This is a genomic window from Flavobacterium cheongpyeongense (genome assembly GCF_003202435.1).
GTDB classification, from domain to species: Bacteria; Bacteroidota; Bacteroidia; order Flavobacteriales; family Flavobacteriaceae; genus Flavobacterium; species Flavobacterium cheongpyeongense.
Map to the genome: position 1 here is coordinate 57,672 of NZ_QJHK01000009.1, position 57,671 is coordinate 115,342.

Here is a 57,671-nt window from a genome sequence, read left to right on the forward strand (position 1 = left end):
GGATTGCATCATTTGTTCGAGCCTGTCCACATCATTGGAATGCAGCGAGGTTTCATTCGATTTTGCAATTTTTACATAATCTTTATTTTGCTCCGGAACTGCTACTGGTGTATTTATTGCTTTTTGCAATGCTTCCAATTTTTGATGTACTTTTTCTTCGTTTGGATCGCGATAAACAGATTTATTTAAACCATGTCGCTCTTTTCTCTGAGTAACAGCACTGCTGTCTTCGGTTGAATCAATCTGAAAAGACTGGCTCAAATAGTTGGGATCTTTTTTAATAAGTTCATCAAGCTTTGCTGAATCAAGTGCAGCCAGATCGTAATAATTCATTTTATCCATTGGAAGTCCTTCTTTCAGGTTCGCATTGGGAAGTTTTAGATTAAAACCTTTTTGCTGTGGTGCTGCTGAGTTGGCAGCATCCATTTTTCCACCTCCCAATGCCCAAAATATGGCAGTTAGAAATGGCAAAGCCAATATTGGCAGTACCAAGAGCATCTTACGATGTTTTAAGGCCTTTAATGATTTTGTGTTTTGTTCCATGATATTAATTTTTAAGATGTGAGTAATAATAATTTTCTATTATTGTTAAACTGTCCAGAAGTCCGGGACGATTTAATACAATGCTGTCATGCGTTTTTTTCCCTGTCGGACTGCGCCCCAAACTATCCATATACCTACGAAAACTTGTGATTTTTTCAAATTCAGTTTCGCTAATAATTGTATTGAGTTCAAGAGGCTTTTCTTTTGTGGGTACCAGATTGGTTGGTTTGGTAATCGGGGTTACTGTTATATTTCTATTTTTATTACCTGAAAAACTATTAACAATCAGGTATATACTGCAGCTAGTTGTAAATACTGTAAAACACAACAGAATCACAATCCAGTTAAGACGTGTAAAATGAGCTGTTTTGCGTTCCAGCCAATTGGCGCATTTATACTGCAATCGCAGATTAGCCTGGTCAAACTTTTGCCATAGATTATTTTTAGCAGTTGCAAGAACATCGCTTTTTTTGCTATTTCGTTTAAAAAATAGTTTCATGATGTACAGCTTTATTATTTTCTATTTTCAGTACTTATGTCCAGATTCTCAATAGTATTCCAGCGCTCGATTAAAAAGCCATGCGGGTTGTTGTCACTTCTCGATACATTGCGAAGGTTGCCTTCTGTTATAAGGTTTCGATGTGCAATACTGGTGGTACGAATGATATTTTGAGTAGCATAACATCGGAATTCATACGGATAGTTGTTAAGGTCAATAGTCACACTGTCAATCTGTATCGTCTGGCTGACGTTCCCTGATATAATGCCGGAGTAATAACCGTTTTCCTTTAAATCGTCATAGACCCGTTTGGCACTGTCATCCGCCAGATAAAGAGCCTTTGTTACATTGCTTTTAATGACTTTATCATCCGGGTCAAGTGTAAAAAACAGCTTATGAAACGTTTTTACATGATCCCTTGCCTCTACAGGTATATTGTCTTTTCGGTCCGAAGCATAGGCTTCCAGCGCCTTTCCGTTAGCCAGTATATAAACCTTGTTCTGCATTTGAGATACAAGCGCAAAACTTTTATAAAGTGAAAAGCAGCTAATCAGGATACATCCTATAATGACCAGCAGGGTAAAACCACGAACATGCCGAAAGGCAGTGTCAATATTTTTCATTTTGCTAAACATAAACTTTGAATTTAGGGTTAAGATTTACCTTTTAATTTATCAGCCATATAATTATCCTTGTCCTTGAAGTAAGGCGCAGAATTTCCGGAATCTGATATGCTTTGATACATACGACCGGCAGCATTCCCCATAGCATCCGCTACCATTGTTGTCCCTTGAGATGTAGTATTGACAATGGAAGTTGTAGAATTACTAAACATACTGGTCACTTTTTGTCCCAGTGCACCGCCACCTCCGGCATGAACAATGTAATTAGCAACAGAAGGGACAGTGAAATAACCTATAATTCCAATAATCATAAAGACCAGATAGGCAACATCAGTCCTGCTAAAGAAAGTCTCTCCATATTCTCCTGCTTGCGCAATATCAATCTTTAGCATATTCTCCTGAATTTTTCCGATGATGCTTCCAAATATGTTAGCCACGGGAAGCCACAGATAGATATTGATGTAACGTGCCAGCCAGACGGTAAGGGTGTGTTGAAAACCATCGAAGACCGAAATGCCAAAAACGATTGGACCTAAAATAGAAAGTACCACCAATTGAAAAGTCCGCAGTGTATCGATGCACAGGGAAGCAGCTTCAAATAATACACGCAGTACCTCGCTCATCCATTCTTTTACTGAATTGCGGAAATTATAAGAGGCCTTGCTCATGGCAAATTTGATGTCATTTCCAATACCATCCAGCATTCCCTGACCACTTGGATCTGCATCATCATGGGTATATCGGTACCATTTATCCTGGTCTCCGCTTCCTGTAGATCCCACATACATTTTCCAGGGATCTGTTTCTTTGAGCGCTTCTTCTTTTTCTTTAAGCAGTCTTTCAATCGCTTTATTAGATCCTTCCACCATTGCAGCAGTTGCTGTAACAGTAGGTTTCATGACACCATTAATCATATAGAGGACAGAGGGAAAAATCATAATACAAAATCCAATAACAAAGGGACGAAAGAGTGGATAGAAGTCGATGGGTTCAGCACTGGCAATATGTCTCCAGACTCTTGAGGCGATATACCACATAGCGGCAAAACCGGCAAGTCCCTGTCCGACGCCAATCAGATTACTGCATAAGGGCATCATTTCATCATACAATTGTTCCAGTACACTATGCAGTCCGTTCATGTCGTCTGCAATTCCTTGTGCCTGTATCGTAAATGGCAATATCATTGCAGGAAGAACAAGTATTATTTGCTTATTTATCTTTATCATAACAGTGGATATTTAGTTATTTAACTTATAAATACTGCGCATTGCCTGCGTATCATTATGCTCTTTTGCAGGCTGTAAAGCCAGTACAGCAGTATTATTGTTGAAGTTTCTCAGGAACAAAAGTTTGTCCTGCATATCTGCATATATTTTGTCAATAGCGGCCAGCCTTTCATCATCCGACATTCGCATTTTATTTGCGGTAATCACCGACGTCAGTTCATCAAGATTTCTAAGACTTTGCTTAAAAAGATTATCGTACACCCTTTCGAAATAGGCAATTTCTTCAGCATTGAAATTTTTACTGTCCCTAAAGCGGCTAAAAGCGGACTTGTATTCTTTTACCAAGAGCACCTGATAATTCACAATATCACCTATACGCCTGTAATTCTTAACTGTGGGGCTAACCTGCATGAGCGCATCAAGAAATGTTTCATGAAGGTTGAAATTTCCTTCAGACAAATCTTTTACAGTATTATAGCCTCCACTTAGTATTTCATAGCCCTTTTTCATATCCTTTAAAATCTGTTTGAACTGGGCCAATTTCTCTATGTTCAAAATCAATTGCTGGATTTCCTGTTTTTGAGCGGTTATCGGGGATGGAAATAGCAATCCGGTAAACACAATTCCTACAATCAGTAATTTTTTCATGGCAAATCAGTATTTATGCCGTTCAGGACACGGCTGTTTTTTGCTTCTTTCAATTCGGTTGCTTTTGATACAGCCAGGATTTTAGTTTCATTACTGAAGCTCTCAGAAAAAGCGTAGTTATCCAGCATATTCTGGTAAATCATATCAATGCGTTTCATTCGTTCATCATCTTTCATTTCTAAATTTCCGTCCGTAACGATTGTTAGAAGCTCATCCAGATTGGTATCACAATTTTTGATTACCCTTTCAAAGACCCTTTTGATATAATCGACTTCATCTCCATGAAGCAAATCATCCTGCCGGATTTGCTGATGTAAGCTCTTGTAGCTTTTCATGATTTTTGTCTGGAGCCCTATAATTTCCGTAACCCTTGCATACTTTTTTATTTTGGGATTGACTGTCTTTAGGGAATTCAGGTAATCGGTATGAAGATTAAATTCTCCACGTTTGAACTCTCCTATGGTATTGAGTCCTTTTTTGACTGCGGAATAGCCTTTTTGAGCATATCCGATATAGACTTGCAGGGCTGCTATTTGCTCTAAAAGCATCCTTTGCTGTTTTGCCTGTGCCTGAAGATTCCCTGTGGCCAGTGCAGTAAAAAGCACTACTAAAAATATCTTTTTCATGATTTTATTTGTTGTTTACGGAATTCCGTAAAATTGTTTAACGGATTTGACATCATGCTCTGTTTTGGCTCTTTGAAGGCTCAGTAGTATATTCTGTCTGTTGAAGAGTGTCAGATCATCATAATTAGCATCAATCTGATCTGCAGCAGCATTAATAATCTCCAGTCTTTTGGCATCACTCATCTGGGTGGTAAAAGAATCCAATACAAGGAAAATCTGATCGATGTTCTTCAGGCTTTCATCGAGTATTCCCGAATACACACTTTGCATGTAATCGAGTTCGCTGGCCTTAAAATGAGCATCCTTTTGAAACAGGTTCCACGCTCTTTCGTATTCATCTACCAAACGAACCTGCTTTTCACTGATATCTTTGATACGCTGGTAATAGGTAATAATGGATTTAACTTTTGCCAGTTCCTCATAATAATTCTTGTAGAGTTCTTTTTGTTTCTGGGTCCAATCTGAAATCTCATCCAGCTTTAGTTTGGAGAGTACATTTTCTATTTTTTTCTGCGCATTCTGCAGCCAGATCGTTTTGTTTTGCAGTTTTTGGATCCTAAGGTCAATAGCCTTAATTACTTTTTTGGCAACCGCTTTTACGATTTCTAAAATCGGTATTGCTGCAACCGTTGCCGGTCTTGCCGGAGTGCTAATCAGTAAACAGCACAACAGGCAAATCATGATTTTCTTTTTTGTTTTCATAAGTATTGTTGTTTAGTTTTCATATTTTTTATGCTCTTAAGTCTTTGGCAAGTGCCGCAATGCCTTTTCTGATGTCTCCATCAAATTTCTTAGCATAGGCCTGTACTTTTACTTTTTCGGTTTCTTCGGTGGTGTAGGCGTAATATTCCTCAAGGGATACCTCGGTACGGTATACTTTAGACTGCATACCTCCAAGGGAGATAAATACTTCTTTGTATTTCTTATCAGGATCATTGGCTTTGTTTACAGATAATACCAATGCTTTTTCCTTTTCGGTAAGCCCAAGCAATTCCTGAATTTGTTCGAATTTGTTTTGATACTTGCTTTGGTCCAATAATATCTTGCAGTCACTGTTATTGATAATAGCTTGCTTCACAACAGGAGAGGATATAATATCTTCTACTTCCTGTGTGACTACTATAGCCTCTCCAAAGAATTTACGAACAGTCTTGAATAAATACCGAATATATTCTGCCATTCCTTCCTTGGCAATAGCTTTCCAGGCTTCTTCAATCAGGATCATTTTACGGACTCCTTTAAGCTTGCGCATTTTACTGATAAAGACTTCCATGATAATGATGGTCACCACTGGAAAGAGTATCGGATGGTCTTTGATATTATCGAGTTCAAAAACAATAAAACGTTCTTTCAACAGATCCAAATTCTCCGTAGCGTTGAGCAGGTAATCAAATTCTCCTCCCTTGTAGTAAGGACGCAGTACGTACAGAAAATTGTTTACATCAAAATCCTTTTCCTTTACCTTGTCACCCTCTAATATGGATACAAACTCATTTTTTAGAAATTCATAAAAGCTGTCAAAGCAGGGAAACAAATCGCAATTGCTATCTAACTTTTCATAATACAATTGAAGCGCATTGGACAGTGCAACATATTCACTTCGATTGAATGTTTCATTGTCTTTTTTCCAGAGTGCTAAGAGCAATGTTTTAATACTTTCTTTTTTCTCGGTATCCAGAGAATCTCCTTCGCTGATATAAAAGGGATTAAACCGAATTGGGTTCTTTTCATCGTAAGTAAAGTAGTAGCCCTTGACCATATCACATAGTCCCTTGTAGCTGTGTCCAACATCAACAAGTACAACATGGGTTCCCTGCTCATAGTAACTTCTAACCATATGGTTGGTAAAAAAGGACTTTCCGCTTCCCGATGGTCCTAGTATGAATTTGTTTCTATTGGTACAAATCCCCATTTTAACAGGCTCGTCGCTAATGTCGACATGAACCGGTTTTCCTGTCAAACGGTCTCCTAATCGAATTCCAGTTGGACTAAGGGAAGAACGATAGCCTGTTTCCAGATTCAGGAAGCATGTGGCTTGTTCTGTGAATGTATCGAAAGTGTCATTCATTGGAAAATCTGCGGAATTCCCGGGAATTCCTGCCCAAAATATTTGTGCTGCGCCTACTGTTTCTTGTTTAGCAGCGGCATCCATCTGAGCTAATGCTGAAGAAACTTTATTCTTCAGGTCTTTGAGTTCTTCTTTATTATCTGCCCAGATCAGCACATTAAAATGTGCTTTTACAGGCAGTCGCTGTTGGCTGATAGCATCGTTAAGAAAATCATTGGTGGCATCACGGGCAATAAGGTTCTCCCTGCTGTAGGCTGATAAGGATTGTAATCGCAGTCTTTTGCTTTCCAGTTTTTGCAAAGTTTTTTGGAAATCCTCTATGAAAACATATTGATTATAAATGTGGTTACAGGAAAGTAATTGACCAAGAGTTGAGGCAAATCCAATACTGAATTTGGTTTTATCAGTGGAATACCTATCATAATTAATCCTCGAACCGCAAAGGGCAGGCAGATCGGCTGCATCCCCCAACGTATAAATCTGGCAGTGTTTGTCTCCTACCTGCAGGCCATCATCAAAAGCAATGTCTTTAAAAACAAATGAGTTTTGTTTTTCAGACAAAAAACAATATTGTTCAATGATACCGATCTTTCTGCTATGGCTTCTGAGTTCATCGTTACCAAGACGGGTGAGTTTCACAAAACCACTGTCTTCCAGTATGCGTCTGAATTGTCCGGTACTGTCAATAAATTCCTGACGCAATTGTGCTTTTAATGTTTCTTCAGGAACAATAGAAGCTCTCAATAAATTTGAAAATAGGGAACTTGACGTTTTTCTGCCTGCCGGTTTTTTGGTCAGGAAAATGTAACAGGAATGATCCAGAAAGGGACGTTCATTAAAAAAGCGTTCACTGCTTCGGGTAAGAAAACTCGAATCTTCGCTTGTGAAATCGGGTTCAAACTTGCTGTCTATAAACCAGTCCTGCTTATGGAATACGCTAAATTTCGGCAATAACTTTATGGCTTTGAGCCACGCCTGATGGAATGCTTCGTATTCCTGATCTGACAAGGTAAATATCTCTGGCAGTTCCGCTTTGAATACCACTGTAACATCTCCTTGTTTGGACAGGATACAATCATGTTCTACATCCATAATCGGTAAAATATCATCTATCATCTTTTCCATCATCCTCTTTTTTACCGCTCAGGTAATACTGAGCAAATTCTACTTCGTCATCATAAAAATTTTTCTGCTTTGCGATTTCACAGCTTTGGGAACCTGTCGTTTCGCGAGCGCTTTCATCATTCCATGTTCACCGTATTGTTGGCTCATTTTATATATTTTCAAAACCCACAATGTTCCTGAAACACCAATAATTCCGATACAGATAATTGAGGGTAAGCCTGCTATATACATAATGGCAAACAGTATCATAAGCACAATTACACCGCCGCCCAAATACCAGATATACTGCGCCTTTAACCCTTTAAACTCTATGCTCTGGTTAATTCCTTTGTTGATTTGATACACACTGTTTGACATGGTCTTTATTTTAAAATTTCATCCTGCTGCTGCGTCTCATCTCCGAAAAAGAGCGCTCCTGCCATTTATCACTATTGCTTTCTGCCGCTTTGAAACCCTGTGATTCTTCACTGCTTTTTACTGGCAGTTGAATTACCGGAGTTGTATCCGTTAGTTTTGTTTCATTACTGAGACTAGCCTCTTGCGGATTGGCTTCTTTCAATTGGTTCTCCTGAATTTTCAGGGCTATTTCCCTTTCCAGACTAAAGAGGTCGCTTTTCATTTTTTGCAGCTCATCTTCCTGACTAAATACTCTTGTGGTTAATTTTTGTAATTCCGGCAGTTGATTTTCAATATCATTCAAGGACTTTTGGTATTTAGACCTGAGATGTTCCACCTTATCAATGGCATTTAAAAAGTGGCGGGCTGCCAATTTTGGATTGTCCACATTTGGAGTTCCTCCATTGGAAGTATATTTAATGCCATCCTCCAAGCGTTGTGCATAAAAGCTGTTGGAGTAACGGTACTGGTACAAACCATCATTTTGATAGGCTTCACGTTCTCTTTTTATATAGAGTCCAAAATCATATAACTTCCCAATTTGTTTGGCCTGGTTTTCTCCTTCTGGAGGTTTCCAGTTTTTATAGAGCAGGATAATTTCTTTGCCGATACTTTCTGGATCTGCTGTCTTGCAGTCATACAACTCTATAGGATTCGCTTTGGAACCATCAGGCTCATACTTCAGATTGTTTTTGTAAAAGCTGTGATCGGCAGTTAGTTTGTCCAGTGTTCTAGTGGTGATTCCTTTTTCCTCCATTAGGTATTCAACCTGATATTTAGTTCTGGAAATTTCCTTGTAATGTGCTTTTTTAAGGCTTTCCATTACCGTTACTTTTTTCTCCAATTTTGATTTTTCCAGTAATGAAGTATCACCTGATAATACTGCGATATATTCTGAAAAGTTCATTCCACTTTGCTCATCCATGGCTCCCTCATCAATAGTCCTCACATTAAGTTCACAGTTTTTCATCTGACTGATAAAAGTCTGTTTGTTCTTCAAAAGGTTGAATTTGTAATTGTCCAGGGATTGCTCTGTGGCATAGATGAAATTTTTTACTTTATTCCCATAATGCTGTTTGGCGACTTCATTACCTTGTCTGCTGCCTCGGCCGTTGCGTTGTCCCAGATCTGATGGTCTCCAGGGAATATCCATATGATGCATCGCCACAACACGCTTCTGCACATTAAGTCCGGTGCCTGCTTTTTCTGTACTGCCCAAAAGAATACGTATCTCACCTGTATTCATTTTAGAAAATAACTCTGGTTTCTTCTTATCGGTCCAATCGTGTATATAGGTAATCTCATGAGCTGGGATATTAAAATCCCTTACCAATTTTTCTTTAAGAGCATCGTACATATTAAAGTCATCCGGCTTGGGTGTCCCGATATCCGAAAAAACAATCTGAGTGCCTTTATGCTCCATGGAACCCTGATAAATTTCAGCCACATTTCTGGCGCATGTATTGACCTTATTATTCGGGTGATCACCATATCTTTCATTTATCAGCCTCATATCGGCAGCCATTTTTTTAGCGTAATTAGTAGCGATTAGCATCCTGCCTTTGTCTTCCTGCGAGGTAAGAGGTGCCCTGCCAATAAGTGTCGCATTACCTGTTTTGGCAAACTGCATGAGCTGGGTAATAAACTCGGTTTGTTCAGGTGTCGGGCTGACATTGATAAGTCGCTCTTCAATTTCAGGTTTGTCCAGATCAATATGTTTGGCTGTTTTGTAATCGGTAATCTCATTATAGAACAGCGCCAGTTCCGGAACTTTAATAAAATGGCGAAAACGCTCCTTGGCAATAATCTCATTGGTGACCGAAAATTCAAAATCAGTTGTTTTTCTGGCAAAAACAGCTGCCCATCCGTCAAAGTTTTCAATACGTTGCCGTTCCATTTCTTTAGGGCGCAGGTATTTAAAAAGCAGGTACATTTCTGTCAGACTGTTTGAAATAGGAGTACCGGAAAGAAAGGTCACACACAGATCCGAATCGAATTTTTCCTGAAGCGTGCGTACCGCAAATAACATATTAAGCGCCTTTTGGCTTCCCTGCATATTTCCAATTCCGGCAACACGGTCATGACGGGTAGTGAAAGTCAGGTTTTTGAATTTGTGAGATTCATCTACAAACAAATGATCAATCCCCATTTCTTTAAAGTTGATGCCGCTGTCCTTTTTATCTTCTATATCTTTCAGCAGTGTTTTTAGTCTGCCATCCAGATTATTTTTTCGTATTTCAAGACCTTTTAATATTTTCTTGGAGATATCGCCTCCCAAATCTCTGGCCGTATCAAGGTCCCGTTCTATATTATCCAGCTCATTTTGTAATATCTCTTTTTGTATTTCGGGTGACTGCGGAATTTTACCAAACTGATCGTGTGTTAAAATGATACAGTCCCAATTATTATTTTTAATCTCATGGAAGAGTCTCATTCTTTTGGCTGGGATAAAATCATTTTCACCAGGTGCTAAAATCCGGGCATTGGGATAAGCCTTTCTATAGGTTGCAGCAATTTGATTTACATTCGCATTCAATGCCAGTATTGCAGGCTTATGAATAATTCCTAATCGTTTCATTTCATTGGCAGCCACAATCATGGTTAATGTCTTTCCAAGCCCAACCTCATGATCGATTAAAGCGCCACGGTTCTGAATGATACGCCATGCCGCATTTTTCTGAGAACTGTACAAGTCTTCAATCTCCAGGGCTTTTTTATCCAAACCCGGAAAGCTCAGATGACTTCCATTATATTCTCGCAATACGTAACAATTAAACGTATTGTTATAGAGATTTTCCAATTCATTTTTGTCATTTATTGGCAATTCCTGCAGCCACTCAATAAAACCATTACGGATATTTTCAATTTTTTGATGGGCAAGCTGTATAGCTTCATTATCGGGCAGTCGGATGGGTTTGCCACCTGCTCCCTCAACTTCATAGGTAAAAAAGGGAGCCGTATTTTCGAGCGCATGCTCCAATATGGTGTATCCATAAGTTGTTCTGCCACTTTTTGGAGTTACCGAAAATTCTCTGTCTATTTTGGTATTGTGTCCTGTACTTACTTTAAAGGTATCTAGTGATGGGAAATAATTAATTTCAGTTGGCTGGTCAAATAATTTTCCGGCAAAACTTTCATAGTATCGGTTGGGAATCCATCGCTCGCCAAGATTGAAATCGAGTAATTCAAAAGGGATACGCTCGGGCTGTACTTTTTCCAGTGCCTGCAATCCTTTGTAGTATTGTGTGTTTTCAGGGTATAGCTGCACAGCCTGTTTAGCCTGTTGTAACTTTTCTACAACATTGCCGCTTAAATAGAGGTCTGAAGTTTCCCAATTCTGATCTGTAGGATTCAAATAGATATGATGGTTCAGACGTTCTATAACCTCATTTTGTTCAAGTCCTGTTGCAGCAGTTATAAATCCTAAGTCAACAGCTCCTTTTTCATTCAGACTTCGGGCCAGCGCTTCAAAAGGATCATCTGTATAATAGCGCTCTTGCTGTTTTACTACAGATTCTATTAAAATATCCGACTTCACATAACGTTCGCCTTCTTTGCGTTCCAATGAAGAAAGAATGGTGAAACCGAAAGCGGAATCCTGCATGATTAACCTGCGATTCTCAGTACTGTTCAAAATACCATAGTGGGAAACAAATTTGGTATACTGCTCATCTAGATTTTTCCGAACCTGTTCACTGCCAGCTTTATCTGATTGCTCTTTCTCAAACAATTCCAGATAATGATCCCGAATAGCAATATAGGAATTATAGAATTTCAGATTGCCTTGTGATACTAATGGTTGGAAAAAGGCTTGTTTGTGCTGCTCATTGATATCACTGATAATTCCAACAGATTCTCCAACTCTAACCAGAGTGCCTTCTGTATAAAAAGATTTCAATGAAGCAACTTCTTCATAAAGTCGTTTTTCAAGGTTAAAAGCAGGTTCAAGGGTTTTATCTCCTTCATAAATATATTTGTGATCATAGTATTGAAGGGTATTGGATAAAGCCAATAATTCATGTGGCAGTAATCCGCCATTCATCCAATTGGCTGAAAAGCCATTGATTTCTTTTACATTGGAATATAATTTATACAGGTATCGATTAGTCTTAATTTGTTTAGCAGTGATAAGCACCACATTTTCATGTGAGGGATTATCATTTGTGCGTATGGTACTGAGTATTCGTGCTGTTTTTTTATCCACTACAGTTTCATCAAGAGGATTGAGGTAATCCATAGCACGGTTGATATTCTCTGCAGGCACAGTATCAAACAAGCCAAGCTGGACTGAAATACCGCTTGCTTTACTCTCTGGCATGGGTAAATAAGTGAATTTTTGTCCCATTGTTTCAGCAGGCTGAATTATCTCCGTTTTTTGAGCCTGCTCAAAGCGTTCGGGGACAAAGTTTTCTTTTAATCCCTTGGTAATATTTTCTCTAAGACGGTTTCCAATAGAATTAATATCACCGTTTTGTCTCACGCTTTGGTGCGCCTGTCCGTATTGGTTTTTACCGGCTTGTATTTCATTCCCAATTATGAGCTCTTCTCTATTGTGCAGATATTTATTAATACTGTATTTTCCAAATTCATTTTCGAGTTCAACGGTTTGCAGCAGCTCATTTTCATTGTCAGACAGCCTTTCTTTGTTTCCATTTTTTTGGACGATAAGCAAATGATTTGGAGCATCGGTGTTTCCTGTTTCTTTCATTAGGTTGTCAGGCATAACTGCGACACTCACAAAATCTGCTTTTTGAAAAAGATATGCTCGTACACTCTGATTGGAAGGACTGTTTAAAAAACCGTCTGTTGTAATATAAGCCATAAGACCGCCATCAGCCAGTTTGTCCAATCCTTTTGCAAAGAAGTAATTGTGAATTTTCCCCGAAATCGCTTTATCGGGATAGGCTTGGTCATAAACAGAAAAATTACCAAAAGGAATATTGCTGACCACAAGATCATAACTGCCGTTATCATTTGTTGGAGCTTCTTCGAGTCCTATTACATGTGTGGTATTTTGGGTCGAAAGTGTACTACTTAATACTGAAAGCACCAGTCCGCTCAATCGGTCTTTTTCCACAGCAGTAATTTGTTCCAAACTTGAAAATGCTCTGTCTGCTTCAGTCATAAAAATGCCTGATCCTGCTGATGGCTCGTATAATCTTTTAGGATTAATACCTTGTTCTTCCAAAGCAGTGTACAAAGTGCTCGGTACTATTTCCGGTGTATAAAATGCGGTAAGGACACTATTACGAAGTGAAGAAATAACTGAATTATAATCTTTTTCAGAATAGTGTTCCTGCAGTATTGTGTGCAATCGTGTCATTTCAGGATACAGCTTCAGATCTTCTTTAGTTGCGCCGGATTTTGTCCAGTCTTCAGTAGTACCATGATATAATACAGCCTTGATACCGCCAAATCCGGCATATGCCTTAAGCGCGTCAACTGCTTCTGCTGATAAAGCATCACCTTGCTGCCAGTGCATTGCAATGGTAATCGCCTGGATATTGGCACTTAGTTTTTGGGATAGATTGTAAGCCATAATTACTCCTTTTCATACTACATGCTATAAATAGCTCAATTCAAATAGTCAGCAATCTGACCAATAAGGGCATTTCTCAAATTAGGATCTTCTTCATTTTCTTTAGTAAAACCAATGGTTTCAAAAATGGGCCTGCAGCTTTCGATAAGGTTGATTACCTCATAGGTTAGGATACCTGACTCCTGAAAAGCGGCATAGGTTTTCTCAAACTCATCTGAAAGCAGGGAGCGGATATATAAAAACCGGGAAGGTTTAAGATCTTCGGTAAGTACATTGAGACAGATTTCTTCGATGATATATTGAGGTGTATCATCAGATAACATATCGTCCAATATGGGTTTTACACTACTTATTTTCTCATTGAGATAATCCAATACACTATAATCTTCCTGTAGTGTAAACATCAAATCGGGATTGTTATGGATAATGTAAAACCATAACTTTTCTTTGAGTAAATCTTCCATAACGATTTGTTTTAAATCCCAAAGAAGGATTTGATTACGGTAGCTACTACTACCAGAAAAACACAGCTTCCAAACCAAGCTGCCGCTACTTTTCCAGTATCGGGATCACCTGCGTTCCATTTTTGATATACTTTCACAGCACCGATGAGTCCCAATAGTGCTCCTACGGCATACATCAGTTCCGTTCCTGCATCAAAGTAACTTCGTACTTGTTGGTTGGCTTCATTGATTCCTGCCAGACCATCTTGGGCGTAGGTTTCATAACTGATCACAAAAAGGATTTGTATCAGAAGCATACAGATACTATTTGTTTTTTGCTCAATAAACTTTTTAAAATTCCTGTTCCATTTTTTCATCACACATTATTTTTAAAGTTTAAAAATTCAGAAAAAAACGGAGGTGTAGCCGCTGCCGCAGTTCCACTTTCCTGTTACATCTGCCATACTGCGCCGGGATGGACAGGGGCAATTCCTCCGTTAAATTGTTTTAGAGTTTATTCCCAAAGAGCTTCTGCTTCCTTCTGGGTTAAAGTAATTGATTCGAGTTTGTCACATTCTGAAACTATCAACTCACTTACTGAAGAATTAAAAGCGGAATTTTTCACAGAAGGAAATTCTCTTAGGATAAGCTGCAGATAATAGGTAAATTCTTTTTTGACTAATTTTTTCTTTGCTGCATCTGCTATAAAACTTTTTAATCGTGCCACCAAAGTATCAACGTCCTGAAAGGTAGTGTCAAACTCTCCGAAGGAAGTTTGGTTTGAAATCAGTTCAGGAGAATCCTGATCCTTTAATTCGGGTTCAATATCTTGGTAATTTGGATTTTCAAATCCACGGAATTGAAGTTTCCGCTTTCCTGATATGACTTCTTTGAGGTCATCAAAATAAAATCGAAATCCAACAAATAAATACCAGCTTGCCAATAGCAGAATAACTACAACCATGTAATTACCCCATGAAATGTTTGTAAACATACCTCATAATTTTATCGTTCTACATTAGTTCTCACAATCCCGGCAAATGGATAATTCCAAACCAGGTTCTTCATCATTTACAAGGCAAAGAAACGATAGAGATAAAACTGATACAAGTACAACTTTTTGTTGTACCCCAGTTGTACCCCATTGAACCCCCAGTAAAATCAAGAATAAAAAATTAAAAAAAATGGAAGAAAAATAAAAGCCTCCCGAGTGGGGAGGCCAAATTGATGATGAAATAGATTATTTTTGAATCGTTAATCCTATTCTAATAAGATAAAAATTCAATTTCCGACCTTTTATCCAACAACTGCCAGCCATCATCGTTTCGTATAAAATAGACTTTATGATTAAGTGTATCTTTCAATCCATTTTTAATGGCAACAGCAAAAACATTCTTTCTTCGAATTGTAGTATATTCAACAATTGCTTTATTACCGGAACTCATCATCCTTATTTCTTTGATTGCTCCAAATTCTTCATCAGCTACTTTTACGCGCTGTATTTTACTTATTTTGTCATCTGCTGGTGTATGTAGTAAGTACGGTTTTGCTGCAGGAGTAAAACTCACGAAAGCCGTTGTATCACCAAACTTCTTACTTTGAAGTACTTTTACAAATCCTTTTTCTACGAGTCCTGATTTAAAAATGGTATAAGCATGCGTCGGATCACCGCAGAAAATATCATGGTGTACAATAGCAGGGTAATGATTTTTTTCCAGAATAAGGTTAGTAGCCAATTTTTCATCCAGCTTTTTAGGCTGACAGCCTGTGATTATTAAAATCACTGTAGTTAAAATATAAGATAGCTTTTTCATGTTTTTAAATTTTAAATTAGTAGTATTTGATTAATATTCTTTGATCTGTTTGATCATGCGTTCCAATGTTTCAATTGCTATTTGCTTATCCCTTTCTTCAAAAACATAAGCCTTGCTCCGCATGGCATTGTATGAAAGATCTGCTTTGTTTGGAGTGGATAAAAAAGGAACAATTGTTTTAAATAAATGATTCATTGATTTTGAAATAAGAATTTTTAATTCATCGGATGCCCTTAATATTAAGGCTGTTTGATCGGTTGAAAGTTTACATAAAACTTTACCAGAAAAGCCATTCATTACTATAGGACTAGTTGTTTTCCTTTCAACAATTTGAAAAGGGGCCGTTAAATAGTTTGCAAATCTTGATTCTATAAAAATTATTAATTCATTCAAACAGGATATTAAAGTAGTTGTTACTTCTTTTAGACTATCTCTGTGTAAATCATTACTATTATTTATATCTGTGATTTTATCTAAAAGAAATAGTAATGTGGAATAATAATTTCCAACTAAAATTTTTATCTGTTTCTCCTTAGTAAGTGAAAAAACCTGTATAGTAAACTGTGACTGAATAAAAAATGTTTGTTCATTCGCTTTTTCAATAATCTCTCTTGATTGAATTGGAGAAATCATAGTAAGATCGGTTTTGCTGGGATTAAGGGTTGAAGTCACCGTTAAGTCCATCCATTCTAAAAGATAGGTTTGAGTCATTTCTTTTACTTTTATTTAGTAAATATTTCTCTCGACTTATAATCGACAGTACTCTAAATCAATGCTTATAGAACATTCTTAACCCAGTCAAAACATGTGTTGTTAATATTTAATTAGAATTTAATCGTAAACGGTATTCGGAAGGAGACAGGGAAGTATGCTTCTTAAAAAAAGTACTAAAAAAAGAAGTATTGGCAAATTTCAGTTCTTCTGAAATATATAAAATGGTTAAATCATTATTTTGAAGCAGGATTTTGGCCTCCAGAATAATTGCATTTTCTATACATTGTTTTGCTGTGATCTCCGTAACCTGTTTGACAGTTTTAGTAAGATGCCCTGCAGTAACATTTAGGATATTTGAATAGAATTTCACACTGTGTTCTTTTCGGCAGTTTAGTTCTAATAACCTAAAAAAATGGATAACTATTTTTTCATTTCCAGTATGTTTTACATTATCATACCAAGATGACCGATAATATATTACAGCAAGTTCATAAAGGAAAAGATTAAAACTCAAAACCAATGTTTCCTTTTTCAAAATATTCTTATTTGAACTTCTGACCTTACTATTGATTAATTTAAGTAGATCTACAAGTAATCCAATTTCTTTATTTTTGAGAAAAATCTTGGAAGTATTTTTTGCAACAAAAAATTCAAAATATCCTATGTGCGGCCATCTTATACTATTAGCAAAAGCAAACTCTGATGAGAATGAAAGCTGGCATATTTGCAATTGATTGGTCATTATCAAAACTTCACAGATAGACTTTTTTGGAATAACGATTAGTTCATTGATAAATAAATGAATCTTTTTACTGTTAATTAACAGGCATACTGCTCCAGAATTTATAATCAAAACGGTAAATCGATTCAATATAATTGATTCTTTAAAAGCAATTCTGGAGGAGAACGTTTCAAAGATGTAGACTTGCAAGCCTGATGGGTTATATTTTGATTTTAGAAATGCCAAAATAAGCGCTTTAAAATGTTTAATTTAATTGTTCTAGTAAGTATTACTTATCGAATAATCTGGCCATCAATGAAACGCAAACGAACAATAAATTTGAAATGCCGTTTACAAAAAATAGATATGCCAATTTTCTGGGAGAATCAGTTTTTATCCCGCCGTCGGTTAAATAGCCTATTATTTCATCATAGGATAATAGATCTATGATGAAATAAAGGCTCACAATATTGAAAAGAATCAAAAACACGCAATAGACATATTGCAATTGTTTTTCAATCGACTCAGTTATATACATAACTATTCTGTTTGGAGATTTTGAATTATGAGTCCTGTCACTATTGATTTATTAATCGCAGTTGAAGAATTTGCTACTGCACCTTGTACCGCTCCAACACGATTTCCAACAGAAGTTTCCCAATCCTTATCTTTACGTTCTTTAGCATAATACGATGAATATCTTGCTATAGAGGAAGTCGTGAGAATGATCCTCTTGTCCTCATTGCTAAACTGTGTGTTGGATATAACGGACGCCTCGAATGAGATTATGGATTGGTGAATGATAGCATATTCATTAGTTTCCCATAACAGTATGGAATCCATAAAATTGGAAAGAGAAATTTTAGCGGCAGTAGTCATTGAGGAATTTGCAATCGCCTGCTCTAATTTTATTTGAGGATCATCGACAATTTCTTGAATTTCCTGAAAGTTGCAGGGAAGACTTGTTGCCATATTTAATAGATCGTTATTCAGAACCGAGATAGAATCTACTTTTTGGCTGATTTGAGCAATCGTATTGAAAGTATAATTTCCAGACAAGTAAACATCAAGGATGTCATTATGTACTTTACCTGCTATGTCATATTCATTAGCTGGATTTTCAGGACTTAGGGTCTGAAGTAGCTTTGCTGTTTTTTTAGATTTATTTTCAATAAGACCATCATCTAAAATTTTAGTATTATCAATACTCTCACTGGTACAAGAAACAAGTAGTGATGCTAATACAACTAGCAATAATAAAAGATTTTTCATAATTAAAAGTGTTAAATGTAAAGACTGTTTTTTTTCAGTCAGTTCATTTCACCCGGGTTAGCAGAACTTTAATCCGGCACGATGCCAAATGTTTTTTGCTATTGAATTCAAGACAAATCTAGAAGTAGATTTTTTGATTTGCAAAACGTTGTATATGGGTTTTCCGAATTTAGGCTATCGATTTTCCGAAAATCGACACACCTTTTTTTACTAAAAACACACTAATTATCAATAGATTACGTTATACTTAATGCTGTTTTAAGCAAAACACAATATTATATTTACCCAATAGTATTTTTCGCTGATAAAAATGCATTTTCACATCAAATAATGTCTCATTTTTTAATTTAACTTATGATTAAAAATTATATATTATTAGTAATTCTTTGCTTTGGAAATCAATTGTATGCGCAGGAAATGGAATCGGAAATTTTCGATACGCTTAAAAGAAAAAGTTATGATTATCTTTTTGAACGTATAGAAGCCACAGCTGAGAATAAAGTAAACCAGGCATACTATCTTAAGTACTTTTTGAACAAGGCAAAAAAGGATAAAAATTTCGAGGAAATTGTAAATGGATATAAAAATTATTTATTCTATGCACCTGAAAAATCGAAATTGATATATGCAGACAGTATGATTTACACTGCCAAAAAAGCCAATAATAATGCTCTTATCGGCTCAGCTTATCTTTCAAAGGGAATTGTTTACTATGCCAGAAAAGAGCACAAAAATGCACTGGATAATTACCTCATAGCTGATAATTTTATTTCCAAAACCAATGATAAGTACTTAGTGTATAAGGTTAAATATAATATTGCCATTATAAAATATTTTCTAGGGTTTTATGACGAGGCAATTTCTTTGTTTACTGAGTGTATTGATTATTTTAAAGAGAAAAATACAAGAGCATACTTAAATTCATTGCATTTACTCGGTTTGTGCCATAATAGGATTGGTAATTATGGATTATGTTCTGAAATAAATAAAAAAGGAATTGAAGAAGGGATAAGAATGTCAAATGCTGAAATGCAAAATTATTTTATTCATTCAGAAGGCATCAATCAGTACTTTAAAAACAACTATGCAGAAGCTATAAAAAAAATTAATTATTCAATTCCATTTATAAATAAAAATAAAGATTTTGGCAATGAGTCTGTCGGATATTTTTATATTGGTAAAAGCTATTGGAATCTTCACAAACCTGAAATGGCTTTGCCATATTTTTTTAAAGTTGATAAGATTTTTGATGATAAGGGATATATACGTCCGGATTTACGGCAGAACTACGAGTTACTATTAAAGTATTATAAATCTAAAAAAGATCTTCATAAACAGCTCTATTATACGGATAAGCTACTAAAGGCAGACAGTATATTAGACAACAAGTTCATCTATCTTTCCGGCAGAGTTCGCAAAGTGTATGACACGAAAGTATTACTAAAAGATAAGCAGGATATTGAAGAATTGTTTAATAAGAGGAAGTATAACGATTTTATTTTTACTGGTATCGTACTAGTATTATTTTTAATCGTATCATTCATTGCTTACAGGCATATCAGGAATAAGAATGTTTATAGGCAAAAATTTGAGGAATTGATGGCAAAAAATGAGGCAGTTTCTAAAGTGGAAGTCAAAAATGTAAGTAATGGAATTGGAAATATAAATAAAGATACTATTGCAGATATACTTAAGCAATTGGAAAAATTTGAAAAGGATAAAAAATTTCTAGTAAAAGACCTGACTTCCGCAAAGCTTGCCGCTATTTTCAATTCCAATCCAAAATATTTATCACAGATAATTTATCAATACAGAGGAAAGAAATTTGTGAAATACATCGCTGATCTTAAAATCAATTATCTAATAAAGTTATTAAAAGAAGATAGTAAAATAAGGAAATATTCTAATAGTGCATTGGCTGAAGAAGTTGGCTTTAGCAGTACTAAAACATTTACTCAGGCTTTTTTTGCAGAAGCCGGATGTCCAACGTCTTATTTTATTGAAGAACTAAATAAGATTTCTCAAGAGAACAAGATCCTTTAATAAATAACTCAGAAAATGTTTTCTATACTATTTATAAATTAAAAGCGTTATAATTTTTGCAGCAAAGTTGCTATACAACGAGCAAAATTTTACTTTTGCTGGCTTAATTTAATAAAAATATATCATGAAAGATTTAGTAGCAAAAATAAACGCCGAAATCGAAACATTTAAAACAGAATCTGAATCATTAATTGATAAAGGTGTTAAAGCAGCAGGAGCTAGAGCTCGTAAATCAACTTTAGAAATTGAAAAACTTTTAAAAGAGTTTAGAAAAGTTTCTATCGAAGAATCTAAAAAATAAATTCATTCTTGCTTATCGGGGCTGTCTTTTTAAAAAGCAGCCTCAATAAAAATATAACCTTTTAAAGACATTCTTTGCTAACCATTAATTTTTTCCTCCACCTCTGCTAGAGGAATAAGCTTCATTATTTGGATTCATCTGATTTGCATGATTATCCATTTCAGCATTTGAAGAATTATTCGTTTCATGTTCCCAATTGTCTGGTCTTTCGCTGTAGCCCCTACTTTTCCAGTATGAATCATTATTGGGATTTAATTGATTTGAGCGATTATCTAAATCATCTTGTGTTTGAGCGATTTCTTCTTCAATAAGTTCTCGCCAATTCTCTGGACGTGTTATATAGCCTCTACTTCTCCAGTAAGCATTGTTATTAGGATTCTCTTTATTGGAATAGTTATTTTGATCAAAAAGTCTCTTTGAGTTAGTATACGAGGTTTCATGTAGTCCTTGACGAGATTTTTTTTCAGCACTTTGGTTACCGTCAAAAGTATTGGAAAAGTGCTTTTTATAGTATGCTGCTAAATTTCCATTAACAATTGATATGCAAAATACAAATGCAACTGGCTTTAAAAATATCCATGATAAGTTAGATTTCTTTTTTTTAGTAGTTTCTCTTTCCATATATTTTTTAGCGTAGTTTCAGGTTATTACCTTTTTAATTCTTACTTGTTCTTTTTTTGTTTCTGTAGGAGGCAATATTTCAAACAATACTTTTTTTCCAACGAAAATATTCGGTGTAAGATGAAAGTTTGAGGAAACTGAAAAGTAATATTTTTGACCGTTGCTTTTTAAAAATCCATCTTTTCCACGTTCATTATCGTTTCTTATTTCTACAATTTCGCCATCAAGATTTTGGCCCGTCGTTGTTTTAGTTTTGTCAAATGATTTTGTTTGCGGTTGTTTGAACGTATTCCAATAGTTTTTTAATTCCTTTTTCAAGTTTGGAAGTTGTTCCAATGGAATTTGAGTAAAACCTAAATTTTGTAAAGCATAATCCAAAGTTGGTGGAACTTTCCATTCTTCTTGTTGCCGCAATAGTTTTGAAAGCATGTAATGCTTAAACGACAACTCAGTTTCTTCTTTGTGTCCCAAAATATTAGCAATTAATACCAGTAAACCAACCTTGTATTCAAGGTCACCAAAGTTATTTATTGCTTCAATTGCATATTTGAATGCTTTATCAAAATCTCCGTTTTCTTTGTATATTTCTGCAACTTCATTTTGTATAAACCATTCTTTTTTTCTTCGCAGAACTTGCAATAATTCATTTAAAGCGTCTGCTGAGTTTCCTAAATGTTTTTTTGATAAAGCAATTCTACGAGCAAACCAAATTTCATTTGAGTAATGAAATTTCTCAAAATTTTCAAGTGCCTTTTTTGAGAACTCATAACATTCTTGATATTGTTGGGTTTCAAATAATGCCTTTGTTTTAAATGCGTACCAATTTTCTTTATCTGACGCAAGTTCCATCGGTTTCTTTTCTCCTTTTCTTTCAACTTCAATGGTTTTACATTCTGTGTCCAAATTATCAACCGAAACTAAATCACAGAATTTGTTTACAACTGTCCAATTTACGGATGGTTTGTCCTTAAATTTTTTTAGTAAATACCCAAAGTTTTTTTCATCTAAAACAATATTATGTTGCTCAATAAAAGTGAAAATTACTTCATAATGATTTGTTTCTATCAATGCAGAAATCATTTCATAAACAATGAATTTATTTAAGCCAATATCATCCGGCTTAAATTCTGTTTTGTTTTCTTTGAAAAACTTTAAAGTTTCAGAAAATTTCTTTTGATTATTCAAGGCTTTAATAGACTGGCTAAAATCAAATAAAGTCATAAGCTTAAGTTAGTTTTTAGAAGTTCATTAATTTCATCAACTAAACCTGTTGTTCTTGCTGGAATTACTTCCGTTTTTTTGAACTTAAATTTTCCATCATACCAAAATTTGTATGTCGCTGTATAACCGTTTTTCTTTAGTTCATAGATTTCGTGGTATTGTTTGTGTTCAATTTTTGCAATATGTAATTTGAAAGGTTCTAATTTCTCTTTTAAGTTTTCATAAAACTCTTTTTGAAACACTTGCTCAAATTCAAATTCTGTTTCGTTATTTTCGGATTCATCAATTATGATTGACTTGTTTTGAAAATTAGTAAGTTTTGTGTAAACACTTTCAATGAAATCTGTTGAATTTGTTGGTTTTTCAATAGTTGTAATTATATTTTGTCCATTGTAGTGGATTTTAAAAACAGCTATTTCATTACCTTGTAAAAATGTGTAATGCTCTAAATAATTTGTATGACGAATTTCGCTAATATTTATATTTTCATCTTTTAAACCTTCACTTATTACAAGATAAATTTGTTTTATAAAAGTCTTTTGATTTGAAAAATCAAAAGGTAATTCTAATTCATTACTTTCTCTGCTTAACACAAGAATATCTTGTCTTGGTTGAATATTTTGGATTTTTGGCGGTTGTATATTACTTGTAATGCTGAAATGTGGTTCTTCAAGAGTATACAAATTTTCTTTTGCCCTTGTAATTCCTGTGTAAAGCCAACGAAAATAACTTGAATTGAAATACCCCATAGAAGTTTTACAATTCAAAAATGTATTTGCCCATTCTCCACCTTGTGCTTTATGACAAGTGATCGCGTAGCCAAATTTTATACGTAATGCGTTGAAATATCTGTCGCTACGCAAAGCATCTTTAAATGGTTGTGTTCCACTTTTTAAGTTTTCATTTCTGATTTTAAAATCAATGTAAAGTGCTTTCAATTCATCTGAACTCAAATCTCTGTCATGTGAATAAAGTAAGTTTTCAATTATTTTGCATTCTATATCGTGTTTCTTAAAATCTTCGTCTGTAAATGTAATTGTCACATTCCGAAATATTAGCGGAACATTTATTTCTTCAACTATATTTTTGCTGTTTTTTCGTTTTAATGGAATTTTTCTGCTTTCTGTTGTTGGTGAAATTTCTATAATGAAGCCAATATCGCCATTTAGCAATTCCATTTGCGGATAATTGTAGTTGTTACTCAATAAAATTACTTTGTCGCCAACTGTGATTGTTTTTTGATTTGGAAAAAAATGGTTTCTAACAAAATCATTATAACCTTTAACGGCAGAATTTGAATGAGCAATAATGATAGTTTCTTCATCAATTTTATTATTACAAGCTTGCAAATATTTTGGTAACAATTCTTCGTATTTAGTTTTGTTGATGTCCTTAAAGTCCGTTTCAATGTCAAGTTTATTGAAAATGTTTTCTTTAAGGGATTTACGAATTTTTGTAGCGTTATGAAGTATTCCACTTTCTGCTTTTTGCCTTACAACTTCTGTCAGTTCAAACTCGTTTGAAACAAGACAGCAATTTTCCTGCAAATATTTTGCGTTAAGAGCTGGTGAAAAATTCATATTAACAGGCGGTAACTGTGCGTTATCGCCAATAAAAATTATTTTTCTGTTATGGTCTTTATTATCAAAATTGATGTGTGTAAGTAAATCTTGAAGTAAAAAACCCGACCCAAATCTAAAAAATTCACCTTCTGAATAAACATTCGAAATCATTGACGCTTCGTCAATTATGTAGACTGTATTAATTGGGTCTTCGTTTTTTCTAACTTCAAAATAAAACTTGAAAGTTTCTGTTCCATCTTCGCCCTTTATTTTAAACTCCTTTAGTTCTTTACTTGAGTAAATCGCTCTATGAATCGTACAAGCTTTATGTCTTGTTTTTTGCGAAATTACTTTTGCAGCTCTTCCAGTTGGGGCAGCAATTACAAAATTCCTTTTACTTTGAAAAAGGAAATCAGTAAGACCTTTCATCAAAAACGTTTTTCCTGTCCCTGCATAACCTTTCAACAAAAAACAACTTGTTTCATTAGAAAGAAATATGTCCAATTCGTCAATAAGAGAACTTTGTCCTACTGTCAGAATGTGTTTTGAAAAAATCTCTCTTAATGTCATTTGTCTTTTACTTTGTTTGATGTAACGTTTTACAACCTGAAGATGTGATGGTTTAGAAAGACTAAACTTTCGATTAAATCCTGACTTTGCAAATACAAAACCAACTTCAAGTTAAGCCTAAACCTCCCATATACATCTGTTACCTGTAGTTATTTTCCGTATTTATATTTCAGAAAAAATTTAGTTTTCCAATTCAAGATTTTATAAAACTGACGGGTAACAATATTAGAAAAAAACATCTTTTCATCATTCAAATATATTATTTCAAAATCTTTCCCATCATTGAAGATTGTGAGAATATCTTCTTTATTTACGTGCTTACTTGATAAACCTCCTTTTTCAGACTTATTTTTATCATAAAAAATATATTTTTCTGCTGTTTCTTTATTTAAACTCCAACTGATTCCATAATTTTTACTTTTATGTTCCTTCCTACTCATTCCTCGATAAATTTTGAAGCACTGAGGTAACTGATCGTAATAGTTTTTTTCTATGCTATTCATGAGTTCAGGAATATTTACACCTCTATTTTGAATATCTTTTAAGAATATTTTTAAATCGAATTTGAAAAGACTACTTTGAATTTGTGAATGAATATTATCTGTTAAACAATACGCCTCTTTAAATACTTCAAATGCGTCTTTCGCATTATGATTTAAAGTAGCGTAGTATAACGTAATAAATAAATTAAATCTTATTTTTCTATCAGCCTCTAAAATAATTCCTTGAGCCTCCCATGAACTTAGATTTTTATTTAGAAGTTGACAAAATATTCGGTTCATTTCCATTTTTCTAATTTTAAAGCCTTCGTTTTTCTAATTATAGGTAACGTTCTGCTATTACAGCGGGTTTATGAATAGATTAAGCCCTATTTTCGGATTTGCCAAATAATCCCAAATATAAACTAACTTCCCATTAAGCCAATTGTCCGAATCCGTTGAAGTAAGTATTTTTTTTTTATCATTTAAGAGATTAGCTTTCTCCATCTGTCCATATAAGCATACTCTTCCCAAAACTTTTGGAGTTCAGAAGGTTGAAGTGTTTTAGGGTTTTCAGCGAAACTCCAAAGTTCATCAGGACGTTCTTCTAAAATCTTCAAAGCACGAATAAATATGTCTGAACTTCTTATCTCGATTTCAGTTTCTTTATTATTATCTATTCTCCATTTTGAAGCATTATCAGTTTGCCAGCTTTCCTTGTCTCCTCCGACAAGAATATAGCGAAAGCGTCCAACTGCACCAAAAATTCTTCTCTTCTCTGCATGATTTTCATTAAAATATCTTCTCCAAGATTTTACTTGTTCGAAAGCATGATTTAATTGATGTGTTGGTTCATTATCTTTTCTAAAAAGATCCAATTTTGGTTTTTCAATTTCAACCAAAACCCATTCAGGACCATCTGAATTATCATTTAACCAAGCATAATCACAACGTAGTTCACTACCAAAATTTATTTCACGAAAAACTGGTTGAATTCCCCACTTTCGACTAAAAAGCTCATAGAACAAAAAAGAGTTGTCTTTTAATATTGCTAATAATTCGACTTCGGAATTGTTGTCAAACGCAATCTTGAGATCAGTGGTAATTTTTGTAATATCCCAAGTCGATTTTATTTCTTCAGTTTTCATTTGATATTTTTGATTTTAACATTGCTCATACCGTTTAGCTTGTAACTGTCAGTTGCAAATTCCAGTGAAGTAAGTTGTTTCTAATAAGATAGAATTTGTTAGAGAACTTATAATTCACGACTATTGAAAACTTAAAAATTGCGGTTACAGGCTATTATTTTTATTCTTTTATTCTTGGTTCGGCTCCTAACAATGGATTGAACTTTCTCCAAATTACATTTTCGATATCTTCCAAATAGTTAAAATATTCGTAGTCAACTTTCAGAAAATGAAATGAAAGTTCAACATTCTCCAAAGTTGAGAACCATTGGGCTAATTTTAAAGATGATGTCATTTTATGACCTAATCCCATATGTTGAGTAAATCGATCATGTAATTTTCTTTCTACCTTTCCTACATATAAATATTCAGTTTGTTTTCCAGCTACTTTTTTTGCCTTCGACCACCACCCAGACTTCTGATTGCGAATACTAGAAAAACGATTAATAATTTTATCGTTTGAAGAATTACCCTCAAGTTTTATTTTGAACCAATAAATTGCGGGGCCTTTATAGTTATATATTTCAATTATTTTTTCATCTAAAGAATTAAAATGACTTTTATATGCTGAGCTTTCTAATTTATTAATTCGAATATTTGTTTTTCTTCTTTCAAAAAAATCAGCAAATTCGTTGTTCATTCTTTCAAAAAACAATTTATCAAGCTTAACACCAGGACTTATATTGTCTGGCAAAATAGAAAAGCCGGAAAGTTTCTCGTAAAATATTTTTTTATTTTCTACATAAGTTGTGAAATCTATATCTGTCATATTGTATGCGGTTTCAAAAATATCATTTAAAATTCTAGTATTACAGTGGGTTTATCATGAAATTAAGTCCTGTTTTCAGATTTACCAAATAAGCTCAAATACAAAACTATTTTTCCATTAAGCCTATTACCCAAATCCCTCGTAGCTGTTGTCTGCAGGCTTTTTATGATAACAATCTTTATCTATTTTTCAAGATTTGGTAAGTCAATCATATTCAATATTCTGTTAAATAATTCTTCCAAAGACCCATCATTGTATAAAGCACAATTTGAACGTCCATTAGGTTGTTGTTTTTTTGAGTTAGAGTTAACAGTCATATTTGAAAAGTTTTCACCAAATACATTACAAACAGTTTTTGTGTTATTGAAATAATATATTTCACCAATACCATTATATCCATTCCAATACCAATTAAATTTAACCTTATTCACATCTGGTTTATTTGCAGTTTCAGGATATGCCCATTGAATTTCAGTAACCCAAATGTAAAATACATCAAACTCACTCAATATACTTTGTCCAAAATTATTTATACGAAGTGTTTTTCTACTCATAAGTATCGAATATAAATTATAAAATGGCTTAATATTCCTTGTTTATTTTTTGCTTCAATTTTGATTTTATGTTTTTCTGCCGAAGCATGATACAACTTAATGGTCTACAGCAGTTTTCAGGTTAAATTAAGCCTGTTCTAGGATTTCCCAAATCATCAAAATACAAAACCAGCTTCGCATTAAGCCAAATGCTCAAATCTGTTGTAGCTGCTATAAGCAGTCACTATTTTCTTTTAAGTCTATTATCCCATTATAATGCGAAATCGATGTTCTTAATTGGTCTTCAAAATTATTATACATATTTAGTAGCACATGAAAAGTTTTACAAGGAGCAGTTATATAGGTTTTAGCCATATTATCTTCGTCCTGAATAATCTTTATCAGTGTTTCTTCCATTGATTGTTTTATGCTTCTGAAAAAATCAATAGGCTGGTCTTTCAGGCAAAAACCATTGATGTTTTTTTCAAAATGGTTTATTGGAAAAAATATAAATTCATTTATATGAGATTCTTCAAACCATAAATTATAATATTCACTTTTTACGATTTCATTGTAAACTTTATTGTCTATTTCTTTTCCTTTTTGAGTATAAAACCACCTTGTTAAGTATGGAAATATATCTTCCCAATTTGAAAATTTCAAGTCCGATTCTTCAATTCTAATATCTTGATAATTGTCTTTATTCGCTTTTAGTTCTATAAAAATATCTTCAACTACTTGATTTAATTTAAGGGCACAACCTGCCTGTTTCTCTAAAATAGAACCTGTTGTTTCTAATGAAAAATAGTCAAATGTATTCTCAGGCAGTAAACCAGAATATTCATGCAAGACATTACTAGTAACATCTACAAATCGATTGTCATTCTCAATGTCACCAAAATTTGCGTAATAGGGTTCATCATTTTTAGAAATATCAATTCCTCCAGCATAATATGGTAAAGTGATCAGGCTACTACAGACAACACTTCCAAACCATTTATTCGTATTTTTAAAATCTTTGATAATTGTTTCAGAAATATTCCTTTTCCGAATTGCTGTTAAAATATCATCCGAGTAATTATTATAAGTTAAGCTCCTTAAACAGATTTCCGCTTTAGCTATATCAAAGTGTTCCTTGCTTTCAGGACAAAGTCGTAAAACGACTAAATTCTCTAAATCATCAAAATAATAGCGTTGTGAAGAGAATAGGGTTACAATTGGTTTAAAAGCTTCAACAAATGAATTATTACCAAGATAAATTATTCCATGGCTAAAATTGGAGTTACAAAATTTTCTTATGAAATTGGAAGTTCGATCTTCTGGAAATCTTACTAAAACTATATCAAAAATCTCTAAACTGTTTGTGTTAAAAATATGCATGTTATATTGTTTGATTCTGTATAACTTAATTATATCCGACATTAAATGACTTCAAGAAATCTAATTTTATTTATCTTTGGGTCATTGTACTTTTAGATTACCAAACTTACAAAACCATTTTACTTTTCTTTTACGGTTTTCCATAATCTGTATCATTAATAAGTTGCAAAATAATTCTTTTAATAAAGAAATGACTACCGTATAAATACCTGTTTTAATTTTTATTGCGCATAAAAAAAGATGCCTAAGCATCTTTTCAAAATTTTTCATCTTTATAATTGAATTTCGAAATCAAATAAATCTCTGGGGCTTGCACCTAAAGCAATAAGTAACTCTAATATTGTCTCTAGAGTAATATTCGCTTCTCCTTTTTCAATTTTACTAATGTAACTATGATCAATAGTTTCACAAAGGGTTGCTAATTTCCGATAACTTAGTCCCTTTGATTTACGCATTTTATTAAGTCTCTTACCGAATCTAACTAGAAACTCTCTTTTTACATCATCACTAATCATTTTCTTTTTTCTGCAATTTGTTTAAAACCAGCAATAAAACAGTGGTAATATATTGCTACATTAAATATTATTATTATATTTGGACTTAATTATTATATTTGCGATACTTCATGTAAAAACATTTGAAGCATTCGCTTTGAATCTCGTCCTCAAAAACTGGTAATTTTAACACGCGAGATGATAAGTGTAAATGCTCACGCTTTAGGGCGTGGGCTCACTTATTCGCGTGTAGGTATACCAGTACCTTGAGGGCAATAAGCTGAGTTCCATGCCTTTTTTATGTCATAAACTTTTCTTTTATTCTTAGTGGTTTTACTTCTTTTTTTATTTAAAGTTTCGTTCTTATTCAAAGTCGAACCTTTTAAAATATTACTGCCTGTGTCTTAAAAAAAAATCTTTCTTTATGATAATTAAGCCGTTTACTTAATGCATAAAAAATGGCCCTCTACTCCAGCGACCAAACTAGTATAGAGGACCATAGCTAATCAAATCTTCGTTTAACTAACCAATCCAATATTATGAATAATTTTTCATTTTACAAGGATGGGAAAGGTCTTTATTGCCTATTTTTCATATGGCTTTGTTTTTCTTTTTCATCTATTTATTCCAAAAATACAGTCCGGCACTGTACTATTTTTACTCAACAACATCAAATACAGGGAACTATAACCGATGGCATTAATCCTTTGCCTGGGGTAACTATTGCTGTAAAAAATAAAATTAATAATGCAGCCATTTCCGACTATAGTGGTCAATACACTCTTTCCACCTCTTCTACCGATACCTTAATTGTTTCATTTATAGGTTTTAAAACTACCCTCGTACCAATAAAAGGGCGTAAAACTGTAGATGTTCAATTGATTTATGACACAACAACTTTACAGGAGGTTCGTGTTAATGCTGGATATTATTCAGTTAAAGAAAGTGAACGTACCGGAAGTATTGCCCAAATTACTTCAAAAGACATAGAGAAACAGCCCGTAACAAATGTGCTTGCAGCTATGCAGGGCAGGATGGCTGGAGTAAATATTACCCAGACAACCGGAGTTGCAGGTGGAGGGTTTGATATTCAAATTCGTGGAAGAAACAGCATTCGAAGTGATGGAAACGCACCTTTGTATATTATTGACGGAGTTCCTTATTCTTCACAAACTGTCGGCAGCAGCCGCAGTACCGTTGTGCTTCCTTCTGCTTCTGATCCGTTAAATTCTATTAATCCTGCTGATATTGAAAGTATTGAAGTACTGAAAGATGCTGATGCGACTGCTATCTACGGTTCGCGTGGAGCGAATGGTGTTGTTTTGATTACAACTAAAAAAGGAAAAGAAGGATTGACTCGTTACACATTAGATGTACGGCAAGGTATAGGCAAGGTTACAAATTTTATGGATCTGTTAAAGACAGATCAATATCTGGAGATGCGCCGGGAAGCTTTTGCTAATGACGGTATTGATTATGGCCCTAGTGATTATGATGTAAATGGCACATGGGATCAAAGCAGATATACCAACTGGCAGAAAGAACTTCTGGGAGGAATGGCAAGTTATACAGACATTCAGGCATCATTATCCGGAGGTTCTTCAAAAACACAATTTCTTATCAGTTCTGCCTTTCATAAAGAAACAACCGTTTTTCCGGGAGACTACCACTATAACAAAGCAAACGTGCGTTTTAATCTTAATCATCAATCTGAAGATGGCAGATTTCAAATCAACACGACGGCAGGATTTACGGCACAGAAAAATAACCAGCCGGGAATTGACCTCACACAATTTGTGGTTCTTCTGGCTCCAAATGCACCTTCTTTATACGATGAGTCTGGAAACCTTAATTGGGAGAACAGCACTTGGGAAAACCCTCTGTCTTATCTGGAGGGCAAATATAAAACTGCAACCAATGACCTGATTGCAAATACAATGCTGTCCTATGCAATATTGCCTAGTTTAACTGCAAAAGCAAGTCTGGGTTTTACCAATACAAATCATAACGAAACCCGCACACAGCCTTCTACTATGTTTGATCCTGCCTATCAGCTCGGAAGCGAATATTCTATTATAACTGCAACCGACACCCAAAGGCAGTCATGGATTATAGAACCCCAAATCGAATGGCATAAATCCTATGGAAAATTAAAAACACAGGCATTATTGGGTAGTACATTTCAAAAATTATCCGGCAGTCAGCTTGTACAGGAAGCAACCGGATTTACAAGCAATGCCCTTATTTACAGCTTATCTTCAGCAACGGTTCTCAAAGCAATAGCAGATACTGAATCCATTTATAAATATCAGGCAGTATTTGCCCGTTTGAATTTTGTTTTTAACGAGAGGTATATTTTAAACCTGACTGGAAGACGTGATGGTTCAAGCCGTTTTGGTCCCGGAAATCAGTTTGCTAATTTTGGCGCTGTTGGAGGCGCATGGATTTTCTCTAATAAAAACCAGACTAAAACCATTAATCCTGTTATTAGTTTTGGTAAGTTAAGAGCCAGTTACGGAACTACGGGCAGTGATCAGATTGGGGATTATCAGTTCATGGACACGTATTCTACTGCCAGTACAAATTATGGAGGCGTAACCGGAATAGCGCCAACTCGTTTATTTAATGCAGACTTTGCGTGGGAAATTAATAAAAAAGCGGAAGCTGCCATAGAACTTGGTTTTTTCAGGGACAGGATTTTCTTTACGGGTGCATGGTATCAAAACCGTTCCTCCAATCAGCTCGTTGGTATTCCATTACCTGGAACAACAGGGTTTCCCTCTATTCAATCTAATTTGGATGCATCAGTACAAAATAGCGGAGTTGAACTCACTTTAAGAACTGTCAATTTTGAAAAAGAGAGTTTTAAATGGATCACGAACTTCAATATCTCTTTTGCCAAAAATAAATTATTGTCCTTTCCCAATTTAAAGGGGTCGACTTATCAGAACCAATTTGTAATCGGTGCCCCCCTTACTATAATAAAAGCCTACCATTATACCGGAATAGATGCACAGACCGGAATTTACCAATTTGAGGATATTAATAACGATGGCCGTATAACATCGCCCGAAGACAAGCAGACTGTTGTAGATTTCAGTCCTGATTTTTTTGGAGGATTACAGAATCAAATTAATTGGAGAAGATGGCAGGTTGATTTTCTGCTCCAGTTCTCAAAGCAAAAAAATTATAGTGAGGAATATAGTCTTGGCTTACCGGGAGCAAAGAGTAATCAAACAACCAGAATTCTTAACAGATGGCAGAACAGCGGAGACAATGCCGAATTTCAAAGATTTAGCACCAGTGCTGACGGGGAGGTTCTGGATGCCTCGGATAAATATTTCAACAGTGATGGAATCATTACCGATGCCTCTTATATACGCCTGAAGAACATCGCAATATCCTACACATTACCAGAAGACTGGATAAAAGGAGTCCGATGTCGTCTTTCTTTTGAAGGACAGAACCTGCTGACTTTTACTCCCTATAAAGGCAATGACCCTGAATTTAAGTTTGCTGGATACCTGCCACCATTGAAAGTATTTACAACGGGACTTAATCTAACTTTTTAAACTAATACTAACATTATGGAAACTAAATTATATCTACGGAAGCAAATAACCCTTTTTAAAAGAATAATTATCTCTTTATTAGTGATTTCGGGTTACAGTTGTGAATCGTTTGTCGAGGTTAACAGCCCATCGGGACAACTTTCTACAGAAGAAGTCTTTGAAAATAAGAGTACCGCCAATGCAGCAATTTCAAATATTTATGCCAGCCTGCGCGATTCGGGGATGTTAACAGGAAACAGTGTGTCGATAACCACAAAAATGGGTGCTTATACAGATGAACTGAATTTCTATGGTATTAGTTCAGGCACAACATTAAATTTTTACAACAACACACTGCTGCCTACTAATCCACAAGTTGTAAGCTGGTGGAAAACAGCCTATTATCAAATATATGCCGCCAATTCAGTAATACAGGGAGTAACTGCTTCCGCTACCCTTGTCACTTCAGATAAAAATCAGTTAATTGGTGAAGCCCTATTTATAAGATCACTTTTGCATTTCTATTTATTGAATCTGTATGGTGATGTTCCTTATGTTACAGCAACAGATTACAAACAGAATACTACAATTGGGCGTTCCAGTACAAACCTGTTGTATTCGAAAATAATAGAGGATCTTCAGAATTCGTATTCACTTCTCCCTGAGAGTTATTTGTCCGCTGATCGCACACGTGCTAACAAAGCTGTAGTAATGGCACTTCTTGCAAGGGTTTATCTGTATTCAAGGGCATGGGCTGAAGCTGCCAATGCGGCTTCATATATCCTAAACAATACCGGAACATACAAATGGGAAAACGATCTGAGTAAAATATTCCTAAAAGGAAGCACTGTCACCATCTGGCAGTACAAGCCGGGAGTTGAAGGTCAGAATAGCGCAGAGGGAGGATCAATGATTTTACTTACCGGACCACCTGCCGATGTAGCACTTAATCCAAACTTTGTCAATGCCTTTGAAATTGGTGACCAGAGAAGACAAAAATGGATTGGCTCGGTATCAAAAGGAACTTCCACATGGTATTTCGCAGCCAAATACAAAGTCAAATTAAAGACTGCCACTTCAACTGAATATTCCATAATCTTCAGGCTTGCCGAACAGTATCTCATACGTGCTGAAGCAAGGGCGCAGCAGGGAGACCTGATAGGAGCCAAAGAAGACCTCAACAAAATAAGGCAGAATGCAGGATTAGGAAATACCCCTGCAGTTTCACAGCAGGAAATATTGGACGCTGTTATCCGGGAACGCCGATTTGAACTATTTACTGAATCGGCCCACCGGTTCTTTGATTTGAAAAGAACCGGACAACTGGATTCACAATTGCTAGGAGTAAAAAATGGGTGGAATTCAACCGACAATCTTCTCCCTGTCCCTGAATCTGAACTGACTCTGAATCCTAATTTACTTCCTCAGAATCCAGGATATTAATACCGTATAAAAGATGAAAAAGGATTTAAGATTTGTTTACGGAGTGCTTTCCGTACTCATATTTGAATTAGTAACCTGTTCCGCTTCGGGACAGGGACTAATCAAAAAAAATATCAATGATGCTGATTACAAATTGTGGAGCACAATGGAAACAAAAAACATTTCAGAAAATGGACAATGGTATACCTACAGTTTATCTTATGAGCAAGGTGCTGATACACTGTTTGTAAAAAGTACCCAGAAAAATAAAAACTATGCCTTTTCAGGTACTTTGGCAGGAACCTTTCTGAAAGAAAAATGGTTTTGCAGCCGAAACGATCAAAATGAACTTTCACTGCTTCATCTGCCTTCAGGGAAAATTGAGATTACAAAAAATGCAGATAACTACTCATTTACTTCAGACGAAAAATATTTGATTATTTTTCTGCGCACAGACAAGCAAAAAAAAATAATCATTAAACCATTAGATGGTTCTGCATCTTATGAAATAGAAAATGTCAAGGGATATGCTTATAATCAAAAATCAAATCAGCTGATCTACAGCAAATCTGTATCCTATGGCTGCAGTGTTTCGATTTTAACTATAAAAGAAAAGTTCTCAGAATCAAAAATAATAGAAAGTGACAACTTTAACTATACAAGTTTTGTCTGGCAGCAAAACGCCGGATCTGCAGTATTCTCAAGGTCAAGAACTGATGTAAATACAGATTCTTCAGCAGAGGTAAAAGAATTGGTTTACTATAAAACCGATACACAAAAAATGTTTGTTTTCCAGCCCGACACCACTTTTGATTTTGATAAAAAATATGTAATAAAGTCCGAAACTGTTTCAGATATGATGATATCAGAGGATGGGAAAAGCGTCTTTTTTAAAATTAAAGGCCGAAATCCGAAATCCGAAAAAGCAGCAAAAAAAATCGTGCAGGTATGGAATGCAGATGACAAATATTTAGAACCTGCTGAAAAGGAAAAAGACGGCAGTGTTAAAATGCCAAAGACAGTTGTATGGTGGCCTGAAAAAAATAATTTTAGAATACTGACAGATACTGTTTTCTCTAAATTGATGCTTGACACCAATAGAAAATTTGCAATCACATGGAATCCTGTCGCCAATGAACCACAGTCAAATCTTCATGCTGCCAGAGATTACAAAACAATCAATCTTGGCACTGGACAGGAACAATATTTTTTAAAAGATTTTAATTATGAAGTTGATAAAATTGCCTTATCTCCAGCGGGAAAATACGTTACCTATTTTAAAAATAATCATTGGTGGATTTATAATATTGAGAAAAATATTCATACTAATCTCACTGCAGCTTTACAGGAATCTTTCTCTGTTGAAGATTTGGATCGCGGAGACGGCCCTCTTCCATACGGAAATCCCGGATGGACACCTGATGACCAATCCATTCTGCTCTATGACCGGTTTGACATATGGGAAATATCAATCGAAAATTTGAAAGCACTAAAATTAACACATGGAAGGAGCGAAAAAACAATATATAGGATAAGGCCAGTTTCAAATGAGCAGAAGCTAAAAGGTAATTTTGATGGTGTAACAAACGCTGTAATAAACGTAAACAAATCAATTATATTTCAATCAAAAGCTGAAAATGTGAATGGATTATGGTGGTATAAAAAAAATAGTTCCATACTTCCAATTATATTGAGCAAAAATAAAATCTCAGATCCTGTAATGGCCTTGAACACTGAAACTGTGATCTACAAAGAAGAAAGTTTTGAAACACCACCAAGGCTTATTTTACAAGAAAAAAAAGAAAAAAAAGCACAGACACTATATCAGAGTAATTCTCATTTTAAGCATTTCAATTCAGGAACCTCCTCAGTAATTCATTACCGTAATAGGAATGGAAATAGTATTAAGGCTGCATTATTTTATCCTGCAAATTATAATCATGAAAAACTTTATCCTATGATCGTTCATGTGTATGAGAAACAATCAGAAACTGTACACGATTATATTAATCCATCGCTTTACAGTGGCAATGGTTTTAATGTCAGTCACTATACAAATAATGGCTATTTTGTTTTGCTCCCAGACATTGTGTATGAGTTTGGCAATCCGGGAAATTCTGCTGTTGATTGTGTTGTTGCAGCAACGAAGAAAGCATTGGAAATTGTTCCGGTCAACCCTAAAAGGATAGGCTTGATTGGGCATTCATTTGGAGGGTATGAAGTAGATTATATAATTACGCAAACTAATATTTTTTCCGCTGCCGTAGCGGGTGCGGCAATCACTGATCTTATAAGTGGCTACCTTTATGTTTCGTGGAATTTCAACCGCCCCAATTTCTTTCAGTACGAGTCCGGTCAGCTTCGAATGGACGGCTCGATTTTTAAAAATTTCCTTAGTTATCTGGCTAACTCGCCGGTGTATTATGCAGATCGGGTAACAACTCCGCTTTTATCATGGGCAGGTGAGGCAGACAGACATGTACATTATTATCAGACTATAGAATTTTATCTAGCCTTGCGCCGTCTTGGTAAAAAAAATGTAATGCTTCTATATCCGGATCAGCAGCATGTTTTAACTGATAAAGAACAGCAAAAACATTTAACAGAATATGTGATGCGGTGGTTTGATAATTACTTATCAGCAAAAAGTAACCCTGAATTTATTAAAGTAAATTAAAAAATAAATGCAGTTCTTTTGGAACTGCATTTACCGTTTTTATTGTTGCGGTCTATAAACTTCGACCGTACAGGCACCATTAGCATTTTTTGCATATACCTGTTGTGAGGCTGGATTAGCTGACACTCGGCAAATTGCACCGAAATTATCAGTATCACATTCATAAGTCTGCTCCTCATTACATAATCCGGCCGGATTTAGCCTTACGTAACCATCAATCAATGCTGTAGATCTACTATTTTTCTCCATAGCATTAGTTGTAAAAGCACCTGCTATCGCAAGGGCAAATACGGCAGCAGGAATAACCACCTGTTTTGAAAAAATTGTTTTCATGATTTAAATAATTTATGGTTAATGATCTACTCTATCACAGGTTTTCGATCTTCCCCTGATACTGCGCTGTATATTATAATTACTTTTTGTAATGTATTGTAATACCACTGCCAAGCACGTAACTGACCAAATGAGTCCCGATAATGGCATACAATTGATTGTCACTCACAATAAAATCTTTTAGTTTTTTATTTTCAATATGGTAGACATAAAAACTGGACACATAGGATCTGTCATTTAAATTGTATACATCTATTACAGAGGCCTGATTCCACATTTTTTTATCTTCATATCTTCCAATTATTCCTGAGTTTATAAACAGCAGATTTTTATGAATAGCAGCAGATTTATTGACAATTACTGGTGGAGCGGCAAACTTTTTTTCGCCTCTGCTGCTTATATAAGCAACTTTTACTTTTTCAGGACTAAGTGTATCGATAGTATTGCTTCTAAAAGCAAGATTTAAATTTTGATCTGCAACTATAAACTCATTACGGTAATAATAGATGTAAACATGTTTCTGGGAATAAAAGTCATAATAAAATCTTCCGTCAACATCAAACATTCCATCAACTTGCTTTTGTAATAAATCAGGCTTTATACTTATTTTAGAGGGATTTCCAAAGTATAAAGTTCCTAATTCACTTTGATTGCTTTGTTTGTCAATAGTTCTAAATGATATGTGAACCGAATCAATGACCTGAGGCTGTGTGAATCGAATAGAACCATTCCATTTATATCTTGCCTTCCAATTTGAAATACTGCCTTTAAATATTGAAGCAACATTTCCATCAATCAAATAAAAAGAAGAGTCAATAATTTTTAACCGTACAGCGGTAGACAAAAGGTGACTATTCACTGTGATTTTATGTTTCGCATTACTTCTGAGTAAAGAATCCCACTCTGTTACCAGCAATGGACTACTTGTATTACCCAAATAGATTTTACCCTTTGAAAAACCTGAAAAATAAAAAGAATTGTATTGTATCTGTGTATCATATTTTTTTTCTGTGCCCTGAGGATAGCGCCTGATAAATGAATTATCATAACGCATCATATTTTCTGACTTGATAAATAATCCGGCCATTAGCATAACTGCCAACAAAGCACAGCCTGCAAGAGAGAGAGATTTTCGTTTTTTTTCTTTTCTAAAGCCTCCCTCTGCAGTATTTTTAAATGGGATAATTAGTATCGCAACTGCGGATATAATAACAAAGAAAATATTAAAAACCAGATGCTCTTTCCAATTTAATTTTTCCAGTATGCCTCCACACGAACAAGGTATAAAAGAACTGTAATTTAAAATAATGTATATGTAAACTGTAAACATGACCATCAGCCCAAAAGCAAAATATAATGCCTGTAATCTGGTTCTTTTAAATACAAGTAAAACTGAAATCAAAAGTTCTAAAATGATAACTCCCCAGGAAATTAGTCCGGCAAATGCACTAAGCAGTGGAGATTGTGCTAATTGTATTTGAAAATTCTCAAAGTCAAGCATTTTAGTTACTGCCGCATAGACAAACAATAGAACCAGCAATAAGCAAATTGAGTCCAAAATTATATTCTTAAGTTTTGCATTTGATTTCATTGTAATTGAAATTAATTAAACGAAGCAATTAATCATATTTGAAATAATAGCAATTCTTTAGATGAGGTTTTATTCAAGAACCAATTTAGTTGTAGTATTTAATAAGTTTTAAGCCTGGCAGAAATTAACAACTTGTAAGTAAAGAATTGATTTATAATGTTATGGACAAAATTAAATCACTTGCTGATATAAATTATTATCAAAAACCTGCCAAGATTTTTCAATAACATTCAATCGTAGTTAAAAAACAGGATAAGGTGCAGTTTATAATGAAAAAGATGCCATTAGAAAAATAATTTCTAATGACATCAAAGTAATTTGTGATTTTTAACTGTTGCTACTTTATTGTATCGCCAAGTAAACTTAGTTTTTCACTAAGTTCAATTAGCCCGGCTTTTTGTAAACATTCCTCTCCAAATAGTTTTAACTCCTGAAGATTTTCTTCTTGAATACTTGTCATAAGAATCGATGGTTTATCATTCTCCTTAGCAGATAATCCACGTTCAATAACATGGTTTAATAGCAATACATTTTTTCGTGAAATTTTCAAATCAATCTTCACTACATCATTCATGCCTGGGATACTAAGTACAGTATCAAAAACCTTGGCCACATCATTTGTTGTCATAATCTTCACGTTTTTAATTAATAATTTATTTATACAAAGGTATAAAGCCAGTCTTAAAGTGTCATGGACATAATATGTCCATCATAGGTAAAATCCATTTCGCTTACTTAATTTTGTCTCTGAATTAAACAGCAAAGATCAAAATGAGCAATCAAAAACCTTCCTTAAAACAGTCAGGATTTTGTTGTTTTAAATTGGTTTATTGCTTTGAAAGAGCACGTTTTCAATCTAAAATTCGGAAGATAAATCGGCATAATAGCTACCAGGTTATAATAGTTCTGAATTTTATGCAGTGTGCACTTTCTTTGAGTTCTAAAAATAAAAATGAAATAGATTTTAGAAAAAAAACATTAAAAATTTAATGACTGTCTTTATAGTGTATTAAGTTCTATGAACAATACAGTCAAAATATCAAATTGTCAAAAAAGAGGTAATAATTGGATATTTTGAATTTTTAAAATCTTAGAAAATACTAGAATGTCTAAAGAACATTAAAGTATCAGGAGGATTGCCACGTTCCTGCAATCGGCCAGATGTCCGGTTGTTAAACAACCGATCTGGCTGCTCTACACTCGGAACTCGTGAGCAGTGAGGCTAAAAGGAAAAAAAAGAGTTTGATAACAATGAAAAAGAGAGATGATGGAAAAAGAAAATTCAAACAGAACACGCATAGTCGGGTTACGGTTTACACCCGAAGAGTATGTAAAAATTGAGCGCAAATGGAAAGCCAGTACTTCCCGAAAGCTAAGTGACTACATTCGCAGACACTTATTTGACAAACCTGTTACAACTAAATTTCGTAATGAATCCCTTGACGAATTTATGCTGGAAATTATACGGCTTCGAGGGGAATTAGGTGCTATTGGAAACAACTTTAACCAGGCAGTTAAAAAACTGCATACACTGAATCAGATTCCGGAATTTAAAGTATGGATTATTAGTACTGAATTGGATAAAAAAAACCTCTTGGAGAAGGTTGAAGAAATCAAGAAATACATCCAGCAAATTTCAGTAAGATGGTTGCGATCATAAAAACGGGGCATTCGATACACAGTATTCTTAACTACAACGAAAACAAAGTAAAACAAGGAGTAGCAGAATGTATCGGCGAAGGAAATTATCCTATGGATGTGGATAAAATGAGTGATACTATGAAACTAAATCGGTTTCTAAAACAAGTGGCTTTGAATGACAATGTAAAGCGAAACAGCGTACATATATCGCTAAACTTTGATCCCTCAGAAAACTATTCAAAAGATAAACTGATGAGCATTGCTAATTCATATATGGAAAAAATTGGTTTTGGAGAACAGCCCTATTTGGTATACCAGCATCACGATTCCGGACATCCGCACATTCACATAACCTCCATAAAAGTAAAAGCAGACGGAAGTAGAATTGACATGCATAATATTGGTCGAAATCAATCTGAAACGGCAAGAAAAGAAATCGAAAAATCCTTTAGACTTGTCGTAGCTGAGGGACGTAGAAAAGATCAGAATAAGGAACTTCAACCTATTTCAAATGGTAAAGTTAAATACGGTAGAATCCAATCCAAAAAAGCAATTTCAAATGTATTGTCTCAGGTACTTACGTCTTATAGATATGCAAGTCTGGCAGAACTCAATGCAGTACTAAAACAATATAATGTTTTGGCGGACCGAGGCAATGAAAATTCAAGAATATTCAAAGCTAAAGGATTAGTGTATAGAATACTGGATGATGACGGTAAATCTATTGGAGTACCTATAAAGGCCAGTGACTTTTACTATAAACCAACCCTGAAGTTTTTAGAACAAAAATTTACATCCAATACGGCTAATCAAATGTCAGACATAAGAAGGGTAAAAAACGCTATCGATATGGCATTTTTCAAATCGCAAATATCGCTCACAGAACTAGTTCAACTACTGCAAAAAGAGGGAATCAATACTGTTTTTAGAAAAAACGCAGAAGGCTTACTTTATGGAATCACCTACGTTGACCACACCACAAAATGTGTTTTTAACGGCAGTACACTCGGTAAACAATACAGTGCTAAAGCGATACAGGAACGCTGTACATCCATTAATCCAGCCGATCAAAAAATGACAAATTTGGTTAGTGAAAAATTACAAGTTATCATATTTGAAGCACCAAAGTCGGAAATAGTTGCAACGCTGTTTGGTGATGATTTTAGGGATAACAAATATGTAGGATCCAGCACTATAATGGGGCAATTAGCAGAGATGCTCATTCAATCAGAACAAACGGCTAATTATCTTCCGTATGAGCTGAGAAATAAAAAGAAAAAACGAAAAGGACAGTCTAATAATCGATAAAACTTGACATCATGGCTATGCAGACAGGAGAAAACGAACAGGCGCTTAGGAAGATCTTGGATATGACAAGACTCATCAGTATTATTATATTAGTAATCCATTTTTATTATTACTGCTACGCTGCCTTTCAGCAGTGGCAGCTGGTCAGTGGGTTTAGTGATAAAATTATGGGTAATATTTACCATACCGGATTATTCAGTAATTTTCATAAATCTAAACTCTTTGCACTTGGATTCTTGATTATTTCCTTAATTGGTGCCAAAGGTCGTAAAGACGAAAAGCTGAATTACAAAACAGCTTTGGCTTACATCATTACGGGTATTCTTATTTACTTTATAAGTGGTCTTTCGCTTTACCTGAAAATTGAACTCATTCTGGCAGCAATTGCCTATATGACTATAACTTCCAGTGGCTTTCTTCTAATGCTTTCCGGCGGTACACTATTGTCACGTATTATAAAAAATAGGCTCAACAATAAAGATGTTTTTAATAAAGAAAATGAAACTTTTCCTCAGGAAGAAAGGCTCTTGGAAAATGAATATTCTATTAATCTGCCAGCTCGATATCACTTAAAGGATAAGATAAGGGACAGTTGGATAAACATTATCAATCCTTTTCGGGGACTCTTGGTTTCTGGTACGCCCGGATCCGGGAAATCTTATTTCGTCATACACCATGTCATTACCCAGCACATACGTAAACAATTCACCATGTTTGTCTATGATTTCAAGTTTGATGACCTGACCAGAATTGTCTATAATACCTGGCTTAAATACAAACATCACTATCCGAAATTACCTCAGTTTTATGTCATTAATTTTGACGATTTGACCCGGACCAATCGGTGTAATCCTTTAGAACCGTCTGGCATGAGTGACATCACGGATGCTTCAGAATCTGCGCGTACTATTTTGCTGGGACTCAACAGGGAATGGATCAAAAGACAGGGTGATTTTTTTGTAGAATCACCGATTAATTTTCTTTCCGCCATAATATGGTATTTACGAAAATACAAAGACGGCGAATTCTGTACGCTTCCCCATGTAATTGAACTCATGCAGGAAGATTACGACAGTCTCTTTACCCTGCTCAGAACCGAAAAAGAAATAGAAGTACTTATTAATCCCTTTGTGAATGCCTACCTAAATAATGTTATGGACCAATTAGAGGGGCAAATTGCTTCTGCAAAAATTGCCATGGCACGGCTTTCCTCTCCACAATTGTATTATGTTTTATCGGGTAGTGACTTCACACTAGACATCAATAATCCGGACGATCCCAAGATCGTCTGCATGGGAAATAATCCGCAGAAAATCCAAATATATGGAGCTGTATTATCACTGTATGTTAACCGATTGGTAAAGCAAGTGAATCAAAAAAAGAAACAAAAAAGCAGTCTGATATTTGATGAATTTCCAACTATTTATCTAAACAATATGGACAGTTTGATTGCCACAGCTAGGAGCAATAAAGTAGCAACTTGTTTGGGTATTCAGGATTTTAGCCAGCTGCGTAAAGACTATGGACGAGAACAGGCAGACGTGATTATGAATATTGTTGGAAACGTAGTAAGCGGACAAGTTACAGGTGATACTGCCAAACAATTGTCAGAGCGTTTTGGAAAAATTATGCAGGACAGGGAAAGCCTTTCAATTAATAGCGGAGATACTTCTATAAGCCGGTCCAAACAATTGGAATCGGCAGTGCCTCCATCCAAAATTTCCGGACTTAGTTCTGGTGAATTCGTGGGTATGGTAGCGGATGATCCTGATTGTAAAATTGAACTCAAAACATTTCATTCTGAAATAGTAAATGACCATGAAGCATTGAAAAAAGAACAGGATGATTACGTCGATATTCCTGTCATTCGAAAAGTCGATAATTCGATGGTACAGCGCAATTATCTGCAGATAAAAAAGGACATAAAGGATATTATTTATGCTGAAAAAGAAAGACTATTAAATGATATTGAATTGAGCCATTTAGTAATTAAGAAGTAAATAATAAATTAAATATAGAAACGATGATACAAGAGCAATTTACTGATATAATCCAATTAATAAAACATTCCAGATCAAAAGCAATTACAGCAGTTAATACTGAAATGATAAATCTGTACTGGAATATTGGGCAGTACATTTACAATCGCCTAGAAACAGCAGAATGGGGAAAATCAGTAGTAAAAGAACTAGCTGATTTTTTGCTAAGAATGGAGCCTGACTTAAAGGGATTTTCGGATGCAAATCTTTGGCGTATGAGGCAGTTTTATGAAATCTACAAAGATACACCAAAACTCGCACCACTGGTGCGAGAAATAAACTGGTCCAATAATCTGATTATCTTTTCTAGATGTAAAACAGTAGAAGAACGAGAGTTTTATCTAAGCTTTTCAAAAAGAGAAAACTATAGTAAACGAGAACTAGAGCGTCAGATTTCATCCAGTCTTTTTGAAAGAACTATGATTGGAAATTCAAAACTCGCACCAGTGGTGCGAGAAATACACACGGATCTCAATAATACTTTCAAGGACAGTTATATTTTTGATTTTTTAAATCTTTCTGACCCCTACAGTGAGAGCGAATTAAAGCAGGGACTAATCAGACAGATGAAGGATTTTATTTTGGAATTAGGGAAAGATTTTATCTTCATCGATCAGGAATATAAACTCCAGGTGGGCAATAGTGATTTTTATATTGACCTTTTATTCTACCACAGGGGACTACAGTGTTTAGTCGCTTTTGAATTAAAAGCAGATAAATTTAAACCGGAACATTTAGGACAGTTAAATTTCTATCTCGAAGCATTGGATCGTGATGTTAAGAAACCTCATGAAAATCCAAGTATTGGGATATTGTTATGTAACGACAAGGACAGCAAGGTCGTTGAGTATGCCCTCAACAGAAGTCTGTCTTCTACAATGGTTTCGGAATATAAGATTCAACTTCCAAATAAACAATTATTGCAGCAAAAAATGCACGAATTATTAAATAGAATAAGCTGATTAGGAGTTGTGTTAGAATTTAAAATGGATTTTTTTGTTTTTTATAATTACTATACTTCCAACTTTATAAAATATAGGATAAAAAATACAAGAGTATTTTAAAATAAATATTAGTATAATCAATCTTTTGCCTTAGTTAAAGATACATGAAATTGACTTGCACATATATTAAAAATAACTCTTAATTTTGTAATTTCGCATCCCTTAATTAACTTACCAATGAGTATTGAGACCAATTTAAATCGATTCCTAGAAGCCCAAAATCAATTGTACCTTAGGGCTCTTGAAGAAATACAAAAAGGTAAAAAATTAACTAATTGGATGTGGTTTATTTTCCCTCAACTCAAAGGTCTGGATCAAAGCGAAATGTCCAGACTATATGCTATTCAAAATCTTCAGGAAGCCGAAGCTTATATTGCTCATCCAATTCTAGGAAAACATCTCGTTGAAATTACTAATGCCTTATTAGAACATCAAGAAATAAGCATAATGGATATATTTGGGACACCAGATGATAATAAATTCCATTCCAGTATGACGCTTTTTGCTAATCTGCATGATTCCAATCCTGTTTTTGACTATGTATTAGCGAAATATTTTGATTCAATTGATGATAAAGCTACTTTGGAATTGATGCTTCGAAATAATTATAGGGAAACTCAATAATTGATTTTGGATTAAAGTAAAACCTATTATGTTCTACATTAAACAAAAAATGTATTTATAAATTGATTATTTCTTAACTAAACAAATGATTTTGAGATAGAAAAGTAGTTGTAAATCAGTTTTCAACATAATTATTTGCTTGATTATATACTTGCTCAATGATTACGAAGGTTTAGATAGGAAAATAAAACATTATTAAACCCGAAAAATTGTTTATAATAAGACTAAATTTGTAAAAAAGAATATGTTAGAATTCTCTATTTTTAAAAGAGACTTAAATACTAGTAATGACACTTATAAAAAATAAAAAAGTTGAAGGCATAATAGCGGAAATTATTGATCAGTACGCTTATGCTGATAAGTCAGATAGACCATGGATAATTGGATTTAGCGGAGGTAAAGATTCGACAGTTTTGTTAATGTTAGTTTGGATTGCATTACAAAGAATCCGTGAGAATTTACCTTTTCCATTTCAATTAAAAAGAAAGATTTACGTAGTTTGTAATGATACAATGGTAGAAAATCCAATTATTGCAAATTATGTTGAAGATGTTTTAGTAAAAATTACCGAGTCCGCAAGGGATCAAGATCTTCCCATATTTGTACAGAAAACAACCCCTAAATTAGAAGAAACTTTCTGGACTAATGTAATTGGGAAAGGTTATCCTGTACCTAATAATGCTTTTAGATGGTGTACTGATAAATTAAAGATAAGACCAACTTCAAATTTTCTGATAGAACAAATAGATGAAAAAGGAGAAGCAATCGTTTTATTAGGGACTCGTTACGATGAAAGTGCCACAAGAGAACGATCCATTCGGAAACATGAAGTAACAGGAAGTCGATTATCAAAGCATCAAACCACTGCAAATACGTATGTTTATGCTCCGATAAAAGAAATGATTGTTGACGAGATATGGTATATAATTAATGCTGTAAAAAACCCTTGGGGGTTTGATAATTCAATTCTTTTTAAAATATACGCTGATGCAAGTGCTGATGATTATGAATGCCCAACAGTAGTTGTTAATAAAGAACATACCTCATGTGGTCAAAGCCGTTTTGGATGCTGGACTTGTACAGTCGTTAAGAACGATAAGTCTATGTCATCCCTAGTTAATAATGGTCAAAACTGGATGGAACCTTTATTAGAATTTAGAAATAGGTTAGTTGAAGGAAGAAATATTTCAGAAAATCGTTCAGACACCAGGCGAAATGGACAAGAAGCTATTAGAGAAGATGGTACTTTCAACGGGAATTATACTGTTGAATATAGATATCAAATTTTAAAAGACTTATTATTAGTACAAAGAGACCTTCAAAAAGAGAGACCACATATTACATTAATTAATAATCAAGAGTTAATTGCTATTCAAGTAACTTGGAATAGAGATGGCTATTTTGATAACACAGTTGGTGACTTATATAAAGAAATTTATAACAAAGAGATTAGCACCAATAATATTAAATCTCTTGATGATACTGAACGTAGAATATTGAGAGAAGTGTGCGAAGATGAGCCAGATTATTATCATTTGATCGATAACTTGATTGCTTTACAGGAAACTAAAACATTAATGATTTCTAAATATGGTCTGCACAATGATGTTGAAAAAAGAATTGAAAGTTTTGTAAATGAGAATGAAGTATGAAAATAAATAAAATAAAATTCCAAAACTTTAGAATTTACAAAGGAGAAAACGAAATATTATTTGCTCCAAGTCCGTCTAAAAACATTAGCATAATAGCTGGTAAAAATGGCTTTGGGAAAACTACCTTTTTGACTTCTCTTATTTGGGTTTTCTATGGTAAAATGATGAGTGAGGTTGAGGATAAATATAAAAAAGACATCAAGAATGCCGGTGGATATGAAAAATTTATCAAAACACTTTTAAATAGAGAAGTAAAGACTGATTTTGAGAATAACGGAAAAATTTCTCCAATACTTTCCGTTGAGATAGAATTAAAAGATATCCTTATACCTTCTATCCCTTGCAAATCTGTTATCATTAAACGATCCTATGATCTAAGAACAGATTCCGAAGATTTAAAAATATTTATAGACGGTTTAGAGAATGAACTTACCAAGGAGGTTGGTTTTGAAGTATTTATTAATGATTTTATTTTGCCTCGTGAAATTGCAAAATTCTTTTTCTTTGATGCAGAAAAAATTGTTTCTCTTGCCGAAGCTAAAACTAAAGCAGAATTAAAAAATTTAAGCAAAGCTTATTCAGAAGTTTTAGGAATAAAGAAATATGAAGATTTAAAAAAGAATCTTGAAACATTATTGAGTAAACTTCGTAGAAGTGGTGCCTCTCCATTTCAACAAACCAAATTATTCGAGCTGACTGATGCGGAATCCGAGTTAAATGGTTTAATTGAAATCAATCAGGATAAACAATTCAATATTGATCGTGAAATAGCCAATCACAAAGCAAATAGTGATAGTCTTCAAGAGAAATTAATTCGCGAAGGAAATGGTATCACTTTGGAAGAACTTCAGAAAATGAAGTCAGAGCGGGATGTTCTAAAAGAAGAATCAATTGAAATTAAAAATAAACTTAAAAAATTGATGGACATAGCTCCATTAGTAATTGCCGGAAAGAAATTAGTGCTTTTAAATGAACAATTAATTTCAGAACAAAACTCAAATACTAAATCAATTGATAAGTCTTTTTTAATCCAAGAATTAGATTCATTTTCAAATACACTATTGAAGAATTTAGAGAATCTAAGTCTGGATGCTGACTCAAAATTAAAAGTAGAGAAAGCATTAAAACAAACATTATCTGAAAAAGAGATTGGTAAAGAAAAATCAAAATCCGATACTATCCTTCTTGATTTTACTGTAGAACAATTTCGAAACTTTGAAGCAGTTTTCAATAATATCAAGGGTGCTTTTTCAAGTCAGTTTAATGCGGTAGTTCAGGAAGAGAAAAATAATAGGATTTATTTTTATAAAGTATATCATCAAATTAAACAAGCTGAAGCAAGAAAAGACAACCCTTTAGCTCAAAAATTGCGTGAAGAAAAAAAAGAGTCAGAAGATAAAATAACAGTTTTAACATTAAATAAAGGAAAACTGATTCAAGAATATGACAGCCTTAATGTAAGATTAGCTTCTACAAAAAAAGTCCTTTCAGAATACGAAAAGAATTTCAAATTGGCAGAAACTGACCAAAAGAAATATGAAGTAACTGAGAAGCTATTGGTTAAAATTAATGCCATTATCCAGAAAATTAAAGAAGATAAGAAGTACTCGTTACAAAAATCAATAATGCTTGGTTTGAAAAAGATTATGCATAAAAGTGATTTTATTCACAATATCCGTGTAAATGTAGTTGATGATGTTATGGATATAGATTTATTGGATAAAAATGAGCAAATCATTGACAAAGATTCTTTATCAAAAGGTGAGCAACAATTATATGCTACAGCCTTGTTAAAAGCATTAGTTGATGAATCTGGAATTAAGTTTCCAGTGTTTATTGATAGCCCATTACAGAAATTTGACAAATACCATTCTAAAAACATCATTAAAGAATTCTATCCGGCAATTTCTGAGCAAGTAGTTTTATTTCCACTGTTGGAAAAAGAATTATCAGAATTAGAATATGACTATTTAAAACCAAATGTGAATAAAGTTTTTGTTATTGAGAACCATCACAATGGTTCAAGTTTTAGACCATTTGCCGTTGACCAATTATTTACTCATTTAAAACAAGAACAAGATGTTTACGCAAATTAAAACCAGTAAAGAAAACAAAGAAGTTGTTTCGTTATTGACACGTAAACTGGGATTAGGGACAGAAAATGTAGTGGCAAGAATAGCATATACTTATTCTTTATCCCAAGATAGAAAACTAGATTTAAATAATATCAAAGATGCTGGTGGAAAAGAATACTCAAAATCAGTATTGTTTGGTGATTATTATGATATTTATTTAGGTTTAATCTGCGTACACTATGGTTTATACAAGACAGACAAAGACATTGGACGCTACATAAAAATGCACTTAGATGATGGTTTGCAACTTCTAAATGATGAAGTCAACAGTCGTTCCAATATTGATGGTTTTGATTTCTTGAAGGATCTGATTACGGATGGAATCAATTCATTAAAATTAGCATGATTGTAATTGATATTGAAACAACAGGTTTAGATCCTTTAAAGAATTCAATTATTGAAATTGGAGCTTTAGATTTTAGTAATCCATATAATCGATTCTATCAGAAATGCAGAATTTTTGAAGGTGCAGAAATAGACGAAAATGCTCTTGAGGTTAATGGATACAACCATGTTGAACTTAGCGATATTAACAAACAAGAATTAAGGGATTTACTTTTAAACTTTATTGAATGGATAAAACCAATAAAAAATAAAACTCTAGCGGGTCAAAATGTAGATTTTGATATTCATTTTTTAAAGGAAAGTTTAAGAAGATGCGGTATTGATTATGTTTTTGGATGGAGAAAGATCGATCTCCATACTTTAGTTTATTGTCATCACTTAAAAAATGGAATTAATCCAATTATAAAAAATGATTTTTCAAATTTAAATGGTGATAAAATTATGAAATACGTTGGATTACCTGTAGAGCCTAAACCCCATTTAGCTATAAATGGAGTTCTATATGAGGCAGAGGCTTTTTCAAGACTTATATATGGAAAATTACTTATTAATCAATTTAAGGGATATATTATTCCTTCTTATCTCAATAGTTAAAATGCTAATGATAAATGTCGCAAATTCAATTATACTTTCTTTTAGCGCTGAAGTTAATGCAGCAATCATTGCTTGTATTGCATCTGTTATTGCAGCATTTATATCAATTTATCAAACTGTTATATCTAGAAGAGATAACAAAAAAAATATAACTCGAGTTGACTTATTGCAAAGTAAACAAATATTTGAAACAAAATTAGATGAATTCTTTATACCATTAAGACACCATCTTGAGAATAGTAAAACGTTATTTAAAATCTTAAAGAAAGGAAAGCCTGCTACGTTTAGGACTTTAACACATCTTCTCAATAAAAAACAAATTTATCCCGATACAAATCAAAAATTAAAATTAAATAAAAATGATATTTCATTAATTAAAGCAATTATAAAAATCGGTAAAAAAATTGAGCAATTAATTCATGATAAAAGTTATTTAATTGGAGACGATACTGAGTTTGTCAAAGAATATATTCCAAGACCGGGATATGATAATTTACCTTATGAACAAGACATGACTTTATTAAGTTTACTAGCTTCACATTTGGTAACAATTAGAATGGCATTTAATGATGATTTATCTGGTCAAAGAAATAATTTCGAAGGTTTTGTCTTTCCTAATGAAATAAATGTAAGGGTAAATGAAAAAATTATTGAATTAGAAACTAAAATTTCTTCTATTGAAGCACAAATTTTAAAGTTGAATAAATAGAAATGGAAGATTTAAAAAAAACAACTATAAAAAGTTACGATAATACTGCAAGTGAGTACTACAGAGTTGTCAAAAGCTTTGAATTATTACCAGAAATAAAAAAATTCTCGAAAAAGGTAATAAAAAATGGTAAAATTTTAGATTTAGGATGTGGTCCAGGGCATCATTCTAAATACTTTTCTAGTCTTGGTTTTGATGTTGTAGGAATAGATTTATCTGTTGAAATGATTGAAATTGCAAGAAGGGAATCGGTTAAAAGTGTTTTTCAAGTTATGGATATTTTAGAATTAAATTTTGAAAAAGATACATTTGATGGAATATGGTCATCAGCTAGTCTTTTACATGTACCAAAAATCAAGATGAAATTTGTATTAAAAAAGCTAAAAGAAATTTTAGTTGATAATGGTATTCTTTATATTTCTTTAAAGCAAGGAGAAGGTTCTGAAATTTTTATAGACAATAGATATGGAGGTGTAGAAAAATATTATGTTTACTATCATCCTGAGGAAATTGAGAAATTATTAAAAAATGTAGGCTTCAATATAATTGAAATACAGCCGAAAGACAAACGTACTATTTATGATACCAACTCATGGATACATATTTTTTGTCAAAAAATAAATTAATTACAAGTATATAAACTATGAGTCATAAGAGGCCTTATTTTGAATTAATACCATTAGATAAATTATATTTAGATGAACACAATCCACGTTTGCCTAAATCCCTTCAAAGTGCAACAGAGACAGAGATTTTAGAATATATGCTTCTCGATGCTTCGTTAATTGAATTAATGCTAGCAATTGGTAAAAATGATTTTTTTCCAGGAGAACAGTTACTCATAATTAAAAAACAGGAGGATATTTATAAAGTAATAGAAGGAAATAGAAGACTTTCAGCAGTAAAATTATTAAATAAGCCTGATTTAGTATCTGTTCAAAAAACGAAGATTCAACAAGTTATTAAAGAAGCTGAATTTTTTCCAAATGAAATCCCCTGCCTTATATTTGACAAAGAGGAAGATATTCATAATTACTTAGGATATAGACATATAACAGGTATTAAAGAATGGAAATTATTAGAGAAAGCGAGATATTTATTTGGTTTGTGGAAAGACCAATACAGTGACCTTGATTTGAATCAAGCTTCTAGAGAATTAGCAAAAAGTATTGGTAGTAGAAAAGATTATGTAAAACGAATTCTAATTGGATATCAAGTTTTTTATAAAATTGAAGACGAAGCATTCTATAGAATACCAGGCTTAAATGATATTAGCTTTTACTTTAATTATATAGCAGATAGTTTAAATAAACTACACATAGCTAATTATTTAGGCTTAGATATTAAGAGTATTGATGATATTGGAGAAGTTAAACTCAATGAAGAAAATTTAGAAAACTGGACTAGATGGCTTTTTGAAAAAAATACCGAAGGCAAAACAAGATTAATAGGTGATAGTTCAAGTCTAAATGCTTTAAATAAAATTCTTGGTCATAAAGAAGCAAGTGTTGCATTTATTGATAAAGGTTATTCTTTAGATTCAGCAATAGACTTGACTGGGGAAGCAGATTCTCAATTTCATAATTACTTAAATATAGCATTAAATCAATTAGAAAATGCAGATAGGCTGGTAATAAAAGTTAATGTAAAATATGATGAAGTTGTTAATCAAATTAAAGACATTAAGTCTTTAGCTAATAAAATTGGCCGTTCAATACAAGATAAGGAAGATGATGAGCTTTAATTCAAAAATTAATAGTTTTTTTTCAAGTTTTTCTCTTGAACTAGGAACAGCACCAACAAGAAACCTAATCTATTTATATGCTGATTATGTTGAATTAGTTAGTTTAGTTTCAAATCAAAATTATATTTCAAGTACAGATATGCTGGATAGGTTTAGAGATGAAGGAATTATTAGACAACGTATCTCAGATGGTGACCAATCAGAAGCAAATGATGAGGACGAACGATTCATTATTAGTATTTATCGATTAATAATTGAAAGAAAACAACTTTTTGGAAATGATTATCCATTTGAAATCAAGGATGGTGATAAAATTAAACTTAAAGAGTCTGCTAATATTTCTAATCGTGACAAATTATATATTTATTTACTTTTATCTTCATCATTAAATATTTTTTCTGAGTTTCAACCAGAGCTAACTACTGAATTTGAAAAACTATGTACGGTGGTATTGAAAAACTTTTTACCAACACATGCAATTGTGAAATCTTTTGGTAAAGATTCAAATTATTCTGGTACCGCTGTAAAAAAAATGGAATCTTTAGCAGCTGATATGAAGATTGAAATAGATACTGAGACAATGCAAGAAGTATCAACTAGAGGAACACAAGAAAAAGGGTTAGATTTAGTTGGCTGGATTCCCTTCGAAGATAATGTGGCAAATATAGTTGCATTATTAGCACAGTGTGCTTGTGGTAAAGAATGGTATAAAAAACTGGGAGAAACAAGCAGATATAATAACTATTTTAAATTTCATAGATTAAATCCAATACATTCTATGTTTATTCCATTTAATCTAGTCAGTTATAATAAAACAAATTTCTTCAAGAATGATGAAATAGATAATAGATTAATTTTTGAAAGAAAAAGAATTTTAAATTATATAACAGATACTGATTTTTTTGAAAATTACGATTCAAAAAAATTAGTTGAAAAATGTTTGGAATTTGAAGAAGATATTGTTTAGTAAATATTCATCTAATAAATTTCTACATCATAAAGGCTCCTATTTTAACTATAAAATTGGAGCCTTTATATTACAACTCCCAAAAAGCTTTATCCTTAATCAAAATAGGTTCGGAACCAGCTAAGTTTACAATGCTTTGATGCTTCTCTAATCCTTTAATAGTTTTGATAAGGTTTTCTTTTTGTGTTTTTGTATCTAAAGAAAATAAGGATTCAACTTCTTTTATTTTAATTTCATTTACTCTGTGAATTACCCAGGTTAATATGTAATTTGAATATTCATTCTCACTGGTTGCAAAGTGGTTGAGAAATTGAGTGGAAAGAATCGTTCCAACTCCAAATTCTCGTCCTTCTTTCAATATCTTACGAATAGAATTGAAATTCTTACTCAAGAAATTGTCTGCTTCATCCACCAAGATCATTTTCTTAATCTGACGATTATTTCCTTTTATTTCACTATGCCCATGACGTTGCATTTGAGTGTAAAATGCATCTAATGTTATGGCAACAATTAAGTTTTGAATTGATTCATCATAACCAGATAAATTGATTACAACAACTCCTTCTATCAAAGAATACAAAGATTGCGTTTTCGTGGGATCCGGTTCAAAAATTTCAAATTCAGAAAGATTGGAAATCGCTGCATACAGACTATCTTGAGAGTTTTTTTCGCTTCCTAAATATACGTCACAGACATCACCTAATGTTGGTGGAGTGCGAGCCCAGGATTCTTTAATGGCTTTATTTATGCCTTTATCTTCATAAGCTTCTACAATGACATCTCTCAATCGTTGTTTTTGAACTGTCCCAAGATTAAAAGCATTAGCAATTGTTTCTTTTAGATCATTTGCAGTATGCAATGGCAGCATAGGCTTAGACTGCTCTGTTGCATCTAGAGCTAAAGGATTATAGGGTAAATGGTAAGGATGTAAAACTTTAGCATGCGTTTTCGATACAAAATCATCTTTGATATAGTCTCCTTTATAATCAAAAATTAATATACCTAGTTTTTCATCACCAATATTTTTATTGGCATTTTCATTGAGTTGGGTTATCAGTGATTTGGTAAATTGTGTCTTTCCAGTACCCATTGTTCCAATAATGCCAGTATTAGTATGCATTACCTTATTAGTATTATTGGGCTCCCAAATAACATTATTGGAGTTATTCAAATTAGCGCCAAAAACAATTTCAATTCCTTCACCAGTATTATTTTTGATAGAGACTACATCAATTTCTTTTGAATGTATTTCCTCCAATTCAGTCGGCTCTTCTTCAGCAATATCATTAGCAATTATAAAATCTTCCTCCATTAATGGTTCAATAGGGATAAATACATCCAAATTAGCATTTGAAAAAGTGTTGATTAACAGACTGTTTTTATCTATGGTAGTTTCTGTTTCGTGAAAAAGATGAATTAAATTGTCAATCGATTTTACAAGGAAATTATAACCATCCGTTTCTTGTAAATCAACTCGCATAAATTCACTGGTAATACTGATTTTTCTTTTAAAAACATCATTGCCAAAATGGATCAATCCAAAAGTTCCAATGATTGTATTTAATCGATTACTAATAATGAAATTATTATTTAATAAATCATTACGGTAATGCTCTGTAATTACATTCCAGTTTTGTGTATCCCAAACGTGAAATAGCTTCATTTTTTCAGCATTGGTCAAAACTATTTTTGCAAAGAAATTTTTGTAAAACTCACTTAAAAAGCCTTCTTTTTGTAGATGTTCATATAATAAATGAGCCGTTCGTTTTCCTTGATCAATACCTTTTTTTACAATACCTAATCCTCCTATCTTAAGTTCAACAGGGTATAAATGCATCAATAATTTACCTTCAAATACTTCTAAACCAATAAATAATAAATCATCACTAAAAGAACCAATAGCTCCCAGATTTTTTGTAGAAAACAATCCCTCCCCCATGTTTAGCCCTGCATTACCGGAAACTCTTAATATTTCCTCTAAAGAAATAGGAACCCATATAATATTAGGATGATGTAAAAAAGTCAGGGATGATTTAATTCCAGACAAAAGGCTTAATTTCTCTCTAGGAAATTGACTATGTTGCCTGATTAATTTAAGTAACCATTCACCATTAATCGCATTGAAAAAATTAATGATATTAATTGTATCATTAACCGTATCAAATTCTACTTGATGCTTTTCTAAAAACTCTTTAACAACAAATTCATATTGGCTTGTTTTTCGACTAACTGTAATGGCATCATAACCATTTGAGTTATTATATTGATCACTATAGTGAATAATGACTAAATCTTTACTTTCTTTAAAGAAGTCCAAATCAACTTTCGGGTCAATATAAGTCACCCATTGAGAATCGTGGTATAACTTCTCTAATTGCTCTTTTATATCGTAATTAATAGTTGTACAGAGTGCTTTGTTTCTTTCGTATGGATCGCCATTAGAGGCAACTCGAACAAAAGAGTTTAACAGACAAGATAGTTTTGTTAATTCAGTTGGATACTCTGGTAAATCTTTCATACCAAAACCTGTTCTGTAATTCTGGACTCTAGCAGTAGAAGAAACATCAGCCATTAATCCATTAAATGAAACCCCTGTCTTGACTAAACTCATTTCATCATAAGACTTCTCGGTTTTTGTTACATCAAATTGATAAAACGTAATATGTGAATACTGGTAATTCTCTAATTTTTTGGGTTGCTTTTTAGAATAAAATTTTACTCTGTCAAGGAAAACATTCAAAAGATCTTCCTTCTCAAAATTTTTAGTTTTTAATTCAATTCCTAAATATCGTTCTACATCATCAGCGCTTTCATAAAAAGTAAGTTCCTCAAATTTGGTAACTATTTTATCTGATCCGTAAATACTTATTTCCATAGGTAATAAGTCTGACAATCGCTTTGTCAAATTACTATTCAAATATCTTCTATAATAATCAAAAATTCCTTCAACCACTTCTTTACAATCTCCAAGATTAATGGCATTTATTTTTATGGGAGACTTTTTTGATTGGTCAAAAAGGAACTCAAAATTTGTTGTAAAATCCTTAATTTTATCAGTAACTAAATTAGATACAAAAGTTTTAGGGACAGCTTGCTTCGAATTTAGATATACCGTATAATATAGCCATTCCGGAGAGTGACTTGATTCTATTGGAATATAAATTTCATTTGGTTTTCCTTCAATATAAGGTATTAAATTGTAAGGACTTAATCGTTTTAAAATAGCATTATAAATCTCTTCATTTTTTAAATCATCATTTAATTGGAGTTGGTAGGCGACATTAAGTGGATGTAATGGACTAAATTTAATTTTTTCTTCACCATTACGCTCCTTTACAACTCCTAACCATAAAAGATTTTTTTGTTCATGGGTTAATGGCTTATTTTCTTCTAGTTCTTCTAAGCAATTGATAAAACAAGAAACGTATTCAATTGAAATCTGCTTTAATTCTTCATTCAAATAAACTAAACTGGGTTGAGTTTTTTTGTTTTTATAATAATTCCTTAATTTATCAAAAGCTGCTTTTATTTCACTCTCAAGTGCTATTTCATTATTATGAACAATATTTTCATTATCTAAAAACCAGGAATATCCCTCAGAATAAATAATTTGTTCTTCTTGAATCAAATTATTTCTGAACTCATCACGCACTGTTTTTTCATTGTTTTTAAATAATAATTTAATAGAAGTTCCTTCTTTTATGTATTTAAAATCAATTTTATGAACTCTCTTTTCTTTCCAGACATCAATTCCCAAAATTGGTTTTGGCACTTCAAAATCTGTCTTTATGGCTATTGGAACGACAACATCAAACAAATTAATCTTAAAATGAATTAAATCTTCTTGTGCCAGTGAATAATCATAATTTACAATCAACTTCTGGTCTTCAATAATTTCATAAGTATTATCCAAAATTA

Annotated in this window: 48 protein-coding genes (2 of these 48 cut by a window edge); 18 read left to right on the plus strand and 30 right to left on the minus strand. The window is 33.5% G+C overall.

Annotation, left to right across the window (positions count from 1 at the left end; all coding sequences use genetic code 11):
* The 17 genes from traM to DMB65_RS11725 form a co-directional block, all read right to left on the minus strand.
* Window positions 1-543, minus strand: partial view of a conjugative transposon protein TraM gene (traM, locus tag DMB65_RS11645; protein WP_110306823.1) — the 5' end (the start) only. The gene continues 741 nt to the left of window position 1, outside the view; 543 of the gene's 1,284 nt are visible here — the first part of the coding sequence; its start codon is at window positions 541-543; its stop codon lies beyond the left edge, outside the window.
* Between the two features lie 4 nt (window positions 544-547).
* On the minus strand, window positions 548-1,042 hold the full coding sequence (locus DMB65_RS11650; RefSeq protein ID WP_110306824.1) for a hypothetical protein: 495 nt from the start codon (window positions 1,040-1,042) through the stop codon (window positions 548-550).
* A 14-nt stretch (window positions 1,043-1,056) separates the two neighbouring features.
* Window positions 1,057-1,677: a conjugative transposon protein TraK gene (traK, locus tag DMB65_RS11655; RefSeq protein WP_110306825.1), complete on the minus strand. Its 621-nt coding sequence runs from the start codon at window positions 1,675-1,677 to the stop codon at window positions 1,057-1,059.
* A gap of 17 nt (window positions 1,678-1,694) precedes the next feature.
* Window positions 1,695-2,891, minus strand: a complete 1,197-nt coding sequence (gene traJ / locus DMB65_RS11660) for a conjugative transposon protein TraJ (protein ID WP_110306826.1) — start codon at window positions 2,889-2,891, stop codon at window positions 1,695-1,697.
* Between the two features lie 12 nt (window positions 2,892-2,903).
* Window positions 2,904-3,539, minus strand: coding sequence for a TerB family tellurite resistance protein (locus DMB65_RS11665; protein WP_110306827.1), 636 nt, complete (start codon window positions 3,537-3,539; stop codon window positions 2,904-2,906).
* Window positions 3,536-4,165 carry a hypothetical protein gene (locus tag DMB65_RS11670; protein WP_110306828.1) on the minus strand — a complete coding sequence of 210 codons (630 nt, stop codon included), beginning with the start codon at window positions 4,163-4,165 and terminating at the stop codon, window positions 3,536-3,538. The genes DMB65_RS11665 and DMB65_RS11670 overlap by 4 nt, the downstream gene beginning before the upstream one ends.
* Before the next feature lie 15 nt (window positions 4,166-4,180).
* Window positions 4,181-4,867 carry a conjugal transfer protein TraI gene (locus DMB65_RS11675; protein WP_110306829.1) on the minus strand — a complete coding sequence of 229 codons (687 nt, stop codon included), beginning with the start codon at window positions 4,865-4,867 and terminating at the stop codon, window positions 4,181-4,183.
* A 28-nt stretch (window positions 4,868-4,895) separates the two neighbouring features.
* Window positions 4,896-7,358, minus strand: a complete 2,463-nt coding sequence (locus DMB65_RS11680; RefSeq protein ID WP_110306916.1) for a TraG family conjugative transposon ATPase — start codon at window positions 7,356-7,358, stop codon at window positions 4,896-4,898.
* 39 nt (window positions 7,359-7,397) lie between these two features.
* Window positions 7,398-7,715 carry a DUF4133 domain-containing protein gene (locus DMB65_RS11685; RefSeq protein WP_110306830.1) on the minus strand — a complete coding sequence of 106 codons (318 nt, stop codon included), beginning with the start codon at window positions 7,713-7,715 and terminating at the stop codon, window positions 7,398-7,400.
* Between the two features lie 10 nt (window positions 7,716-7,725).
* Window positions 7,726-13,293 (minus strand): helicase-related protein, encoded by a 5,568-nt coding sequence (locus tag DMB65_RS11690; protein WP_110306831.1) that lies wholly within the window; start codon window positions 13,291-13,293, stop codon window positions 7,726-7,728.
* Window positions 13,294-13,328: 35 nt separating this feature from the next.
* Complete coding sequence (locus DMB65_RS11695; protein ID WP_110306832.1) at window positions 13,329-13,757, minus strand: DUF1896 family protein; 429 nt, start codon at window positions 13,755-13,757, stop codon at window positions 13,329-13,331.
* Window positions 13,758-13,768: 11 nt separating this feature from the next.
* Window positions 13,769-14,113: a DUF4134 domain-containing protein gene (locus tag DMB65_RS11700; RefSeq protein WP_110306833.1), complete on the minus strand. Its 345-nt coding sequence runs from the start codon at window positions 14,111-14,113 to the stop codon at window positions 13,769-13,771.
* Between the two features lie 137 nt (window positions 14,114-14,250).
* Window positions 14,251-14,730 (minus strand): hypothetical protein, encoded by a 480-nt coding sequence (locus DMB65_RS11705; protein ID WP_110306834.1) that lies wholly within the window; start codon window positions 14,728-14,730, stop codon window positions 14,251-14,253.
* A 271-nt stretch (window positions 14,731-15,001) separates the two neighbouring features.
* The gene (locus DMB65_RS11710) at window positions 15,002-15,550 is read right to left on the minus strand and encodes a hypothetical protein (protein WP_110306835.1); all 549 of its coding nucleotides are present in this window, start codon (window positions 15,548-15,550) and stop codon (window positions 15,002-15,004) included.
* Window positions 15,551-15,580: 30 nt separating this feature from the next.
* Complete coding sequence (locus DMB65_RS11715) at window positions 15,581-16,261, minus strand: hypothetical protein (RefSeq protein WP_110306836.1); 681 nt, start codon at window positions 16,259-16,261, stop codon at window positions 15,581-15,583.
* Window positions 16,262-16,370: 109 nt separating this feature from the next.
* Window positions 16,371-17,231: a helix-turn-helix domain-containing protein gene (locus tag DMB65_RS11720; protein ID WP_110306837.1), complete on the minus strand. Its 861-nt coding sequence runs from the start codon at window positions 17,229-17,231 to the stop codon at window positions 16,371-16,373.
* A gap of 294 nt (window positions 17,232-17,525) precedes the next feature.
* Window positions 17,526-18,239 carry a hypothetical protein gene (locus DMB65_RS11725; protein WP_123955330.1) on the minus strand — a complete coding sequence of 238 codons (714 nt, stop codon included), beginning with the start codon at window positions 18,237-18,239 and terminating at the stop codon, window positions 17,526-17,528.
* 372 nt (window positions 18,240-18,611) lie between these two features.
* On the opposite strand from DMB65_RS11725, the gene DMB65_RS11730 reads away from it, so the two are divergent.
* Together DMB65_RS11730 and DMB65_RS11735 are read left to right on the plus strand one after the other, a co-directional pair.
* The gene (locus DMB65_RS11730; protein WP_110306839.1) at window positions 18,612-20,300 is read left to right on the plus strand and encodes an AraC family transcriptional regulator; all 1,689 of its coding nucleotides are present in this window, start codon (window positions 18,612-18,614) and stop codon (window positions 20,298-20,300) included.
* A 124-nt stretch (window positions 20,301-20,424) separates the two neighbouring features.
* Window positions 20,425-20,601: a histone H1 gene (locus tag DMB65_RS11735; RefSeq protein WP_041516026.1), complete on the plus strand. Its 177-nt coding sequence runs from the start codon at window positions 20,425-20,427 to the stop codon at window positions 20,599-20,601.
* 84 nt (window positions 20,602-20,685) lie between these two features.
* Here DMB65_RS11735 and DMB65_RS22415 read toward each other — a convergent pair whose 3' ends face one another.
* The 9 genes from DMB65_RS22415 to DMB65_RS11785 all read right to left on the minus strand — a co-directional run bounded on the left by DMB65_RS22415 (window position 20,686) and on the right by DMB65_RS11785 (window position 29,438).
* Window positions 20,686-21,222: a hypothetical protein gene (locus tag DMB65_RS22415; RefSeq protein ID WP_230470653.1), complete on the minus strand. Its 537-nt coding sequence runs from the start codon at window positions 21,220-21,222 to the stop codon at window positions 20,686-20,688.
* Window positions 21,223-21,240: 18 nt separating this feature from the next.
* Window positions 21,241-22,443, minus strand: a complete 1,203-nt coding sequence (locus tag DMB65_RS11745; RefSeq protein WP_110306840.1) for a tetratricopeptide repeat protein — start codon at window positions 22,441-22,443, stop codon at window positions 21,241-21,243.
* Entirely contained in the window at window positions 22,440-24,575 is a 2,136-nt protein-coding gene (locus tag DMB65_RS11750) for an ATP-dependent DNA helicase (RefSeq protein ID WP_110306841.1), read from the minus strand. Before DMB65_RS11750 ends, DMB65_RS11745 begins: the two co-directional genes overlap by 4 nt.
* A 149-nt stretch (window positions 24,576-24,724) precedes the next feature.
* Window positions 24,725-25,363 (minus strand): hypothetical protein, encoded by a 639-nt coding sequence (locus DMB65_RS11755; protein ID WP_110306842.1) that lies wholly within the window; start codon window positions 25,361-25,363, stop codon window positions 24,725-24,727.
* A gap of 176 nt (window positions 25,364-25,539) precedes the next feature.
* The gene (locus tag DMB65_RS11760; protein ID WP_110306843.1) at window positions 25,540-26,202 is read right to left on the minus strand and encodes a Shedu anti-phage system protein SduA domain-containing protein; all 663 of its coding nucleotides are present in this window, start codon (window positions 26,200-26,202) and stop codon (window positions 25,540-25,542) included.
* Window positions 26,203-26,362: 160 nt separating this feature from the next.
* The gene (locus tag DMB65_RS11765) at window positions 26,363-27,010 is read right to left on the minus strand and encodes a hypothetical protein (protein ID WP_110306844.1); all 648 of its coding nucleotides are present in this window, start codon (window positions 27,008-27,010) and stop codon (window positions 26,363-26,365) included.
* Window positions 27,011-27,192: 182 nt separating this feature from the next.
* Window positions 27,193-27,564, minus strand: coding sequence for a hypothetical protein (locus DMB65_RS11770; protein ID WP_110306845.1), 372 nt, complete (start codon window positions 27,562-27,564; stop codon window positions 27,193-27,195).
* Between the two features lie 210 nt (window positions 27,565-27,774).
* Complete coding sequence (locus DMB65_RS11775; RefSeq protein WP_123955332.1) at window positions 27,775-28,923, minus strand: hypothetical protein; 1,149 nt, start codon at window positions 28,921-28,923, stop codon at window positions 27,775-27,777.
* 272 nt (window positions 28,924-29,195) lie between these two features.
* Entirely contained in the window at window positions 29,196-29,438 is a 243-nt protein-coding gene (locus DMB65_RS11785; RefSeq protein ID WP_110306848.1) for a helix-turn-helix domain-containing protein, read from the minus strand.
* A gap of 518 nt (window positions 29,439-29,956) precedes the next feature.
* On the opposite strand from DMB65_RS11785, the gene DMB65_RS11790 reads away from it, so the two are divergent.
* The 3 genes from DMB65_RS11790 to DMB65_RS11800 are packed head-to-tail and all read left to right on the plus strand — an operon-like array spanning window position 29,957 to window position 37,067.
* Entirely contained in the window at window positions 29,957-32,989 is a 3,033-nt protein-coding gene (locus tag DMB65_RS11790; protein WP_110306849.1) for a SusC/RagA family TonB-linked outer membrane protein, read from the plus strand.
* A 15-nt stretch (window positions 32,990-33,004) separates the two neighbouring features.
* The gene (locus tag DMB65_RS11795; protein ID WP_110306850.1) at window positions 33,005-34,411 is read left to right on the plus strand and encodes a RagB/SusD family nutrient uptake outer membrane protein; all 1,407 of its coding nucleotides are present in this window, start codon (window positions 33,005-33,007) and stop codon (window positions 34,409-34,411) included.
* Between the two features lie 13 nt (window positions 34,412-34,424).
* The gene (locus DMB65_RS11800) at window positions 34,425-37,067 is read left to right on the plus strand and encodes an alpha/beta hydrolase family protein (protein ID WP_110306851.1); all 2,643 of its coding nucleotides are present in this window, start codon (window positions 34,425-34,427) and stop codon (window positions 37,065-37,067) included.
* A gap of 39 nt (window positions 37,068-37,106) precedes the next feature.
* Here DMB65_RS11800 and DMB65_RS11805 read toward each other — a convergent pair whose 3' ends face one another.
* The 3 genes from DMB65_RS11805 to DMB65_RS11815 form a co-directional block, all read right to left on the minus strand.
* Entirely contained in the window at window positions 37,107-37,400 is a 294-nt protein-coding gene (locus tag DMB65_RS11805) for a DUF6520 family protein (RefSeq protein ID WP_041516071.1), read from the minus strand.
* A gap of 79 nt (window positions 37,401-37,479) precedes the next feature.
* Window positions 37,480-38,991 (minus strand): DoxX family protein, encoded by a 1,512-nt coding sequence (locus DMB65_RS11810; protein ID WP_110306852.1) that lies wholly within the window; start codon window positions 38,989-38,991, stop codon window positions 37,480-37,482.
* A gap of 337 nt (window positions 38,992-39,328) precedes the next feature.
* Window positions 39,329-39,619, minus strand: a complete 291-nt coding sequence (locus DMB65_RS11815; protein WP_317048136.1) for a hypothetical protein — start codon at window positions 39,617-39,619, stop codon at window positions 39,329-39,331.
* Between the two features lie 639 nt (window positions 39,620-40,258).
* Between DMB65_RS11815 and DMB65_RS11820 the strand changes: the two genes are divergently transcribed.
* From DMB65_RS11820 to DMB65_RS11880, 13 genes are all read left to right on the plus strand, one after another.
* Complete coding sequence (locus tag DMB65_RS11820; protein WP_165834924.1) at window positions 40,259-40,651, plus strand: plasmid mobilization protein; 393 nt, start codon at window positions 40,259-40,261, stop codon at window positions 40,649-40,651.
* Entirely contained in the window at window positions 40,636-41,940 is a 1,305-nt protein-coding gene (locus DMB65_RS11825) for a relaxase/mobilization nuclease domain-containing protein (RefSeq protein WP_110306854.1), read from the plus strand. The genes DMB65_RS11820 and DMB65_RS11825 overlap by 16 nt, the downstream gene beginning before the upstream one ends.
* 17 nt (window positions 41,941-41,957) lie before the next feature.
* The gene (gene mobC, locus DMB65_RS11830; RefSeq protein ID WP_110306919.1) at window positions 41,958-43,940 is read left to right on the plus strand and encodes a conjugal transfer protein MobC; all 1,983 of its coding nucleotides are present in this window, start codon (window positions 41,958-41,960) and stop codon (window positions 43,938-43,940) included.
* Between the two features lie 23 nt (window positions 43,941-43,963).
* On the plus strand, window positions 43,964-44,941 hold the full coding sequence (locus tag DMB65_RS11835) for a PDDEXK nuclease domain-containing protein (protein WP_230470654.1): 978 nt from the start codon (window positions 43,964-43,966) through the stop codon (window positions 44,939-44,941).
* Between the two features lie 219 nt (window positions 44,942-45,160).
* Complete coding sequence (locus tag DMB65_RS11840) at window positions 45,161-45,607, plus strand: DUF1810 domain-containing protein (RefSeq protein WP_110306855.1); 447 nt, start codon at window positions 45,161-45,163, stop codon at window positions 45,605-45,607.
* A gap of 287 nt (window positions 45,608-45,894) precedes the next feature.
* Window positions 45,895-47,259 carry a DNA phosphorothioation system sulfurtransferase DndC gene (dndC, locus tag DMB65_RS11845; RefSeq protein WP_196239572.1) on the plus strand — a complete coding sequence of 455 codons (1,365 nt, stop codon included), beginning with the start codon at window positions 45,895-45,897 and terminating at the stop codon, window positions 47,257-47,259.
* Window positions 47,256-49,355 (plus strand): DNA sulfur modification protein DndD, encoded by a 2,100-nt coding sequence (gene dndD, locus DMB65_RS11850; protein WP_110306856.1) that lies wholly within the window; start codon window positions 47,256-47,258, stop codon window positions 49,353-49,355. The genes dndC and dndD overlap by 4 nt, the downstream gene beginning before the upstream one ends.
* Window positions 49,339-49,740, plus strand: a complete 402-nt coding sequence (locus DMB65_RS11855; RefSeq protein WP_110306857.1) for a DndE family protein — start codon at window positions 49,339-49,341, stop codon at window positions 49,738-49,740. The genes dndD and DMB65_RS11855 overlap by 17 nt, the downstream gene beginning before the upstream one ends.
* Entirely contained in the window at window positions 49,737-50,333 is a 597-nt protein-coding gene (locus tag DMB65_RS11860; protein WP_110306858.1) for a 3'-5' exonuclease, read from the plus strand. Before DMB65_RS11855 ends, DMB65_RS11860 begins: the two co-directional genes overlap by 4 nt.
* A gap of 7 nt (window positions 50,334-50,340) precedes the next feature.
* Window positions 50,341-51,042, plus strand: a complete 702-nt coding sequence (locus tag DMB65_RS11865; protein WP_123955334.1) for a hypothetical protein — start codon at window positions 50,341-50,343, stop codon at window positions 51,040-51,042.
* Window positions 51,043-51,044: 2 nt separating this feature from the next.
* Complete coding sequence (locus DMB65_RS11870; RefSeq protein ID WP_110306860.1) at window positions 51,045-51,668, plus strand: class I SAM-dependent DNA methyltransferase; 624 nt, start codon at window positions 51,045-51,047, stop codon at window positions 51,666-51,668.
* Between the two features lie 17 nt (window positions 51,669-51,685).
* The gene (locus DMB65_RS11875; RefSeq protein WP_110306861.1) at window positions 51,686-52,786 is read left to right on the plus strand and encodes a hypothetical protein; all 1,101 of its coding nucleotides are present in this window, start codon (window positions 51,686-51,688) and stop codon (window positions 52,784-52,786) included.
* Window positions 52,773-53,753: a hypothetical protein gene (locus tag DMB65_RS11880; protein ID WP_123955336.1), complete on the plus strand. Its 981-nt coding sequence runs from the start codon at window positions 52,773-52,775 to the stop codon at window positions 53,751-53,753. The genes DMB65_RS11875 and DMB65_RS11880 overlap by 14 nt, the downstream gene beginning before the upstream one ends.
* Window positions 53,754-53,823: 70 nt before the next feature.
* On the opposite strand, the gene dptH is transcribed toward DMB65_RS11880, so the two are convergent.
* Window positions 53,824-57,671: the 3' portion of a DNA phosphorothioation-dependent restriction protein DptH gene (dptH, locus tag DMB65_RS11885; RefSeq protein WP_110306863.1), read on the minus strand. The gene runs 1,327 nt beyond the window's last position; 3,848 of the gene's 5,175 nt are visible here — the last part of the coding sequence; its start codon lies beyond the right edge, outside the window — the gene reads right to left on this strand; the stop codon is at window positions 53,824-53,826.

Excerpts from the sequence above, each read along its gene's own strand:
- DMB65_RS11795 (WP_110306850.1), top strand. The coding sequence starts at position 33,005 with ATGGAAACTAAATTATATCTACGGAAGCAAATAACCCTTTTTAAAAGA.
- DMB65_RS11865 (WP_123955334.1), top strand. The coding sequence starts at position 50,341 with ATGATAAATGTCGCAAATTCAATTATACTTTCTTTTAGCGCTGAAGTT.
- DMB65_RS11785 (WP_110306848.1), bottom strand. The coding sequence starts at position 29,438 with ATGATTAGTGATGATGTAAAAAGAGAGTTTCTAGTTAGATTCGGTAAG.
- DMB65_RS11690 (WP_110306831.1), bottom strand. The coding sequence starts at position 13,293 with ATGGCTTACAATCTATCCCAAAAACTAAGTGCCAATATCCAGGCGATT.
- DMB65_RS11800 (WP_110306851.1), top strand. The coding sequence starts at position 34,425 with ATGAAAAAGGATTTAAGATTTGTTTACGGAGTGCTTTCCGTACTCATA.
- DMB65_RS22415 (WP_230470653.1), bottom strand. The coding sequence starts at position 21,222 with ATGGAAAGAGAAACTACTAAAAAAAAGAAATCTAACTTATCATGGATA.
- DMB65_RS11695 (WP_110306832.1), bottom strand. The coding sequence starts at position 13,757 with ATGGAAGATTTACTCAAAGAAAAGTTATGGTTTTACATTATCCATAAC.
- DMB65_RS11715 (WP_110306836.1), bottom strand. The coding sequence starts at position 16,261 with ATGACTCAAACCTATCTTTTAGAATGGATGGACTTAACGGTGACTTCA.
- DMB65_RS11680 (WP_110306916.1), bottom strand. The coding sequence starts at position 7,358 with ATGGAAAAGATGATAGATGATATTTTACCGATTATGGATGTAGAACAT.
- DMB65_RS11815 (WP_317048136.1), bottom strand. The coding sequence starts at position 39,619 with ATGACAACAAATGATGTGGCCAAGGTTTTTGATACTGTACTTAGTATC.
- DMB65_RS11745 (WP_110306840.1), bottom strand. The coding sequence starts at position 22,443 with ATGACTTTATTTGATTTTAGCCAGTCTATTAAAGCCTTGAATAATCAA.
- traJ (WP_110306826.1), bottom strand. The coding sequence starts at position 2,891 with ATGATAAAGATAAATAAGCAAATAATACTTGTTCTTCCTGCAATGATA.
- DMB65_RS11835 (WP_230470654.1), top strand. The coding sequence starts at position 43,964 with ATGATACAAGAGCAATTTACTGATATAATCCAATTAATAAAACATTCC.
- DMB65_RS11705 (WP_110306834.1), bottom strand. The coding sequence starts at position 14,730 with ATGTTTACAAACATTTCATGGGGTAATTACATGGTTGTAGTTATTCTG.
- DMB65_RS11685 (WP_110306830.1), bottom strand. The coding sequence starts at position 7,715 with ATGTCAAACAGTGTGTATCAAATCAACAAAGGAATTAACCAGAGCATA.
- DMB65_RS11820 (WP_165834924.1), top strand. The coding sequence starts at position 40,259 with ATGGAAAAAGAAAATTCAAACAGAACACGCATAGTCGGGTTACGGTTT.
- DMB65_RS11775 (WP_123955332.1), bottom strand. The coding sequence starts at position 28,923 with ATGCATATTTTTAACACAAACAGTTTAGAGATTTTTGATATAGTTTTA.
- DMB65_RS11790 (WP_110306849.1), top strand. The coding sequence starts at position 29,957 with ATGAATAATTTTTCATTTTACAAGGATGGGAAAGGTCTTTATTGCCTA.
- dndC (WP_196239572.1), top strand. The coding sequence starts at position 45,895 with ATGACACTTATAAAAAATAAAAAAGTTGAAGGCATAATAGCGGAAATT.
- DMB65_RS11855 (WP_110306857.1), top strand. The coding sequence starts at position 49,339 with ATGTTTACGCAAATTAAAACCAGTAAAGAAAACAAAGAAGTTGTTTCG.
- DMB65_RS11760 (WP_110306843.1), bottom strand. The coding sequence starts at position 26,202 with ATGAAAACTGAAGAAATAAAATCGACTTGGGATATTACAAAAATTACC.
- DMB65_RS11750 (WP_110306841.1), bottom strand. The coding sequence starts at position 24,575 with ATGACATTAAGAGAGATTTTTTCAAAACACATTCTGACAGTAGGACAA.
- DMB65_RS11880 (WP_123955336.1), top strand. The coding sequence starts at position 52,773 with ATGATGAGCTTTAATTCAAAAATTAATAGTTTTTTTTCAAGTTTTTCT.
- DMB65_RS11735 (WP_041516026.1), top strand. The coding sequence starts at position 20,425 with ATGAAAGATTTAGTAGCAAAAATAAACGCCGAAATCGAAACATTTAAA.
- DMB65_RS11805 (WP_041516071.1), bottom strand. The coding sequence starts at position 37,400 with ATGAAAACAATTTTTTCAAAACAGGTGGTTATTCCTGCTGCCGTATTT.
- DMB65_RS11840 (WP_110306855.1), top strand. The coding sequence starts at position 45,161 with ATGAGTATTGAGACCAATTTAAATCGATTCCTAGAAGCCCAAAATCAA.
- DMB65_RS11675 (WP_110306829.1), bottom strand. The coding sequence starts at position 4,867 with ATGAAAACAAAAAAGAAAATCATGATTTGCCTGTTGTGCTGTTTACTG.
- DMB65_RS11825 (WP_110306854.1), top strand. The coding sequence starts at position 40,636 with ATGGTTGCGATCATAAAAACGGGGCATTCGATACACAGTATTCTTAAC.
- traK (WP_110306825.1), bottom strand. The coding sequence starts at position 1,677 with ATGTTTAGCAAAATGAAAAATATTGACACTGCCTTTCGGCATGTTCGT.
- DMB65_RS11670 (WP_110306828.1), bottom strand. The coding sequence starts at position 4,165 with ATGAAAAAGATATTTTTAGTAGTGCTTTTTACTGCACTGGCCACAGGG.
- DMB65_RS11700 (WP_110306833.1), bottom strand. The coding sequence starts at position 14,113 with ATGAAAAAATGGAACAGGAATTTTAAAAAGTTTATTGAGCAAAAAACA.
- DMB65_RS11810 (WP_110306852.1), bottom strand. The coding sequence starts at position 38,991 with ATGAAATCAAATGCAAAACTTAAGAATATAATTTTGGACTCAATTTGC.
- mobC (WP_110306919.1), top strand. The coding sequence starts at position 41,958 with ATGCAGACAGGAGAAAACGAACAGGCGCTTAGGAAGATCTTGGATATG.
- DMB65_RS11710 (WP_110306835.1), bottom strand. The coding sequence starts at position 15,550 with ATGAAAAAGCTATCTTATATTTTAACTACAGTGATTTTAATAATCACA.
- DMB65_RS11870 (WP_110306860.1), top strand. The coding sequence starts at position 51,045 with ATGGAAGATTTAAAAAAAACAACTATAAAAAGTTACGATAATACTGCA.
- dndD (WP_110306856.1), top strand. The coding sequence starts at position 47,256 with ATGAAAATAAATAAAATAAAATTCCAAAACTTTAGAATTTACAAAGGA.
- DMB65_RS11770 (WP_110306845.1), bottom strand. The coding sequence starts at position 27,564 with ATGAGTAGAAAAACACTTCGTATAAATAATTTTGGACAAAGTATATTG.
- DMB65_RS11665 (WP_110306827.1), bottom strand. The coding sequence starts at position 3,539 with ATGAAAAAATTACTGATTGTAGGAATTGTGTTTACCGGATTGCTATTT.
- DMB65_RS11755 (WP_110306842.1), bottom strand. The coding sequence starts at position 25,363 with ATGGAAATGAACCGAATATTTTGTCAACTTCTAAATAAAAATCTAAGT.
- DMB65_RS11650 (WP_110306824.1), bottom strand. The coding sequence starts at position 1,042 with ATGAAACTATTTTTTAAACGAAATAGCAAAAAAAGCGATGTTCTTGCA.
- DMB65_RS11860 (WP_110306858.1), top strand. The coding sequence starts at position 49,737 with ATGATTGTAATTGATATTGAAACAACAGGTTTAGATCCTTTAAAGAAT.
- DMB65_RS11730 (WP_110306839.1), top strand. The coding sequence starts at position 18,612 with ATGATTAAAAATTATATATTATTAGTAATTCTTTGCTTTGGAAATCAA.
- DMB65_RS11765 (WP_110306844.1), bottom strand. The coding sequence starts at position 27,010 with ATGACAGATATAGATTTCACAACTTATGTAGAAAATAAAAAAATATTT.
- DMB65_RS11875 (WP_110306861.1), top strand. The coding sequence starts at position 51,686 with ATGAGTCATAAGAGGCCTTATTTTGAATTAATACCATTAGATAAATTA.